At 66.8% G+C, this 57528-nt stretch carries 56 protein-coding genes and 2 pseudogenes (2 of these 58 cut by a window edge); 40 read left to right on the forward strand and 18 right to left on the reverse strand.

Annotated elements, in window-relative coordinates; translation table 11 throughout:
• The 3 genes from AOM45_RS12000 to AOM45_RS12010 form a co-directional block, all read left to right on the forward strand.
• Positions 1-701: the 3' portion of an NADP-dependent oxidoreductase gene (locus tag AOM45_RS12000; protein WP_030470013.1), read on the forward strand. Its footprint begins 304 nt before the window's first position; only the last 701 of its 1005 coding nucleotides appear in the window; its start codon lies off the left edge, out of view; it ends in the stop codon at positions 699-701.
• Positions 702-719: 18 nt separating this feature from the next.
• Positions 720-1562, forward strand: coding sequence for an alpha/beta fold hydrolase (locus AOM45_RS12005; RefSeq protein ID WP_030470012.1), 843 nt, complete (start codon positions 720-722; stop codon positions 1560-1562).
• 650 nt (positions 1563-2212) lie between these two features.
• Positions 2213-2941 carry an MATE family efflux transporter gene (locus AOM45_RS12010; RefSeq protein WP_236703398.1) on the forward strand — a complete coding sequence of 243 codons (729 nt, stop codon included), beginning with the start codon at positions 2213-2215 and terminating at the stop codon, positions 2939-2941.
• 70 nt (positions 2942-3011) lie between these two features.
• Here AOM45_RS12010 and AOM45_RS12015 read toward each other — a convergent pair whose 3' ends face one another.
• Genes AOM45_RS12015 through AOM45_RS12025 form a run of 3 tightly spaced genes read right to left on the reverse strand, consistent with a single transcriptional unit; the run spans position 3012 to position 7199 of the window.
• Positions 3012-3719, reverse strand: coding sequence for a hypothetical protein (locus AOM45_RS12015; RefSeq protein ID WP_156094075.1), 708 nt, complete (start codon positions 3717-3719; stop codon positions 3012-3014).
• The gene (locus tag AOM45_RS12020) at positions 3716-5191 is read right to left on the reverse strand and encodes a HEPN domain-containing protein (protein WP_201779938.1); all 1476 of its coding nucleotides are present in this window, start codon (positions 5189-5191) and stop codon (positions 3716-3718) included. Before AOM45_RS12020 ends, AOM45_RS12015 begins: the two co-directional genes overlap by 4 nt.
• 55 nt (positions 5192-5246) lie before the next feature.
• On the reverse strand, positions 5247-7199 hold the full coding sequence (locus tag AOM45_RS12025) for an ATP-binding protein (protein ID WP_156094074.1): 1953 nt from the start codon (positions 7197-7199) through the stop codon (positions 5247-5249).
• 363 nt (positions 7200-7562) lie between these two features.
• Here AOM45_RS12025 and AOM45_RS12030 point away from each other — a divergent pair, with 363 nt between their 5' ends.
• Positions 7563-9182 (forward strand): TOPRIM nucleotidyl transferase/hydrolase domain-containing protein, encoded by a 1620-nt coding sequence (locus tag AOM45_RS12030; protein WP_051784078.1) that lies wholly within the window; start codon positions 7563-7565, stop codon positions 9180-9182.
• Positions 9179-10822, forward strand: coding sequence for a UvrD-helicase domain-containing protein (locus AOM45_RS12035; protein ID WP_051784077.1), 1644 nt, complete (start codon positions 9179-9181; stop codon positions 10820-10822). The genes AOM45_RS12030 and AOM45_RS12035 overlap by 4 nt, the downstream gene beginning before the upstream one ends.
• On the opposite strand, the gene AOM45_RS12040 is transcribed toward AOM45_RS12035, so the two are convergent.
• A complete protein-coding gene (locus AOM45_RS12040) occupies positions 10819-11727 on the reverse strand; it encodes an HNH endonuclease signature motif containing protein (protein WP_030470005.1) in 909 nt (302 codons plus the stop codon). The genes AOM45_RS12035 and AOM45_RS12040 overlap by 4 nt on opposite strands.
• A gap of 143 nt (positions 11728-11870) precedes the next feature.
• On the opposite strand from AOM45_RS12040, the pseudogene AOM45_RS52790 reads away from it, so the two are divergent.
• From AOM45_RS52790 to AOM45_RS12055, 4 genes and pseudogenes are all read left to right on the forward strand, one after another.
• Positions 11871-11990: pseudogene (locus tag AOM45_RS52790) on the forward strand (dual-specificity RNA methyltransferase RlmN); the annotation flags it as partial.
• A 64-nt stretch (positions 11991-12054) separates the two neighbouring features.
• Complete coding sequence (locus AOM45_RS12045; RefSeq protein ID WP_156094073.1) at positions 12055-12684, forward strand: hypothetical protein; 630 nt, start codon at positions 12055-12057, stop codon at positions 12682-12684.
• 20 nt (positions 12685-12704) lie between these two features.
• Complete coding sequence (locus tag AOM45_RS12050; protein WP_156094072.1) at positions 12705-13550, forward strand: hypothetical protein; 846 nt, start codon at positions 12705-12707, stop codon at positions 13548-13550.
• 372 nt (positions 13551-13922) lie between these two features.
• A pseudogene (locus tag AOM45_RS12055) lies at positions 13923-14210 on the forward strand (dual-specificity RNA methyltransferase RlmN); the annotation flags it as partial.
• Positions 14211-14224: 14 nt separating this feature from the next.
• On the opposite strand, the gene AOM45_RS50755 reads toward AOM45_RS12055, so the two are convergent.
• Complete coding sequence (locus AOM45_RS50755; protein ID WP_156094071.1) at positions 14225-15550, reverse strand: HEPN/Toprim-associated domain-containing protein; 1326 nt, start codon at positions 15548-15550, stop codon at positions 14225-14227.
• Between the two features lie 262 nt (positions 15551-15812).
• On the opposite strand from AOM45_RS50755, the gene AOM45_RS12060 reads away from it, so the two are divergent.
• The 7 genes from AOM45_RS12060 (at position 15813) to AOM45_RS12085 (ending at position 23752) form a co-directional block, all read left to right on the forward strand.
• Positions 15813-16574 carry a toll/interleukin-1 receptor domain-containing protein gene (locus AOM45_RS12060; protein ID WP_030470001.1) on the forward strand — a complete coding sequence of 254 codons (762 nt, stop codon included), beginning with the start codon at positions 15813-15815 and terminating at the stop codon, positions 16572-16574.
• Positions 16575-16677: 103 nt separating this feature from the next.
• The gene (locus AOM45_RS12065) at positions 16678-16992 is read left to right on the forward strand and encodes a hypothetical protein (RefSeq protein WP_030470000.1); all 315 of its coding nucleotides are present in this window, start codon (positions 16678-16680) and stop codon (positions 16990-16992) included.
• Between the two features lie 134 nt (positions 16993-17126).
• The gene (locus AOM45_RS50760) at positions 17127-18185 is read left to right on the forward strand and encodes a hypothetical protein (RefSeq protein WP_156094070.1); all 1059 of its coding nucleotides are present in this window, start codon (positions 17127-17129) and stop codon (positions 18183-18185) included.
• A 535-nt stretch (positions 18186-18720) separates the two neighbouring features.
• The gene (locus AOM45_RS12070; protein WP_030469999.1) at positions 18721-19026 is read left to right on the forward strand and encodes a hypothetical protein; all 306 of its coding nucleotides are present in this window, start codon (positions 18721-18723) and stop codon (positions 19024-19026) included.
• 634 nt (positions 19027-19660) lie between these two features.
• The gene (locus AOM45_RS12075; RefSeq protein ID WP_051784075.1) at positions 19661-20533 is read left to right on the forward strand and encodes an SAM-dependent methyltransferase; all 873 of its coding nucleotides are present in this window, start codon (positions 19661-19663) and stop codon (positions 20531-20533) included.
• Complete coding sequence (locus AOM45_RS12080) at positions 20530-22650, forward strand: hypothetical protein (protein ID WP_030469997.1); 2121 nt, start codon at positions 20530-20532, stop codon at positions 22648-22650. Before AOM45_RS12075 ends, AOM45_RS12080 begins: the two co-directional genes overlap by 4 nt.
• A gap of 352 nt (positions 22651-23002) precedes the next feature.
• Positions 23003-23752: an NYN domain-containing protein gene (locus AOM45_RS12085; protein WP_236703333.1), complete on the forward strand. Its 750-nt coding sequence runs from the start codon at positions 23003-23005 to the stop codon at positions 23750-23752.
• 27 nt (positions 23753-23779) lie between these two features.
• On the opposite strand, the gene AOM45_RS12090 is transcribed toward AOM45_RS12085, so the two are convergent.
• The 4 genes from AOM45_RS12090 to AOM45_RS49400 form a co-directional block, all read right to left on the reverse strand.
• On the reverse strand, positions 23780-24724 hold the full coding sequence (locus AOM45_RS12090) for a hypothetical protein (protein ID WP_030469995.1): 945 nt from the start codon (positions 24722-24724) through the stop codon (positions 23780-23782).
• A gap of 231 nt (positions 24725-24955) precedes the next feature.
• Entirely contained in the window at positions 24956-25105 is a 150-nt protein-coding gene (locus AOM45_RS50765) for a hypothetical protein (RefSeq protein ID WP_156094069.1), read from the reverse strand.
• 14 nt (positions 25106-25119) lie between these two features.
• Entirely contained in the window at positions 25120-25980 is an 861-nt protein-coding gene (locus AOM45_RS12095; protein WP_030469994.1) for an inositol monophosphatase family protein, read from the reverse strand.
• 63 nt (positions 25981-26043) lie between these two features.
• Complete coding sequence (locus AOM45_RS49400) at positions 26044-26493, reverse strand: NUDIX domain-containing protein (protein ID WP_162185701.1); 450 nt, start codon at positions 26491-26493, stop codon at positions 26044-26046.
• Positions 26494-26893: 400 nt separating this feature from the next.
• Here AOM45_RS49400 and AOM45_RS12105 point away from each other — a divergent pair, with 400 nt between their 5' ends.
• Complete coding sequence (locus AOM45_RS12105; RefSeq protein ID WP_051784074.1) at positions 26894-28162, forward strand: helix-turn-helix domain-containing protein; 1269 nt, start codon at positions 26894-26896, stop codon at positions 28160-28162.
• Positions 28163-28181: 19 nt separating this feature from the next.
• On the opposite strand, the gene AOM45_RS12110 is transcribed toward AOM45_RS12105, so the two are convergent.
• The 6 genes from AOM45_RS12110 to AOM45_RS49405 all read right to left on the reverse strand — a co-directional run bounded on the left by AOM45_RS12110 (position 28182) and on the right by AOM45_RS49405 (position 36780).
• Positions 28182-28826 (reverse strand): HAD family hydrolase, encoded by a 645-nt coding sequence (locus AOM45_RS12110; RefSeq protein WP_030469991.1) that lies wholly within the window; start codon positions 28824-28826, stop codon positions 28182-28184.
• Positions 28827-28888: 62 nt separating this feature from the next.
• Positions 28889-30004 carry a hypothetical protein gene (locus AOM45_RS12115; protein WP_051784073.1) on the reverse strand — a complete coding sequence of 372 codons (1116 nt, stop codon included), beginning with the start codon at positions 30002-30004 and terminating at the stop codon, positions 28889-28891.
• Between the two features lie 6 nt (positions 30005-30010).
• Complete coding sequence (gene fxlM / locus AOM45_RS48835) at positions 30011-32137, reverse strand: methyltransferase, FxLD system (RefSeq protein WP_030469989.1); 2127 nt, start codon at positions 32135-32137, stop codon at positions 30011-30013.
• Positions 32138-32164: 27 nt separating this feature from the next.
• Complete coding sequence (locus AOM45_RS12125) at positions 32165-33412, reverse strand: lanthionine synthetase C family protein (protein ID WP_030469988.1); 1248 nt, start codon at positions 33410-33412, stop codon at positions 32165-32167.
• Positions 33409-36393, reverse strand: coding sequence for a lantibiotic dehydratase (locus tag AOM45_RS12130; RefSeq protein ID WP_236703335.1), 2985 nt, complete (start codon positions 36391-36393; stop codon positions 33409-33411). The genes AOM45_RS12125 and AOM45_RS12130 overlap by 4 nt, the downstream gene beginning before the upstream one ends.
• A 201-nt stretch (positions 36394-36594) precedes the next feature.
• Entirely contained in the window at positions 36595-36780 is a 186-nt protein-coding gene (locus AOM45_RS49405; protein WP_081902395.1) for an FxLD family lanthipeptide, read from the reverse strand.
• A gap of 499 nt (positions 36781-37279) precedes the next feature.
• Here AOM45_RS49405 and AOM45_RS12135 point away from each other — a divergent pair, with 499 nt between their 5' ends.
• Positions 37280-38746: a helix-turn-helix domain-containing protein gene (locus AOM45_RS12135; protein ID WP_030469986.1), complete on the forward strand. Its 1467-nt coding sequence runs from the start codon at positions 37280-37282 to the stop codon at positions 38744-38746.
• Between the two features lie 282 nt (positions 38747-39028).
• Here AOM45_RS12135 and AOM45_RS49410 read toward each other — a convergent pair whose 3' ends face one another.
• Both AOM45_RS49410 and AOM45_RS12140 read right to left on the reverse strand, forming a co-directional pair.
• Positions 39029-39220, reverse strand: coding sequence for a DUF397 domain-containing protein (locus tag AOM45_RS49410; RefSeq protein ID WP_081902375.1), 192 nt, complete (start codon positions 39218-39220; stop codon positions 39029-39031).
• An 18-nt stretch (positions 39221-39238) separates the two neighbouring features.
• Entirely contained in the window at positions 39239-40063 is an 825-nt protein-coding gene (locus AOM45_RS12140; protein ID WP_059362368.1) for a helix-turn-helix domain-containing protein, read from the reverse strand.
• Between the two features lie 759 nt (positions 40064-40822).
• Here AOM45_RS12140 and AOM45_RS12145 point away from each other — a divergent pair.
• The 9 genes from AOM45_RS12145 (at position 40823) to AOM45_RS12180 (ending at position 45923) form a co-directional block, all read left to right on the forward strand.
• Entirely contained in the window at positions 40823-41284 is a 462-nt protein-coding gene (locus AOM45_RS12145) for a hypothetical protein (RefSeq protein ID WP_030472545.1), read from the forward strand.
• Positions 41285-42120: 836 nt separating this feature from the next.
• On the forward strand, positions 42121-42432 hold the full coding sequence (locus AOM45_RS49415) for an HC3 family zinc finger protein (protein WP_081902666.1): 312 nt from the start codon (positions 42121-42123) through the stop codon (positions 42430-42432).
• Positions 42429-42773 (forward strand): hypothetical protein, encoded by a 345-nt coding sequence (locus tag AOM45_RS12150; RefSeq protein ID WP_035913258.1) that lies wholly within the window; start codon positions 42429-42431, stop codon positions 42771-42773. The genes AOM45_RS49415 and AOM45_RS12150 overlap by 4 nt, the downstream gene beginning before the upstream one ends.
• The gene (locus AOM45_RS12155; protein ID WP_156094315.1) at positions 42770-43051 is read left to right on the forward strand and encodes a hypothetical protein; all 282 of its coding nucleotides are present in this window, start codon (positions 42770-42772) and stop codon (positions 43049-43051) included. Before AOM45_RS12150 ends, AOM45_RS12155 begins: the two co-directional genes overlap by 4 nt.
• Positions 43048-43452, forward strand: coding sequence for a hypothetical protein (locus tag AOM45_RS12160; RefSeq protein WP_156094314.1), 405 nt, complete (start codon positions 43048-43050; stop codon positions 43450-43452). The genes AOM45_RS12155 and AOM45_RS12160 overlap by 4 nt, the downstream gene beginning before the upstream one ends.
• Positions 43453-43581: 129 nt before the next feature.
• Positions 43582-44061 (forward strand): hypothetical protein, encoded by a 480-nt coding sequence (locus AOM45_RS12165; protein ID WP_156094313.1) that lies wholly within the window; start codon positions 43582-43584, stop codon positions 44059-44061.
• A gap of 12 nt (positions 44062-44073) precedes the next feature.
• Positions 44074-44565 carry a helix-turn-helix domain-containing protein gene (locus AOM45_RS12170; RefSeq protein WP_030472540.1) on the forward strand — a complete coding sequence of 164 codons (492 nt, stop codon included), beginning with the start codon at positions 44074-44076 and terminating at the stop codon, positions 44563-44565.
• A 77-nt stretch (positions 44566-44642) separates the two neighbouring features.
• Positions 44643-44927, forward strand: a complete 285-nt coding sequence (locus AOM45_RS52795) for a helix-turn-helix domain-containing protein (protein ID WP_236703337.1) — start codon at positions 44643-44645, stop codon at positions 44925-44927.
• A 219-nt stretch (positions 44928-45146) separates the two neighbouring features.
• Complete coding sequence (locus AOM45_RS12180) at positions 45147-45923, forward strand: sigma-70 family RNA polymerase sigma factor (protein ID WP_051784557.1); 777 nt, start codon at positions 45147-45149, stop codon at positions 45921-45923.
• A gap of 375 nt (positions 45924-46298) precedes the next feature.
• On the opposite strand, the gene AOM45_RS12185 is transcribed toward AOM45_RS12180, so the two are convergent.
• The gene (locus tag AOM45_RS12185) at positions 46299-46943 is read right to left on the reverse strand and encodes a prepilin peptidase (RefSeq protein WP_030472537.1); all 645 of its coding nucleotides are present in this window, start codon (positions 46941-46943) and stop codon (positions 46299-46301) included.
• A 283-nt stretch (positions 46944-47226) separates the two neighbouring features.
• Between AOM45_RS12185 and AOM45_RS52800 the strand changes: the two genes are divergently transcribed.
• The 13 genes from AOM45_RS52800 to AOM45_RS12250 form a co-directional block, all read left to right on the forward strand.
• Positions 47227-47817 carry a hypothetical protein gene (locus tag AOM45_RS52800; RefSeq protein WP_236703339.1) on the forward strand — a complete coding sequence of 197 codons (591 nt, stop codon included), beginning with the start codon at positions 47227-47229 and terminating at the stop codon, positions 47815-47817.
• 23 nt (positions 47818-47840) lie between these two features.
• Entirely contained in the window at positions 47841-48851 is a 1011-nt protein-coding gene (locus AOM45_RS12195) for a hypothetical protein (protein ID WP_236703341.1), read from the forward strand.
• 119 nt (positions 48852-48970) lie between these two features.
• Complete coding sequence (locus AOM45_RS12200; RefSeq protein ID WP_051784559.1) at positions 48971-49684, forward strand: SAF domain-containing protein; 714 nt, start codon at positions 48971-48973, stop codon at positions 49682-49684.
• Positions 49684-50523 carry a CpaE/TadZ family protein gene (locus AOM45_RS12205; protein WP_051784556.1) on the forward strand — a complete coding sequence of 280 codons (840 nt, stop codon included), beginning with the start codon at positions 49684-49686 and terminating at the stop codon, positions 50521-50523. The genes AOM45_RS12200 and AOM45_RS12205 overlap by 1 nt, the downstream gene beginning before the upstream one ends.
• On the forward strand, positions 50520-51968 hold the full coding sequence (locus AOM45_RS12210) for a TadA family conjugal transfer-associated ATPase (protein ID WP_030472532.1): 1449 nt from the start codon (positions 50520-50522) through the stop codon (positions 51966-51968). Before AOM45_RS12205 ends, AOM45_RS12210 begins: the two co-directional genes overlap by 4 nt.
• Positions 51965-52888, forward strand: a complete 924-nt coding sequence (locus AOM45_RS12215; RefSeq protein ID WP_063757168.1) for a type II secretion system F family protein — start codon at positions 51965-51967, stop codon at positions 52886-52888. Before AOM45_RS12210 ends, AOM45_RS12215 begins: the two co-directional genes overlap by 4 nt.
• Positions 52885-53778, forward strand: a complete 894-nt coding sequence (locus AOM45_RS12220) for a type II secretion system F family protein (protein ID WP_030472530.1) — start codon at positions 52885-52887, stop codon at positions 53776-53778. Before AOM45_RS12215 ends, AOM45_RS12220 begins: the two co-directional genes overlap by 4 nt.
• A 52-nt stretch (positions 53779-53830) precedes the next feature.
• Positions 53831-54016: a hypothetical protein gene (locus AOM45_RS12225; protein ID WP_030472529.1), complete on the forward strand. Its 186-nt coding sequence runs from the start codon at positions 53831-53833 to the stop codon at positions 54014-54016.
• Positions 54017-54086: 70 nt separating this feature from the next.
• A complete protein-coding gene (locus tag AOM45_RS12230) occupies positions 54087-54512 on the forward strand; it encodes a TadE/TadG family type IV pilus assembly protein (RefSeq protein WP_035913255.1) in 426 nt (141 codons plus the stop codon).
• Positions 54509-55006, forward strand: coding sequence for a TadE/TadG family type IV pilus assembly protein (locus AOM45_RS12235; RefSeq protein WP_236703351.1), 498 nt, complete (start codon positions 54509-54511; stop codon positions 55004-55006). Before AOM45_RS12230 ends, AOM45_RS12235 begins: the two co-directional genes overlap by 4 nt.
• A complete protein-coding gene (locus AOM45_RS12240; RefSeq protein WP_030472526.1) occupies positions 55003-55455 on the forward strand; it encodes a TadE/TadG family type IV pilus assembly protein in 453 nt (150 codons plus the stop codon). Before AOM45_RS12235 ends, AOM45_RS12240 begins: the two co-directional genes overlap by 4 nt.
• A gap of 54 nt (positions 55456-55509) precedes the next feature.
• Complete coding sequence (locus AOM45_RS12245; protein ID WP_030472525.1) at positions 55510-55947, forward strand: hypothetical protein; 438 nt, start codon at positions 55510-55512, stop codon at positions 55945-55947.
• Between the two features lie 157 nt (positions 55948-56104).
• Positions 56105-57528, forward strand: the start of a protein-coding gene (locus tag AOM45_RS12250) for an AfsR/SARP family transcriptional regulator (protein ID WP_051784555.1). It continues 1525 nt past the right edge of the window; only the first 1424 of its 2949 coding nucleotides appear in the window; it begins with the start codon at positions 56105-56107; its stop codon lies beyond the right edge, outside the window.

The raw sequence follows: 57528 nt of genomic DNA on the forward strand, positions 1-57528 counted from the left end.
AGCTCATCTCCGTCAACGAGGACGACCTGGCGTTGAAGCCGAAGCGACTCACGATGGAGGAGGCGGCCGCCGTCCCGCTGGTCGGCCTGACCGCCTGGCAGGCGCTGGTCGAGATCGCCGGCCTGCGCAAGGGGCAGAAGGTCTTCATCCACGCCGGTGCCGGCGGCGTCGGCACGTTCGCGATCCAGCTGGCGAAACACCTGGGCGCCACGGTGGCCACGACGACCAGCGCGGCCAACGTCGATCTGGTCAAGCGGCTCGGCGCCGACGTCGTGATCGACTATCGCAAGGACGACTTCGAAACCGTGCTGCACGACTACGACGTGGTGCTGAACAGCCTCGACAACGAGACGCTCAAGAAGTCCCTGCGCGTGCTGAAGCCCGGTGGCAAGCTCATCTCGATCTCCGGCCCGCCGGACCCCGCCTTCGCCGGGGAGATCGGCAAGCCCTGGATCCTGCGGCCGATCACGCGCGTTCTGAGTCATCGGATCAGGAAAGCCGCCCGACGTCGCCAGGTCAGCTACTCGTTCCTGTTCATGCGAGCCAGCGGGAAGCAACTGAGCGAGATCACCTCGCTCATCGACGCCGCGATCATCACACCGGTCCTGGACCGGATCTTTCCCTTCGAGTCGACCAACGAAGCCATGGCGTACGTCCAAACAGGACGCGCCAGGGGCAAGGTCGTCGTCAAGGTCAAGTAGAACCCTGAGGAGACTGTCATGACCGTGATCACCGCTTACAAGGACGCCCCGACCAAGGCCATCGACATCGGCGGAGCGACGTTCGCCTACCGGGAACTCGGTCCGGACGGCGGCACGCCGGTGATCTTCCTCAACCACCTGGCCGCGGTGCTGGACAACTGGGATCCCCGTGTCGTCGACGGCATCGCGGCGAGGCGCCGGGTGATCACCTTCGACAACCGCGGAGTCGGCGCTTCACAGGGCAGGGCACCACGCTCGGTGGCCGCGATGGCACACGACGCCGTCGCCTTCATCCGAGCACTTGGCCACGACCGGATCGACCTCCTCGGATTCTCGTTGGGCGGCTTCGTCGCGCAGGTGATCGCTGAGGAGGAACCGCGGCTGGTCCGCAGGATGATCCTCGCGGGCACGGGGCCGGCCGGCGGCGAGGGCATCGACAAGGTCACGCCGGTCACTCTGCTCGACAGCCTGAAAGCCGCGTTGACCTTCAAGGATCCCAAGGAGTACCTCTTCTTCACCCGGACGGCCAACGGCCAGGCGACGGCCAGACAGTTCGTGAACCGGCTGAAGGAACGAACGGACAACCGCGACAAGCCGATCTCCGTCACGGCGTTCCGCAACCAGCTCAAGGCCATCCACGACTGGGGCCGGCAGCAGCCCTCCGACCTGTCAGTCATCCAGCAGCCGGTCCTGGTGGCCAACGGTGACCACGACAGGATGGTGCCGAGCAGCAACTCGGCAGACCTGGCCCGGCGCCTGCCCCACGCCCACCTCACGCTCTACCCCGACGCCGGACACGGCGGCATCTTCCAGTACCACGACGAGTTCGTCGCCGAAGCTCTGGCGTTCCTCGAATCGTGACTGGGTGCTGCTCTTCCTCAGCGCTGCCGCTGATCGGCAGACCTGGACGGCACGAACCTGCGCACCTCATCCAGCAACAAATGAGCCCGGTAGCAACCCATCGCTACCGGGCTCAACTATCCTGACCTGCAGAAACGCTTGATCAAATCGGTGCCCCCGGCAGGGCACACAGCAGATGGGAACAGCTCCGACCAGGGGTTTCTTGAGGGGGCGGTTGGTCGTTGAGCACCGCGTATCGCTCGATCGGAGTAGCGGGCCGGTCTCGGCTCAGCTTGCCGGTGACGACGAGCCGATGCCGGGGAGTCGCGCGTGATCTGGCGGTCTCCTCTGTGTCGAGCCGTGTTCAGGCGGTGGACGCCTTGCGGCGGACCGCTCTGCAGGGCCTCCGAGATCACGCTCCGTACTAGTTCAGCTCGAACACGTCGTGCTGCGCGACGTGCCCGGCCAGACCTGCCGTTGTGAAGGCGGCCCCGCCGGGTGCGTCACCACCCACGGCGGGGCCTTGACCCCCACCCTGTAAGGAGGGCGAGGACCCAATGAGCGACGCTACAGAAACCGCACGTTCAGGCGAGGCTTGGCTTCCGCCCAATGGCGGAGTGACTCAGCATGCGACCGATCCGGCAACAGTTGTCCGCACCGTCACTGTGATCATGGGCGTCGTCGTCGCCCTCACCTTCCTGTTTGGCTTCGGCAACGTCCTCAATCTGGCGCTCCGGCTTGGCGTGCCCGCCTGGGTCGCACCGCTCGTGGCTCCTGCGGTTGATCTTTCAATCGTTGGGCTGTTGCTCGGCACGCGGCATCTGGCGCTCACCGGTGCTTCGCCGGAGGTGCTGCGGCCTGCTCGCCGACTGCTGATCTTCGCGAGCGTGGTCACGCTCGCGCTGAATGTGGCAGAGCCTCTGGTCGCGGGCGAGTTTGGTAAGGCGGCGTTCGACGCGGTAGGGCCGCTCCTGTTGATCGGTTGGTCAGAGGTCGGCCCTGGCCTCTTGCAAGCGATTGGCGCCACGAGTCGTGTGCCGGTCGTACGCGAAGTCGATCGGCCTGAGCCAGCTGTCGATGCGGACTTGGATGATGGCGCGCCGGAGACGGGGCCCGAACTCGAAGTGGACATCCCGCAGCAAGGTGAGGAGCGAGCAGTCGTTGGGCGCACGCCGGAGGCTCTCTTGGCTCAGGCCCGGCGAGAAGACGCGGCTCACCGTGCGGCTCACCAGAAGCCGATATCCGCTGACACGTTGCGCGTCCGGCTCAGGGTAGGGGCCACTCGGGCCCGTCAGCTCGTCAAGATCGTCCGGTCCGAGTTCGAGGAGCAGGTCGCCGTCCAGCGAGCCATGGGTGATGTGGTGAACGAAATGGAGGAGGCAACCATCATGGCTGCATGAACCGATCGTGTAGTGGCCTGGAACGGCCGTTCCTTGCTGGTCTTTCGCCGCGGTTGTCGATGCGGGGCAGCTAGCGAGGAATCTGCCAGATCTGTTGGTTCGCCGGATCCCAGTACCAGCGTTCTACGGCGGCAGTCCACAGGTACGGCAGTTCAGGTACGTCGACAATTTGCGGATGACCGGGCTGTCCGGGAGCTGCCGACATGCCGTGATGATCGACGAAGACGGTGCGCCGGACCAGCGCAGTGGGCTGCCACTGCGGGTCGCCGACGAGGATCACAGGAACAGCGTTGGAGGGAAGCTGTAGGGCGGGGTTGTCGGGTGGCACGGGGATACGCCACTCGCGCTCGTGCAGCCAGTCCGATCGGTTGGCCCCGGCCTCGAACCGTACGGCCCAGCCGCGCAGCTCCGCCGGTAGCGTCGCCAGCTGCTCGGTGCGGGCGTACCAGACGGGCCCGCCGCCGAGGTCGTACACGGTCTGCCGTTGCAGAAGCAGGCCCCACGGCGGCCACTGACGATGCGACAGCAGCCAGCGCAGATGGTCCAGCGGGCTTTCCGAGAGACACACCATCGGCGAGTCGGAGCCGAACGGCGCGAAGCCTCGGATTTGACCTTCCCACAGGATGTTGTGCAGCCGCTGCCACGGCTGTAGGTCCCGGATCGTCTGGGGCACTGTCGGCGTTATGGCTGCGGAGCTTGGCCGCCCGCAGAAATGGATCAGGAACTCGAACTGCGCCGGGCCTGCGGCGCCGAGCAATCCCGGCGGTTGCATCGTCATCCGACCACGCCGGCAGCCGCGGGTGGGTGTGACAGCTCGCTCAGCACCAGGTGAAGAGCCCGGCCGACCACGAGCCCAAGGTCCTCAACGAACCGGGCGAGGTCTTCGGTGGTTGCTCCACAGAGGAGTGTCATCGATCGGCGGACAGGGTGGTCGCCGTGAACTTCCGCGTTCCGCAACCAGTAGGCAGCCTTGACGAACCGCTCTACCTGCTTGCGCCCGACGTTCAGCAGCGGGTCGTCTGCCAGCAACCGCGCAGCGTTCGCAGCCGCGGGCGCGCCTTTCTGCGGCCCCTCGGTCCCGTGTCGCTTGAGGAACAGGGCTTCGCAGCAGATGACGAGGTCGATGAGCCGGTCCTCTGGCTGGGCCTTGGAACCGGCGAACACGAATCGACGTAACGCCACTTGCAACGACCGGTCCTCTCGAACCACTCGGTTCCCGAGCATCTCGTACACCTCGCGGACAGCCTCGACCTGCTCGTCGGTGAGCACCTGGGTCGGCCGGCTGATGTCGGCCGCGACCACGGCCAGCAGGGCAGCGCTTCCGTCCACCGTCGGTGGGAAGTCGTCGTCGTGCTGGGCATGGATCGGACGCGTGGCCACAACAGAGCCACCGCACACGATCCGCAGGGAAGTGACCAGCCGCTGTGCCGGTTCCTCCAGCTTCGGGAAGTCGGGAGCTTGTGGCTGCTCGGGCATCCCCTGTTTGTACGACAGGACCGGGTAGCCCTGCTCCCGCATCACGGCCCACTGGTGAAACCGGGAGACCTGCACGCTGTTGGGGCCGCTGCTGAACTCCGCCGGTACCGCCAGGACCTGGATGGCCCGGCTGACCTGGCGGTCAGTCATCGGGCGCAGGACCACACCATCGGCCAAGGCGATGTCGGTCATGCTCGACGTGAAGCCGTTGAGCGGGACGAACTCGACGAAGCGAATGGTGTCGGACCGCAGGCCAGCATCCAGTCGGTTGAACTGGAACTCGAACGCCGCCTCGTCGAACTCGTACGAGCAGCTGGCGATGATCATGGGTTCGAGCAGGTGCTCCACCAAGAGCCAGTCGAGCGGTCGCTGATTCAGCGAGAACTCGGTGCCGACCATGGTGTCGAGACGAGTGCCCAGGACGGGATCCGCGTCGATCGCCTCGCGAACGGCGGTCATCTCGGCGAAGGTGCTCAGCCAGCCGACGACGGTGACCCACTCGGGCATGTGCCAGGCATTGGGCCGCAGTGCGACGAAGGACTCTTGGCCATATCTCCACCAGTTCCGCAGGTCCGCCATCGCGCCAACCCGTGGGGCGCCGTCGCGTTCCGCCAGGTCACGCAGCGCGGCAACGAGCAACGCGGCAACAGCGTTTCGGATCTTGTCTCGCGTAGGTGACTGCATCGGCCCCGTACCTCGCCGTCGACGTCCTGCTCGCAGAGGACCGGTCTGGCGCGAGCCGCACAGAATACAGTCGGTGTCCGCTGAGGACACGCGAAAATCGTCCGGCGCGTCGGCTTGCCGGCAGGCCCCGGAACACGGCGGAACGTCATTCGGCCTCGTCGGCAGAGGACAGCGCTGGGATGAACTCCGCGTGCTTGCGATGGAGGTAGGCGCGGCTGGTCTGGTCCGTGGAGACCAGTTCCAGCGCCGAGCGGAACGCCTGCACCCTCCGGTCAGCCTGATCAAGCAGTTGTCCCCAGGTCACGACCCAGATCCGGTAGCGGGGATTGTTGGTGGTCAGGCCAGGTCGTGCGGGGTCGCTGTACAGGTTGCGGACCGCGTCGTCGACCTCGGTACCGACCAGCCAGAAGTCCCAGTCGTGCGGCGCGCCCACGACCTCCGGATGGGCCGTGATGGCGGACGCGTAGTTGTTGACCTGCCCGAACTCGGTCATGGTGAGTCGCATCGGGCGCTTGAGCTCGACGACCAGGTGCCGGGTGCGCTCGCTCTCGGGCAGGGCACGGGAGAACACCATGTCCACCCGCCCCCGCTTGCCGGACGGCAGCTTCACCGGGTTCGAGGCGAACTCCACGTCGCCGCGTTCGGTGATCAGTGTGCGCACGACGCGGGTCAGCCCGGTCTCCGAGAGCGCCAGGCTCCACTCGTCGCCGAAGACCCACGGCTCGTTCACCAGCATCGGGTGGAGCTGGTCGACCTCGCGGAACACGGTCTTGGTCTCGTCGGCGTACAGCAGCCCGCGCAGCCCGTGCAGGAAGTCGGAGCGGTCCGCGATCGTCTGCGAGGCCCGGACGATTGAGGTCAGTTTGGTGCGTTCCAGCAGGTCGAACAGGACTTCCTGTTCGTCGTCGCTCAGGTCGAGCACCGCGTTCAGGATGCGGTTCGTGCGCGTGGGCTCGGCACGGGTGGCCTCCTGGAGCAGCCGCAGGGACAGCTTCTTCTGCTTGACGTCCCGACCGATGGCTGGGCTGGCCACCACCGCGACGATGTCGAAGATCTCCCGCTCCACCTCCTCGGCGGCGCTGCGCGGCTCTCCGTGGTAGGGGTACACCCCTTCGGCCTTCCACTCAGCGAGGATGCTGCCCTTCTGCTCGTCCAACCGGCGGTTCAGGTAGTCAGCGAGCGCGCGTTGCGCGACCGCGAGCAACTCACCGTGCCGGATATCGGGTACGTGAAGGTCTGCCGGGCCCATCAGGTCGGGGTCGCGGAACCCTTCCCACTGCAGGTAGGCGGTCCAGTGGATCGGTGCCGGCGGCATGCGGCCGAGCTTGTGTTCGGTGACAACTCCACCGCGTTCGTCACACAGATACAGGGTCTTGGACCGCATGTCGGCCGACCACTCGACAACCCGCAGTCGAGGGCGACCCTTTCCGTGCAGCGTTGCCGGATCGAGGTCCAGGTCGAGATCGACGTCGTGCGTGATGTGGGTCTGCGGGTTGAGGTGATGGCCGCAGTACTGCACCTTGACCTCGGGGAGCGCCAGCAGGGACGCCGCCAACCGCGCGGTCAAGGGCAGCTGGATCTCTCCGTCGACCAAGCTCGCGACCCGCGAAGTCTGCCGGGCTTCCATGCGAACGGTCGTGCCGGTCGGGCCGCTGGTTGGCCGCGGGCCGTCGAACGTGAATTCGTTCGGCGCGCTGCGGTTTCCGTGGATCACCGTCTCGCTGAAGGTGTCGCCATCGGCCGACACCGACCGCCACTCGACGCGCTCCGCGATGCCGTAGGCGAGGAAGCGGCCACGACCGAGCTGGCCATGCAGCGGTCGGTTGATGTTCGGGGAGAACCGACCGGTCCGTTTCCACGACTCGCCGTGGGTCAGAAAGAAGTCCGAAACTTGGTCATGGGGCATCCCGTGCCCGTCGTCCCAGACAACGATCTCCTCGGGCCCGTCGAGGCCACCGATGGCGACCGTCGTCTCGACGTTCATCGCCTCCGCGTCGAGGGCGTTCCAGATCAGCTCGGCGAGGATGTCGACCGGGCTCGCGCGCTCCACATACCCCAGGATCGTGTCCCGGCCCGCGCGTACCTGCTTGGTCTCCACCGCCACAGCTTACGGATCAGTGAGCGCTCCGCCAGGCTTCCGACGTGCCCGTCTCCTCGGCCCACTGGGTCCGCCCGGCGTGGCCACAGTGTGTCGGACGAGAGTGGCCAGCGGTTGCTGTTACATGACACCACCCGAACGTGTACTTGCACGTCCCAGCCTCGCGGCGGGCAACTAGCCTGCGGTATGCGTGTTCGGCAGTTGCGTATCTCGTCGTTCCGAGGTTGGCGAGAACTGGAGTTGCGAGCAGGACAACACGCCCTGGTCGTCGGCGAACCCCGAGCGGGCAGAAGCGACCTCATCGAGGCGCTTCGTCGGGTACTTGACCCGGACTCGACACGAACCCCACCCAACGAGTTCGACGTGTACCTCGCTGCGCCCGACGACAGTGATCCTGGCGCCGAGGTCGAGGCGGACACCACCGATGCCGAGGAAGAACCTGCCGACGGCGACACCGAGATCGACATCCGCTCCGCCGAGATCGAGGTCGTGCTCTCCGACCTCGGCGAGGTACTCGAACAGCACTTCTTCCGTCGGCTCGAACTGTGGGATGCCGAAGACGACGTGCTTGTCGAAGCATCCGCAGCCGAGGACCTGGACGAAGAGCGCCACGAGCTGGTGTTGCGACTGTGCTACCGGCTGCGTTGGAACCCCGAAGAGGGCGTGGGCGAGCACTGGGTGGACTATCCGAAAACGTCGGATCCCGACGACGAGAACTACGACCGGGCCCGCCGTCCCGACCGGAGCATGCTGCCGTTCATCGTCCTGATGCCCGGCCATCCCTTGACCCTGCGACCTGGCAGCGCCTTCCGTGAGCTGCTGAACTTGGGCGGCGACGACCTGGCCACCGCGCTGCAGGCGCTCTCCTCGGCGGTCGACAGCGCCACCGACGGGCTCAGCGCGACCGAGGCAGTCAGCGCCGTGCTGGACGACGTCTTCGAGCCCGTCCGGGGCACACTCGACATCGACGCCGACACCGCGATTGCGGACATCGTCAACTTCCGCGCCGAGGGCGGCTCGGTGGCAGGGCTCCTTCGAGCGCTCCAGCCAGCGTTGCGGCTCGGATCCCCGGAAGCGCTGCCCCTCCGCCGCCACGGGTCCACGACCTCTGCGGTGCTGGCGGCGGCGGAAGCCCTCGTGGTCGCCTCCCAGGCAGGCGCGGTCGTCGTGTGCGATGACTTCGGCGACCAACTCGACGCCGGTGCCGCCGAACATCTGGCACGCGAACTGCGAACCGCGTGCGATCAACTGTGGATGTCAACTCGGCGTCCGGAAGCAGCACGCGCGTTTCGTCCCGAGGAGATGGTGCGGCTGTCGCTGCGAACGAGCGAACGTACCGCTCACCAGATGGTGCCGCCGTCCGACAAACGCGAACTCGGCGTGGTGCGGCAACTCCACCTGCAGTTGCTCCCCGCCATGAGCAGCCGAGCGATCGTCGTGTTCGAAGGCCGTCACGACGTCGCAGCCCTGACCGCCATCAGCCAACGGCGCGCCGGCAAGCCGTCGCCTGCAGCGTACGGAGTCCGGTTCGTTGAAAGCGAAGGACACACCGAGATCGTCAAGATCTGCAGGCTGGCGCGCCAGCTCGGCTTCCGGGTGATCGCCGGCCTCGACTTCGACAAGCCCGGCCAAGGCGCGGACATCTCCTTCACCGACGCGCAGCAGGTCGCCGATGACGTCATTCGACTGCCCGAACGATTCGCCATCGAGATGGCGCTCGTGCACGGAATCCCACGGCAGAGCCTGCTCGACGCGTTCACAGAACTGGACGAACAGTGGCAGCTCGGCTTGGCTGGCATGGACCAGCTCAATGACCGAGACCTGGAGAAGCGCCTCGCGAAGGCTCTGCACAAGTCCGGAGTGCACGCTCAGTACGTGTATCTGCTGTCCGGAAAGGCGCCCAAAGTCGCTATCCGATTCCTTGACCAGGCGGTGGAACTCGCGAGAGGGACGGTCACCGGGCCGGTGACGTTGACCGCATGACCACGACGCACCGGTTCCGCCCCATCGGCAAGCAACGCGACGTCCGCGACAGCGAGGCACCGACACTTCTCGTCCTCGGAGGCGCCGGTACCGGCAAGACCGTCACCGCCGCGGCGGCGGCCCGCACACACCTGCTCCGACGAGACGCGGACGCTCCCGCTGGCGTCGCTCGTGATCGTGCGCTGTTCTTGACTTTCAGCCGAACTGCGGTGACACAAATCCTCGGGCGCAGCAAGGGAATCCTCCGTGACGTCGCCGACCGGGTGGACGTGCTGACGTTTCATGGGCTGGCGTGGCAACTGGTATGCGACTTCGGTCGCTATGTCGGCCACAGCGAACGCCCCACGCTGCGTGGCGAAGCGGAAAGCAAACTGTTCCAAGAAGACCCCACTGTCTTGTCCTACAACGACTTGCTTCCCGAAGCTCTCAAGATCTTGCGCCTGCCGCACATCGGCCCGCTCGCGCAACGCCGGTGGTCCCTTGTGGTCTGCGACGAGTTCCAGGACACCGACAGCGAACAGTGGACCTTGCTCGAACGCCTTACGGAGGTTGGCAACCGGCTGCTGCTCCTCGGCGATCCCAACCAGATGATCTACGACAAGATCCCCGGTCGAAGGGGCGTCGGCCCTGAAAGGCTCGCCGCGGCGGTCGCACGGCCAGACGCCATGCAGATTCCTTTGCCGCTCGGCTCGTATCGTGATCCAACTCAGCTGTTGCCCACCGTGGCCGAGGCAGTGCGCCAGCGAAACTTCACCCATCCGTCCCTTGCTGAAGCCCTTGCCAACGGAAGACTTCGCGTCGTGACCGGAGTCGACACCCATCCTGCGACCGATGAGGTATGCGCTGCGATCGACGAGAGTCGCGAGCGAGGAGCAAGCACATTCGGAATCTTCTTGCACGGCAACGAACCCACGGCCGCCATGTCCGCCGCACTCACCGAACGAGGAGTCGACCACGTCGCTGTTGGCCTCTCCGAGAGCTACGGAGAAGCGCTCAGCACCTTCATGATGATGATGCAGTTCGCCGCCGGCACCACCGCTTGGGACTACGTTTTGGTGCGGATGGCCGTCTTCTACACCTCTACCGTCCGGAGCAAGTACGCCCCAGACTTGGCGTTCATTATCGGCAGAGGACAAGCCGAAGGTCTGCTTGCTACCAGGCTGGACGAACTCCGTGTCGCGCTATCGGACGCGCCTGACCTTGACGCCGCCGCTCACATCGCGGCCACCGGCTGGCCGGCGCTGGGACTCAACCGCGGCCATCGGCAGTGGCGTCGAGCCGCCGCCGAAGTGATCCGGCTGATGGCCGTGTCCGGTCACGTGCTCGATGCCGTCAGTCGCCAAGTCGAGACGATGCGGATGGAGTCCTTCACCGACGTCGACGCTGGCGACCAGGCTGCCGTCCAGGTGATGAATCTCCATCAGACCAAAGGACGCGAGTCCGACGCCATCGTGGCCGTCTTCCGTACCAACGACTATTACGGCAACGAGTCCGAGCCATTCGAGAGTGCGAGCAGGCTGCTGTACGTAGTGCTGACGCGAGCACGCCAACGAGTCACCTTGCTGTTGCCCAACAGTCCACACCAGCTCGTCGCACCGTTCGTCGCTCTGACGGGACGCTACGGCGTCACCTCGACCTAAGCACCACCCGCGCCGCGGCTAACGCGCCGCCGAATTTCGGCTGCCGTGGCCAACATTGCGTTGAGGCGTTCCTGAGTCATGCCCGGCTCCCAGATCGGCAGGGTCAGCGCCGACATCCATTCGCCTTCAACGCGATCTCCCGCCTCGGGCAGAGCATAGGCACGGAAACGGCGTGGCACGCGGGCGTGCTCCTTGATGATCTGCGTGATTCCCCCTGCGACGGTGGGAATGTGCGCCGGCCACGCGGCGCTCGATTTTCCTTCAAGCCGCCGCGATGGAAAGTACAGCGAGTCATCCCGCGGGAACTGGTAGCACGGATAGGCCGATGCGTCGACATCGAAATCGATGCCGACAGCCCCGACCGTGGCAGCAACAAGTCCTTCGTTGACGACCTCCACTCCCAAGTACCGTTCCGCATCGGGGGCTGAGACCGTGGTGGTCGCCAGGCCCGAAAGCGGGATCGTCATCCACGTCAGTCCAAAGTGGATCATGCCGACCGGTTGAACTGTAAGCTTCACCTCGACCAAGGCGGCGAGAGATCGCTCGACGTGCTGCGCGATCTGAGCAAGCTGGTCGTCGGACAGCTCCCTGTTCATGCCGTCAGCGACCTGGCGGGCTTTCCAATCGAGAAGCTCCTCGACGGAGTAGGTCGACTCGTGGTCATCGACGGCCTTGTGGTGCTTGCCGCACAACAGAAGCAGGTTCTCCTCGGAATTGACCGACTCATAGCCGACCACATGGCGCGGACCGCCGGGCGACCCCGACCTGATGTGCGCGATCTCAGCGACAACCGTGAGATGTCCGCGGTCCTCAAAGATCAGAGTCTCAGGACACGTTGGGTACGCGCATCGGGTCGCCCGCCCGAACAGGATCTTGATGGTCTTCTCCGAGTACGTGCGCTTCACGCCGAAACCCTAGCCAACCCCGGCGACCTCAGGTCTTGAGCAACAAGTAGACCCCGACAGGCCATCGCTGTCCCGGATCTATGGCCACCTTCTCGGTGGCGGGCACAATTGCGCCTCCGACCGTGCGGTGGCCGACGCGATCATGGCCGGTGGAGCGGGAGTTCGTGCGGCGGGTGCGGGAGCAGGGTGTCGAGTGCACCGTGCGTGACACGCGTGGGCAGGAGATCGCCGCTGCCTGCGGCCAGCTCGCCGCCGAGGGTTAGAACCCGCTGAGGTTCACCTGGGAAACCGATCGACCCGGTGCAATCTGTGGCTCACACTTCTACGGTGACCGAGTGGTTTGAGCTTCCGACGCCCCCGTGGCCGAACTCTGAGGCTGATCTCCTTGCAGGCGGTGATGATTGGTGGTTCGTCGCCTGCATGGATTGGCCTCGCGACGCTTGGATCGGCTACATCGAGGGGTACCGGAAGGCAGCCGGCTTGATGCTCGCGCGAGTGGCCGAGACAGGACGCGATCAGGACTATCTCGTCTACCCCTTCCTGATGTGCTGGCGCCAGCATATCGAGCTTCAACTCAAAAACCTGATCATCCAGTGCACACGCTACAAGGATGAAGAGGTTGACTTCCCTCGCACGCACAAGCTCGAAGTGCTATGGCGCAAAGCGCGGAAGCTGTTGAACGAGGTATACCCGGACGACACCGCCGCCATCGACGACGTCGAGCGTCTGCTGCTTCAGCTTCAGGCCTGTGACCCCACTTCGGAGCACTTCAGGTACCCGGTTGCGAAGGATGGGTCGCCTACCCTCGGAGCGCTTCCGCGAGTCCACATGCGCCTGTTCCAGGAGGCGATGGAGGGTGTCGCGACCTACCTCGACGCAACTGACACAGGACTTCGCGAGAAGATCAATTCTCGGGACGACTACCGTGCGGCGATGTACGACATGTACGGTCAGTGACGGCAGCCTGAGAGGCAAGTTTGCGAAACACAGCGGTTGTTGAGTTCGCTGCCTACCGTCAGTACGAAGCGACGCGTGCCGAAGCCAACAACGCCATGATGGGACTCCTCGCGGGTGCAAAACTGGCGGCCCACATGCTGAAGCTCACTGAGGGTTCCCAGCGGTTGTTGCCTGAGGTTTTTCCGCAAGTCGAGCACATCGAGCGCGTCAACCTTACCAGCGAGGCGGCGCGCGCGATTCTGGTTGATGCCGACTCACATCTAGGTGCGATGAGCGTTCCTTACGCCCTCGCGCTGCACGAGGATTTCCTCAAGACCTGTCTGGAACTGCTCGAAGTAGCCGGCAAGTGCGCGAGGAATACTGCGAGAGACTCGAAGCTCGCGACTCAACACGGCCTTATCGAGACGGCGACCGGACGAGCCTTCAGCCCGGACAGCCTGATCCAGCTCTCGACGATCAGGGTGATGCGAAACTGCGTCATTCACGAGGGTGGCCGGGTCAGTGGTGCACTGGTCAACAAGTTGGGATCATGGACTACGCAAATCGAGGCTGCTTGGGAGAAGGTTGCCGGCACGAGTCCCCGGGGCCTCCAGGTTGGCGATCCAGTCACCTTCGGGCATGGCGAGTTGGTGCTTACGTTGGCCGTGACGAAGCGACTGGCGCGTGAAGCGAACGGGATGCTTCTGGGAGCCATCCCGAAGGCGCAATGGGCCGACCTGGTCATCGACGACATGATCGCCTCAACGAAGAACGCGATGAAACGGTCTGATGTGGCCAGGAGAGCGCAGGGGCTTGCGCGACACCACTACTCGGCCGTGGGGCTCGACGAGCAAGACATCCTGAATGCGATCGCGCGTCGAACGTGACCTGGCCCGCAAAACGAAGAACGGGTCTGCCGCGATGCTGCGGTAGACCCGTTCCCGGAAGGAAAAGAGGGGCTCTGCTACTTGAGCTACGCGCCCCGTAAGGCGGCCAGGACTCGCACCTGGATCTCCCTGCCACTGTGGAACCTCTGGCTATGAGCCAGTAGGGCCGAACCCAGCTCCTGTTCACAGATTAACATGCGGTCTGGTGTGGGCCGGTCACATGGAGGGTGTGACCTGCATCTCGGTTGTGACTGCGGCGGATTCGACGTCGCGGCAAGTGCTGTCTCGCCGGCGTTTTGCCTGGTCAGGCCATCTCCAGTGATCTTTGTAAACGGTAGGGACGGGCGAACCTCTAGCAATTTATCGCCGAAGACCGGCCGCCGTGTCTCGATCGAGTACGCGTTGATCCGGGACATCAACGATCAGGGCTGGCGTGCCGATCTGCTTGGCAAGAAGCTGCGCAAGCAGCTCGGGCGGCTGGTGCACGTGAACCTGATCCCGTTGAACCCGACTCCGGGCGGCAAGTGGTACGCGTCGCCGAAACCGGCGGAGCGGGAGTTCGTGCGGCGGGTGCGGGAGCAGGGGGTCGAGTGCACCGTGCGCGACACGCGTGGGCAGGAGATTGCGGCGGCCTGTGGACAGCTCGCGGCCGAGGGATGATTACGCCGGCCGCCTCACATTTCCTGAGGCAAGTCAGAATGCTGTGGGAAGGCCTGAAGGAGGACTGTCAGTATATGTCGCATTCCGGTCCAATCAGAGTGCTTGACCTCTTCCGGGTTGGCGCGACATTTAGCCAGCTTGGCGCGAAATGATTTTTGAATGCCATGCTTGTCTGACACTTCGCCTTGGTAGCGACTGATGCTCTGAATAAACGAGCGCCATTGAACGGGTAGCAGATTGCCCGTGGCGTCAGTTAAGACATCGCGTCCTAGGTAGAGTTCGATACTTCCTGCTAGTCCGTTTATGTCAGCAAGCTCTTGAGTGCCATTTGGGTGCTCGGCCGTAGGCGGTCCAAGTGTTGGATATCTTCGCAATTCGTCTAGGTTGGGGTACTGTGTAACAACAATATTTGCCGGTAGCTTGAACTTTGTGAGCGGTTGCATTGCGTCAACTGCCGCGGAATCATTATCGAAGATTGCTACCACTCGGTTTGCGATGCCGGCTGCAGCGAAGGACTTGACGAGTCGGGCTAAAGCTCCGGCTCCGCCTTCGGGGCGCGCGTCATAGTCCAGAAATTTGATGAGGTCGGTTAGATGGGGGAACAGTAGCTCCAAGCTCGCAGCTAGGAACTCGGCGTCGGTACGACCTTCGGTTAGTACAATGACTGGTGCATGTGAGCCTGAATTCGCCTGCAATGCCGACAATGACTGTGAGGCAAGTGTGTCGGGATCGCCATAAATCCAGTCCTCCTCCACGAGATCAGTAACGTCGAGCCGTACCTCGCTGTCTGGGTACACAAGGAGCACGGCGCGGAGCGCGTGCGGCGGGAACCACTCCACAACCTGTCCAAGAAGCCAGTCGATGCTGCCGATCTCTGATCGAAACGTGCTCGGAGGTCGGTCGTGGTCGCTATGGTCCATGCCTTGGTCTTCTTTTGCGGCTATGGCGCGGTCGAGCCAAAGCTGTGGTGTAAGTTGATCGAGGGCAGCATCTTCGGCTTCCAGTCTGGCTCTATATTCATCGCTCAGGCCGGAGGGCAAGTTCGAACTGTGCCTGTGTCGACCTTCACCATGTAGAAAATATTCGAGAAGTTCTGCGACGGTGTCCGCAGTGATTCCGAGAGCGTCGAGTCGTTGGGCAATGACTCGACCGTCGGCGCGAAACTCATAGACATCGACAAGTTCCGCCCCGCTCCCCTCTTCGTTGTAGTACTCGTTCCATGGAACCTGGTGCTTGACCAGCATGTCGTCGCGGAACGCTGCCAAGAGCTCTTGATCGATGCCATCGCGCAAGCGATTCACGACCAGAGTGCCAACCGACAGCGTCCCGTAGTAGCTCACAGCTGAGATGTTACGGCTGTGGCTGTTGGGCCACGGTTCTCGCTTATCTCCGATGGGTTCGCTCGGGTTGAGGCACAGCGTGTGACGTGCATGGTGAGGGACACCCGCGGTCAGAGGATCGCGGCGGCTTGCAGCCGAAGGCTGATCACGGTCAGCCTGATGCGTGATGTTGAGCGGGTCGTCCCATCCGCGCGACTAGTCTGTTGCAGTGTCATCCGAGCGGTCAGGCCCCAAGTCATCCAAGTGGTCCCCTGATGCGCGCTTGAGGCTGGTCAACGAGCTGGCGGACCGAACAGGGTCGTTTAGCGAGAGCTTCTTCGACGCGCACGGACTTGGTTCGGCCTACCGCGATGCCGGCAAGTACACCAACAAGAAGGCGCGGATCAATGCTGCGCTGCATGCTGCACAGCTCCGCGGCGACGTGACCAAGGTTCTCGATGCTGCGCGGGCGTATCTTGGCGGTCAGTCAGTTGATCAAGACGAGTCGGCTGGCCCTGTTGATCAAGGGGATTTGCTCGTGGCGTCAGACAAGCTGTTCATCAGTCATGCCTTCGCGGATAAAGCACTGGCAGACCTTCTGCGTGACACGCTCGTCCTTGCAGGCGTCCCGGAAGGCCGCATCTTCTACTCGTCGGATCGTCGTACTGGCATCCCGTCAGGTACGGACGTTGGTACACATCTGCGGCAGTCGCTGCGTGAAGCCGGTCTAGTGGTTGAGCTGCTGACCGAAACGTTCTTCTCGCGGTCGATGTGTCTCATGGAGCTTGGCGGTGCGTGGGCACTCGGCCTCCCGACGTATCCGATTGTCGTACCGCCGCTGACTCGTGACGAAGCGGTGAGGCAGATCGGGAACGTGCAGATGGGCCTCCTTGGCGATGACGTGCAGATCAGTGAGGTGTTCGACGAGTTGCACGATCGACTTACGGACGACCTGGATATCCGGACGAAGGCCACGAGTTGGAACCGCGTCGTCGGTGGCTTCCGGGATCAGCTTCCGTTGAAGCTGCGAGCAGCAGCGCCGTAGAGCCAGAAGCATGAAGCAGCAGGTAGAGGCGTTGTAAAACGGTAGGCAGCGGCGACCCGCTGTCAACATCACGACGGTCCTGGTCTCACCCTCGTTGAGCCCGATGACGACCCCCGCCGCACGGATCGCACGCGAGGACGGTCCGGCGCCCGAGGTCGATGTCATCGTCATCCACACCGCCATCCCGCGCCTCCGCCGCGCGCTTGACCGGCTGGACCTGCCCGACGACGGACCGACCATGGCTCCGAACGACCTGTACAGCGAGATCATCGTCGGCCGCGTTCGGTGCCCTACATATACGCGCCGCGAGGTCGCGAAGATGGATCGCCTGGTGGAGCGCCTGGCGGCCGACATCGCGCCGGTGACCGACCTGGACGTGCTGATTGCTCAGGTTGAGTCGAGTACCGCCCGCGTGTAGCGCCGTGCGGCGCTGTGTGTGGTCGATCTCCTGAGCGACCACGCCGGCCAAGTGACGACCGCGTTTGGCGCAACGAGAACCGCCTCGGATGCGTTGTCTCCATGAACGGACTTCACGCGAGGTTAAGGCGGCTGATGCGCGAGCTTCTTTACATCCCCGATGTCAACCCGCCTGAGCAGGTCCTCAATCATGCGATACTGTATCGAGACAGCATCTCGACCTTCGTTCCGGATGACACCGGGGCATATCTGGCGGATCGCACCAAATACGCATTTGATGCTGGAATCTTCCAGCCACGCCTTATCGCCTCCGCCTTGAGTGATGAATCAGTCAAGGCGGAGGCGTTGACCTTGATGCGCCGGTGCGTCATGGAGTGTAACGAAGCTGGCAACTTTATGCGCGTGCTGAGCACAGCGCCTCCCGACAAATTGCGGGAGTCGGCGGCTCAATTTGGCGGAATGCTCCGCTACTCCTTCGAATTTAACGGTGCGGACGTTAAGTGGGGCGATATCCTTGCCGAGATCATCGGAGATGAGGAATGGAGACGTCCTGTAGCTTCCCTTGAGGACCAGGGTCTTCCTCTCGTGTTGTTGGGCAGCGAGTCGTCCACGATGCTGCTAGGGGTGGCATTTGCGGTAGCTGAGAAGGCCCGGAAAGATTGCGCATCCCCACTCGTTCTGCCGGTCTACCCTGAGGGAGTCTCGGACTGCTTGCCGGATGACTTCTCGGGGGAGGCGCGCAAGCATCTATTTGCGCGTGTCGACGTTGGTCAATTTCTTCCTCAGCCTCCCCTGGGTGCCGAAACCGCTTCGGTCATTGCGTTCAGGCAGCGTTACGAGGACGAACGACGACGCCTGGTACTAGCGGTCGAACGTTTGGTTAAAGAGGCTGCCCGGGCTCACGGATCAGATGAGTCCGCTGATATCGCACGCGACGTGCGTGAAGAGTTGTCTGCAGCGCTCGCTGATGTGGAGCGAGCTGGACGGCGCAGATTCGGAGGCTGGCTTCGCCGTGCGGCATGGTTCACCGTTGCATCCGGCTTGGGCTCGGTTGTGGCGGGTCCTGCCGGTGCGGCAGGAGGATCACTAGCAGTCAACTGGGCTTCGAACCGGCTGCCAGACGGCTCCAGAGAGAGTGATTACCGCTACCTCTACCGGGTCCAAGGGGCACTCGATGAATTCATCCGTTCTTGAGGTCGCGCCTCCGCCGATCAATGCGGCGAGACGCCGCAGTCGGACGTCATGATCGAAGACCCGACTAGTGCCAGGGAGATCAGCCATGGCCGACAGCGGACGCGCGCAACGTCCCTGTCGCCGGGTGCTCGCCGAGGATGCGGGCGTTCGCGCGTGAGTGCTCGACGTGCCGGCGCACCGCGTGATCTTCGACGGCGGCCGGTCGGGCTCGTTTCGCCGCTATGTTGAGATCCCGGCTGTACCGGAACTGTTCCTGTAGATACTGGGAGAAGGTGTGCCCGTTCTCGTACGGCTCACCCAGTCACTTCCCAGCCTCGTCACGGCGAGGCTGATCAAACTTCTGCGACATCGCCTCGACGTACTTGGTCGCGAAGAGGTAGCTCATGCCTCCGGACGGTAGTCGCTTGTTTGCTCGCGTGCGCACCGTCCGACGCAGGTCACAGCCATGCGCACTGTCCGTAGTGGACTGAACCCAAACAACTTCCAGTGCTCATCCGCAGTGGCGTGATCGAACGTATGTTCGTATTCTCGCGTCATGTTCCTCCCCGCTCACCGCTGGGAAGACAACGACCCCGTTCACGGCTCCCGCCGGAAGACGCTGGCGGTCGAAGTCAACCTCCGCGGCGTTTTCCCCGAAGATCCCAACTCGGGTGTCGTGGTGCCCGATGGTCTGGATGTGGACCGCGTTGTCCGTGGACTCACCTACGGATGGTGGGACAGCCTGAACGGCGGCCACCTCGTCGTGGTCAACTACTCGATCCCGTTCGCTGACCCGCACCTGAAACCGCTCCAACTCAACGATCAGGTCCTGTCCTCGCGATGGGTTCGCACGGTGCGCTAGCCGGCGCGTCATGGCCGCCTGCTGAATACGGGCCTCGCTGCGGGCGACGGAGAACGAGATCCAGGTAGACCTCTTCGGACAGTTCGGCACTGGCAGGAGCGGGTGTCATGGCGGTCAGTCGCCAGGAGTGTCCAGCGTCGTCTGTGGCGCAGGCGAGGCAGCTGATATGAGCTTCACCGTCGTGTACGACCGCCTTGAACTGAGAGTGTCCGAGTGTGTGCCGGCCGAGCTTGCACTTCGAAGGCAAAAGGGCCACCGGCCGTCCGGTCGAGTCGTACCTGTAGGTGAGCGTGCCGTCCATTTGGGACGGTGCGAGAAGCTGCCGGTCCATGAGGCGAGAACCTATCACCGCCTTCGTACATACGTTCGATCCGACGCGTGCGGCGCACAAACTGACCCGGCTCGCACGCTCGGTACCACCCGCGTGAGTGACCACGACCGTGCTGGAAGGAGTGCTCAGGCGGGGTACCGCCGCATGGACGCCTCACGAACGCCTCGGTCGCGCTCTGGTCCGGATCTTCCTGCCACCGGTCTAATCACCGACACCAATCGGCTCGGCCGACTTAGGGCAGTGCGGTTGAACCGCTAACTCGTCAGGTCGCCGGAGTTGGCCAGACACACGACGAGTCGGGTCGTGGTGGCGCGGCGGGCGGGGGAGAAGATCACGGTGATGACGATGTATGACGGCGCGTCAGGTCTTGAGCAGCAAGTAGACCCCGACAGGCCATCGCTGTCCCGCATCTATGACCACCTGCTCGGCGGCGGGCACAATTTCGCCGCCGATCGTGCGGTGGCCGACGCGATCACGGCCGTGGTGCCGCACTACGAGGTGTTCGTCCGTGCGAACCGCGCCTTTGTACATCGCGCGGTGCTACACATGCTCACCGCAGGGATCGAGCAGTTCCTCGACCTGGGCGCGGGTCTGGGCGGCGTTCGCCACGTGCACGAACTCGCTCAAGCCGAGCGGCCCCAGGCCCGCGTTGTCTACGTTGACCGCGATCCCGTGGCCGTTGCACGTCTCAGCCTGATCGCGCCCCAGGCTTATCCGGGAATCGGCGTGCTCGAAGCGGACCTGCGGCACGTCGACGAGGTGCTCGACCATGTTGTGACCGCTCAGATACTCGATCTGACCCGCCCAGTGGGCGTGGTGGCCGGGTCAGTGTTGCCTTGCCTGCCCGACGCCGAAGAAGTGGCCGCTACCTTGGCCGGGTACCACGAACGACTGGCGCCCGGTTCGCTGTTGGCGGCCTCACACACCGACGCCACGCTGCTGGGGCACGAGCTGGCCGCTGCGGTCGAAGCCCGGCTCGCCAGGGCCGGGATCACGCTCGTGCACCGGAACCGACAGCAGTTCGCAGCGCTGCTGGGTCCGTGGCAGCCGCACCCGGACGGCGTGGTGCCGACCGGCTTGTGGCGGCCAGACGGCCTCGCCCCGCCCCTGCCGGAGTCCTTGTGGGGCAACGCCGTTCTGGCCGGCCATGGCCACGAGCCAGCAGGACCTGCGTGAAAAAGGCCGTGCACCGCAACACCGTGTCCGGAACGGTCTATGGCCAGGTTGTGCAAGCCCGCACGGTCACCGCCGACACCATCGTTCTGAACTCTTCCGAGCGCCGCGTACTGGTGCCTCGACAGCTTCCGCCGCCCACGCGCACGTGGGTCGACCGCGCGGACGAACTGGACCGGCTGGACCGCTTGCTCACGACGGCGGACCCGACTCGCGTCGTGGTGACTGGCCTGGGCGGTGTCGGCAAGACCGGCTTGGCGGTGCGGTGGCTCGACGCGCATCACGAGCTCCACCCCGACGGCGTACTGCACACCGACCTCAACGGCTGGAGCGGTCACCTGCCGCCGGTCACCGGCCAGGTCCTGGCCGGATGGCTCCGGGCGCTCGGTGTCGCCGCCGACGACCTGCCGGGTGAGGCTGCCGAACTGATCGGGCTGTACCGGACCGTGACCGCCGGCAAGGCGATCGCAGTGCTCGTCGACAACGCCCGCTCCGCCGAGCAAGTGCGGCCCCTGATACCCGCCACGACGCGCGGCACGATCCTGGTAACCAGCCGCCGCAGGCTCACCGGTCTGGCTCTCGCGGGCTTCCGTCACCTCGACCTCGGCTGCTTCCCCGCGGCCACCGGCGCTGCACTTCTGGCCAGCTTGCTCGACGAGGACCGACAACCTCTCGGCGAGGACCTGCTCCACGCGCTGGCCGCCCGCTGTCACGGGCATCCGCTGGCCTTGACCATCGCCGGGGCCCACCTCTCCGCGCATCCCCAACGCGACCCGGCACGCCTGATTGCCCGCCTGACCCGCCTCGCCGAGGCGTCCGCCGCTGGGGACCCGTACGAGCTATCCATCGAAGGAGTGCTGCAGATGACCTATGAAGACCTTGACGCCACCACTGCCCGGCTCTACCGGAGCCTGGCCGAGCACCCCGGTCCTGAGTTCACCGCCGAGCCGCTCGCCGCCGGGCTCGGAGTGCCGGTCACCGAGGTTGAATGCGGGCTCGCCCGGCTGGTGGAGGCCAACTTGGTTACCGAGACCGGGGACGAGCGCTACCGGCCGCACGACGTCGTGGGCGAGCACATGCGGGCCTTGGCCGGCGAGGATGACCAAACTGAGCGGCTGGCGGTGCGGCGCCGGATGATCGACTGGTATCTGCGGCGCGCGGCGGAAGCCGACAAGGTCATCAACCCTTTCCCACGTCGATTCAGCGACGTCTACGTCGGCCTGGACACGGGCGTGTTCGCCGACGCCAAGGCCGCTTTGGACTGGGCCGAGATCGAACGCACCAACATCCTCGCGGCTCAACAGGCCGCCGCGGACCAGGGCTGGACGGAGCTGGTGTACCAGTTCGGCGAGGTTCTGTGGAATGCGCTGCGCCCCAACTACACCGCGGGTGAGCTGGTGCGCTCGCAGGTCCTCGGGGCCGATGCCGCCGCCGACGCCGGGCACATCCTGGAGGTCGTCTGCCGCATCCGGCAGGGTTTCGGCGAGACCAACCTCGGCGACCACGAGGCGGCCATCGTCACCTGCACCATCGCCGTCGAACGTGCTGCTGAACTCGGCGACCCGTGGCTGCAATCCGGCGCGTTGTCCACCCGCGCCCGCGCCCACCTCAAAGCCGACGATCCGCGCGCTGCGCTGCCGGATCTGCACCGGGCCCTGGAATTCGCCGAGGAGATGAACGACGCCCGCAGCATCGCATTGCGGCACCGCCGCCTCGGCGAAACCGCCCTGCACCCCAAGATCGCCGACGCCCGGCTCGCACTCCACCACCTGCGGCTGGCGGCGAGCATGTTCACCGGCATCGGGGACGACATCGGCCACGCCCGCACCGTCCTGCACCTGGCGCGGGCTCTGACCCTCAACGGGCAAGCGGCCGAGGCGGTGTCCGAACTGGTCGCGATCGAGCAGACGGTGCGCGACTACGGCTCGGTCGGCTACCTCGCCGACCTGTGCACCGCGCTCGGCGAGGTCCACGTCGCGCTCGGCGACACCGCCGAGGCCCGCCGCCACTACGGCCAGGCTATCGACTGCTACACCGCCGCCGGCCCCGGCGCAGACAAGAGCAAGGCCGCCGTCATCGACCGGCGCGACGCGCTCGGTTGCGACCAACCGACCGCCTGAACCACGAACAGGAGCGAACGGCGTAAGACGCCGACTCGTCAACGGCGTCAGGAACCGAAGATCGCCGGAGGCAAGCCTGTCCGGTTGTGCATCAGCGGAATCTGCGGCGAAGGTCTTGGATGAGGCTGATCGCAGCTGACGGTGCGTTGCCCAGCGAAGGCTCCCGGCCGCACACCGTGCCTCGCGGCTGGCTGTCGGGCGGACACCGTCACGATCAAGGCGACATGAGCGGATGTCCCGCTCAGCCGCTCGCGGCATCAAGGCAGCGTGCGGAACCGTCGATGGGCAGAAGGTGGAAGCACTCGCAGCGGGAAGTCGTACCGAGCAGGTCAACGCTCCGGTCGGGGTCTACGTGGACTTCGAGAACCTGGTCTGCGGCGCGGGCCGAGGGCTAGCTGGTCGCGCCAACCCGGTGCCCTACGCGGCCATTACCCGGCTGTGCCGCGACTACGGCAACGCGGTCATCCGCCGCGCATACGCGGACTGGGCAAATCCACAGTTCGGGCGCTACCAGCAGGACCTGGCGATGAACGGTGTCGACCTGATCCAGGTGGCACGCTTCGGCACCGCCCGCAAGAACGCCGCCGACATCCGCATGGCGGTCGACGCGATGGAAACGCTGATCACCCATCCCGAAGTCAGTGTGTTCGTGCTGGTCGCCGGCGACGGCGACTACACCCCGCTGGTGCAGCGGCTGCGGGAGTTCGGCAAGCACGTCGTCGGTGTGGGCACCGAGGCCAACGCTAGCCCGCGGTTGGTGTCGGTGTGCTCGGAGTACAAGTACTGGGGCACCCTGGTCGCTCAGGCCCAACCCGAGCCCGGCGATCATCTAGCCGACGAGTTCGACATCAACACCGCCGAGAACCTGTTGGTCACGGTGATGGAGCAGTCCACCGTCGCCACCCCGACAGCTGCATGGGTGAAGAGTAAGATGATCTCCCTCGACCCGGCGTTCGACGAGCGCAACTACGGCTGCCGCAGCTTCCGCGACTTCCTGGGCCGTGTGACGCACCGGGTCACGGTGGTGGGCACGTCGGGCAGCGACGTCACCTTGGCCCTTGTTGGCAGCCTGGGTGCTGTAGACCAGGAAGAACACTCCTGAGCTCACGTGGAGTCGGTCGCTGGTTGGTCAGGGCCTGAGGTCGTCGAGGCCGAAGTGTTGTTCGTCCCACTGCCGGCGCAGGTCGACGAGTCGTGCCCGGTCGGTGACCACGACTTCGGCGTAGGTGTCGTAGGACACGCGGCTGATCAAGCCGAGTCTTTCCAGCAACCGCAGGGACTTCGACAGGCGACCCGCGGAACGGTTGACTATCTGTCTGGTGGTGGCCTCGACCGCCACGGGGACCGTCAGGTCCGCGGTTCGCTGCTCCCACAGCTCGGCCAGTTCGGTTCGAGCGTATGCGGGCTGGGCGCAATCGGTGATGTCCAGGAGCAGGTCGACGACATCGACGGTATCCCCGAAGACCGGTAGACCGTCGAACTCAACGGGCTTCTCACTCGCCCGGCGCGCGGGACCGCGGCGAAGACGTTCGGCGGCTACCGCATCGGCCAAGACGAGCCGCTCGATGCCTGCGATGGTCGGCCACGGCAGCAGCTCCAGCCTCGCCCACAGCGCGGTGTCGGCCAGCGACTCCTCCCCGGAGTGCGCTTCCCGATGCTCGGCGACGGCGATGGCCAGCGTGAGCAGGGCCTGACGTAGCGACTCCGCGACGGTGTCTCGGCGGATCATCCAGACCTGGTCGATGGCCATGTCGAGGTACTGCCGCAGGACGCTGTCAAAGCCCACGGCCCGCTGACGCCACTCCGCGTACTCCCGGTACTTCTCGGCATAGTCTGCCGCGCTGATCAGGCCCGCATCTCGGTCTGCTTCAGCTGACTCGATCGCCTCGTAGTGGTGCACACGAATCTGGAGCGCACCAGACTCGATGCGTCGCAGCATCCGGTAGGTCTGTACGACACGCTTGCTGGCCAGCAGTGCGGTCCAGTTGCCGCGCTGGGAAAGGCGCAGCGCTGTGCGCACGTATGTTTCGGCCGCATTGTCGTCGTCGAGGCTGTAGGGCAAGTGCTTGCGCATCAATGGTTTCCGAGTGCTGGAGCGGGCAGACGTTCGTAAGGACGGGAATTCGTCGAACTTCGCGGCGATCTCGGGCTGTTCCGGTCAAAGGCGGTGTAGTGCGCACAGCACACGGTCGAGGAGCGCCAGATGCTCATCGCCGGATCGCTGGTCTTCCAATACGGCTCGAAGCGCCGCCGCTCGTTCCGCATCGAGATCCGGAGCCGGCACTGGAGAGCCGAGTTCTGGAAGCTATCCGAAGACGGGGAGGTACTCGGTCGGCGGGCCGTTGTCGAGTTGACGCGGTGCGGCCTCGCCGGACATCGCGGTTGCGGCGTCCGGCGAGCAGCGCGGGCGGGGGAAGATCCACCGGCGCACCAACCGGCATGCCCGCATCGTCACCGAAGTGTTCATTGCTACCGCGGAGCGCCAGCCGGGTTTCCCGCCGGTTCGTGGTGATCGTCCGGCCAGAAGCGGCTGCCACGCAGGACGTGCAGGAACGGCATCAACTCCTCGCGCAGACCAGGAGTGATGGCGATCGCGCAACGAGACCGGGTGGAGTGCGGGCTCGCGTCGGCGTCCAGGACCAAGGCGCCGGCCTCGCGAGCGATGACGGCCCCGGCCGCAGTGTCCCAGGTCCGGTTGCCGAGCAGGATGCAGGCGTCCAGCGTGCCGTCGGCGACCCAGGCGAGGTCAAGAGCGGAAGAACCGTAGCGGCGAACGCCTTGTGCCCGCGCAGTGAGTTCCCGGTCCACAGTGGAGCACAGCACGTCGCGCAGGGCAGCGTCATGGCCGCTGCCGTAGTCGCTGAACCCGATCAGGGCTCGATCGAGTGAGTCGGTAGCCGAGACGCCGATCGGCGCTCCGTCGCGGTACGCGCCTTGCCCGGAGGTGGCCCAGTAGCGGTGTCCGAGAAAGGGCAGCGCGGTGACGCCGAGGACGGGCTGATGGTCGTGCACGAGCCCGAGGGCGATGGCGCACAAGGGACTGCCGTGGTGGTGGTTGATCGTGCCGTCGATGGGATCGAGAACCCAGTAGGTCTCCCGGTTGCCAACCGCGCCGGTCTCTTCCCCCAGGAAGCCGATCTCAGTATGTCCGCCGACGGTCAAGCGTTCGCGAACAACATGTTCGACGTCCTCGTCCACTTCGGACACAGGCTCACGGTCGCTCTTGTAACGGATCGCGCGGGGAAGGTGGCTGAGGACATGCTCGACTGCGAGATCGATCGCGGCCTGTGCCGCGGACAGTGCGGCAGTGCAATCGGGTACCGACAGCATGGTTCCCTTCGGTTCTTCGGACGCGCAACAGCAGGAAACCGACCTGGCCGTGAACGGCACGGGTCAAGAGGATCGGTGCGGCCACCATGGGCGTTCGACGGTCAGCGCGTCGCTTCGCAGTCGTTCCGCGATGACCGCGGGACGCAGCTCGATCTGGTGAAGGTCAGACTGGGTGAGCCAGCGCAGTTCGTGTTCGCTGGATCGGGCGGCGTCGGGGCCGGCGAGGGTCACGTCGAACAGCAGAGCCAGCTCGTAAAGGGCCGGCCCGGTCGGTGAGGTGTGGTCGCGCAGCTCTACGGCGGCACAGAAGTCGAGGTAGGTGAGGTCGATGTTGGTCTGTGCCCGCACGCATCGCCGCAGGGCGTCCTCAATGGATTCACCAGGTCGTACCTGGCCGCCGGGGAGCCGGAAGGCGCTGGCGTCCCGGTCACGGATGAGCAGAAGGCGCTCGTCGTGCCCGACGAGGCCGTACGCCCCGACAAGCGGACCAAGAGCGGGACTGGTGGAGGTCATCATGGTGCTCTCACGATCGACGGACAGGGCGATAACCGAGACGACGCCTCGACAAGGCCAAAGTGGTGGTGCTCATCGCGCCACGACCGGTACCGGCCGGCGATGGGCGGTCGGGGTCGCCCACCGCGGGCCGGATCCAGTCAACGCCGCCGCTTTGTCGATCACCAGAGCGGGCGTGCGGCGACAACGAGGCGTAAACGCGGCGACCTAGTCGCTGACCAGCGATGTTGGCTAGCTGGAGCCAGAGAAGGCGCTCGGATGGGCGTGTGGCAGTGAGTGGCAGCCGACGGTGGCGCGCGAAGACGCGGTCATGAGGCACTGATGAGGCGACACCCTCGCTACGCTGCGAAAACCGGCGAGTACTGTGCGCTATAGCGGAACTGGAAAGGAAGGGCACGCGATGGCAGCACGGCCACTCACCCCGCTTGCCGCTGCTCGCCGGATCGTCGGTCACACCCAGGAAACCCTCGCCGCCACGCTGAAGGTCGAACGGACCGCCGTCGGACGCTGGGAACGCGGGGTCCAGTCTCCTCAGCCTTGGCAGCGTCGCGGTCTCGCCACTGCCCTGGACATCTCGCTCGACGAACTCGACGAACTGCTGCGACGTACCCAGCGGCAACCTGCTGCCGCCATCGCAACGGTTCTGCCTTCACTCCTGTCGAGCTCGGCGACGGCTCCCGCCACGCGGATCACTCACGAGGACGGCCCGGCCGCCGAGCTCGACGTCATCCACGCTGCCATCCCGCGCCTCCGCCGTGCGCTTGACCGGCTGGACCTGCCCGACGACGGACCCACCAGGGCCCTGAACGATCTGCGCGGCGAGATCATCCGTGCCAACGATGACCGACTGCAGTCCCGCTACGGCAACCTCGTCCGTCGCCTGCCTGACCTCATCACCGAACTGGCCCGCGCTGGTCAGCTGGGCGACGCGGCAGGGCGCCGTCACGCCGCCATCTTGCTGACCCTGGCGTTGCGGGCTGCGGACGGCGTGGCGTTCAAGTTCGGCTACCTGGATCTGTCCGCCCGGTTGATCGACCTGATGCGCTCAGCCGCACAGATCGCCGAGGATCCGCTGCTGCTGGCCGCCGTTGCATACGTGCGAACTGAAACCTTCTTCGCCACCGGCGACCTGGACACCGCCGCCCGCGCACTCGAACTCGCCGCTGACCACGTGCCGGATCTCGGTACGACCTCCTCCTCGGCCGCGTTCGGTGCTCTGCACATGCGCGCCGCGGTCGTGGCCGGCCGGGCGGGCAAGGCCGACGTCGCCGCCGACCACCTGCGCGAGGCCCGCCGTGCCGCGGACAGGGTGCCCGAGGGCATCTACGTGGGCACCGCGTTCGGCTCGGCTTCCCTGCGCATCCACGAACTGGCGGTCGCCGTCGAACTTCGGGATCCGCTGGGTATCGAACGCGCGGCGTCCTGGCACCCGCCCGACGAACTTCCCGCCGAGCGTCGCTCCCACTACTTCATCGATCTGGCCCGTGCCCAGCTCACCCTCGGTCGCCACGAAGACGCTTACGTGTGCCTTCAGGCGGCCCGCCAGGCCGCGCCCGAGCACACTCGGACGCATCCGCAGGTTCGTCAGTCTCTCTCGGGTCTGCTGCGCACCCACAGCGCGCCCAGCGCCGGCTTGCTTGACCTCGCCGCGTGGGCCCGCGCTCGCTGATCCGCTCGCCACCAGCTGTTCAGCGCGGGGATAGCAGATCCGGCAGGTCGTGGAGGGTGTCGATCACCCAGTCCGCGTCGCGATGCACCAGCGGGTCGTCAGCCCACAGGTAGCCCCACGGGCCGCGCCGGATCAACGCCGTGCGGAACCCCGCTGCCTTCGCGGCAACTACGTCGTTGTCGCGGTGGTCACCCACGTACACCGTCTCGCCCGGTCCGTCGGGCACCATCTCCGCTACGCGGGCGAAGAACTCGGGCAGCGGCTTGGCGACACCCCATTCCCCCGAGGTCGCGATCCGGTCTACCGGCAGCTCCAGTGCACGCAACAGCTCGGCCACGCGAGCGGTCTGGTTCCCGGCCACCCCAACCCACAAGCCGCGTTCCCGCAACGCTGCCAGGCCAGGCCGCACATCGCTGTAAAGGTCGCCGTCGTCGATGTGCTCACCTCGGCCGGCCTCCTCGCGCAGCCGCCGTTCCCGCGCGAGATCGAAGCCAGGTTTGAAGTACTGGAACGTCTCGGCGTTGTCCCGGCCGGCGGCGGTGACCGCGCCGAGCACCGTCGAGAAGGTATGGCGGGAAACGCCGATCCAGTCGGCCCACGCACCCCACTCCCGCGAGTCGTCCAGCAACGTCTCGCCCACGTCGAACACCACCGCGGTCACCATGCCCCTACTCCTACGTCACCGGCGGGTGAGCCGCTACACAGGGGGCTATCGCCGCGACGTGCCTACCCGGTGACAGTGCTCCGGTGCCGCACAGGGCAGGCACCCGCGATGACCTCTTCGGCACGAACAACCGCTGTGGTCAAGGAGGTCAGGGCATCCTGGGGCATCGTCCCGCTCTCCAGCGCGCAGGCTTCGACCAGGGCGGAGAGGTTCTTCTCCTGGGAGTGGGTGAGCAGCTCGTGGCAGCCGTCGTGGCGGAGGATGTCGCGTGCGACGTATCCGTCGCGGCTGCCGACCGCGTGGTCGATGAGGCCGAGGGCGATGGACCGCGCGTGGAGTTCGGCGACCGAGCCGATCACGTCCACAAAGGACAGACCCAGGCGGGTGTGGAACACCGCAAGGCCAGGTGAGGAGATATCGAGGGCGCGGTACTTCTCGATGAGGCTGTTCAGGTCGGGGATGTCCGAGTCGGTATGGCACTGGAGGGTCAGGCAGGCGGTGACGGCGTTCTCCCACGGTTCTCCCGGCGTCGTGTCCGCTAGGACAGCGAGTGCGCCGTCGGTGTCTCCGGAAACAGCGTGGGCGATGACCGCGATCTGGCGGCCGTCGAGCATCCGGCGGCCGATGCCCTTGTAGTCCTCCAGCCGGGTGTGTGCGTGCGTCCAGCGTCCGGCGGCGGCGAGAGCCCGTGACCCGGTGGCCAGCAGGACCGCCCACAGCCAGCTGCGGATCTGCTGGTGCGTCTCGGCGGAGTCGGTGAGGTCAGCTGGGATCTCGATGCCGTCGACGTCGGTTCCGGTGCGAGCCGAGACCGCGGTGAACAGGGTGTCCATGACGGTGAACGCCCGTTCGCCTTGCCCCTCACGGGTGTAGAGGCGGGCGAGGTTGGTGATCGGTTCGAGGGCGAGGCGGGCTACCTGCGCGCCCAAGGGGCGGGCGCGCAGGTAGATGTTCACCTGCTGGTGGCACCACTGCCGGGCCAGGTCTGGCAGGCCGCAGTCGGAGGCGACGAGTGCTGCTTGGTTGTGCACCGCGGCTGCCTCGGTGAGGTCTCCGGTGCGTGCGGCCTCACGAGCGCGCTCGCCCAGTTCGGCCACCCGCTGGCCCAGCGGGACGCAGGCCGGTCGGGTGCGGGCGACGAGGGGGAAGCGGCGCGCGAACTGGCCGGTGGGGTCCATGTCAGGTCACTCCCAGGTGACGGTCATGGGCTTGGTGGGACGGTCCAGCACGACGCGAGCGGGGTTGGTGTCCGGCTGGGGCGAGGCGTCGGGGATGGCGAAGCGGACGGTCGACGAGCGGAAGCCCTGGTCCCAGGTGACGATCTCGGTGGCGACCTGGTCGGCGAGGTCCTGGTCGCTGGGGCCGTGGCCGATGACGCCGACTTCGTAGCGCCGGCCGCCGTCGGGGCCGGGCTCGGCCGCGCGGATGGTGAGGTAGGCGAGGCTGCCATCGGCGGCGGTGGTGGCCATCGCCACGCTCGGGAACATTGGCCGCACCAGGCCGCTGTCCTTGGCGGCCGGGGCGACCTCCATGCGCATGAGGGGGTTGGGCAGGTGGCAGGCCAGCCACAGGTCCAGCCACTCAAAGGACTCCATCGGGACGAAGTGCACGCCGGTCCACACCTCGCGGGCGGGGGTGTCGAGGACCCCGGCGAGGGCGTCCGCGTCGGTGGCGTGGTTGTTGTCCTTGTGGGTTTGCAGTGTCACGTCGCCGGGGTTGAGTCCGGTGCCGGTGAGGTCGAGGACGCGGCGGGCGTCGTCGCCGAGGCCCCGCAGCGGCATGAAGATCGCCATCTCGCTGCCGAGGCTGGTCCAGCCGTCCTTGTCGCGTTCGAAGACGATGCTGCGCGAGGCGCATCCGCGCAGGCGCACTGGGGCCACCAGGCGTCCGTCCGGCCTGAGCTGGTCGAGCCAGGCGGCGGGGATCTCGTGGGCGCCGACGGTGGCGATGACGCGGTCGAAGGGCGCGTTCTCCGGGTGGCCGAGCGCGCCGTCGGCGGCGACCGCCTCGACGTTGCTGATGCTCGCCGCGGCGAGGTGCTCGCGTGCACCCTCGACGAGGTCTTCGTCGATGTCGATGGTGGTGACGTGTCCGGCCGGGCCGGTGAGGGTGGCCATCAGGGCGGCGTTGTAGCCGGTGGCCGCACCGAGTTCGAGCAGCCGCTCTCCAGGTTGGATGTCGAGCTGTTCGAGCATCATGGCGACGATCTTGGGCTGTGATGCGGCGCTGATGCGGGTGCCGTCTCCCTCAATCTTGGTGTAGACGGGCTCGTCCGCGTACGCCTCGGCCAGCCCGACATCAGGCAGGAACAGGTGGCGGGGAACCAGCCGGAACGCCGCCTTGATGGCGTCGGTGCGGACCGTGCCGTCTTTGACGAGGCGGTCGGCGAGCTGGGTACGGAGTTCGTCGGCGAAGCCGGTGGAAGCGTCACTGACAGTGGACGTCATTGCGGGAACCCTAACGGTGTTGGAGGTGGTCCCGGCTGGTGCCTGCCGGGTAGGCGTGACCGGTGAATCGGCATGGAATACGGCGCCGACGGCCAGCGCCGCCAGGGTGGCCTGGTCGGGGCCGGAGAGTCCGGCGCGGTTGGCGTGGAAGATGAAGTGGTGCGCCAAGACCGCGCGCAGGCCCCGCTCAAGGCGGCCGTGGCGGGCGAGTTCGGCGAGCTGGCGGCCGGCGGTGTCGAACGCCGTCCACCAGGTCCGCGGTACCTGGTCGGGCGCCACGTCGCAGAGCTGGCGCGTGTCAGTGATCATCAGCCGCCGTACGGCCTGGCTCAACCGCTCGGTGCGCTGGGAGTTCGTGCGGTCGACATGGTGGGCGGGCCGGAGTGCCGCGATTTTGGCCCAGACGTCGCCCTGCTCGAACCAGTCCAGCCCGGCGGCGCGCAGCATCGCGCTGAACAGCAAGACAGTGGTCTCCCGCTGTCCCAAAGCCGCAGGCGCCGTTTCGCGAGCACGGGCGAGGTGGTGGCGGCTGTCGTGATGGAACAGCGTGTGCGCGATGTCCATGCCGGCCGCACCACCGAACGCGAGGAACTCCGGTTCGTAGATCCCGCGGGTCCAACGGGCGACCTGCCCGTCGGCTTCGAGGCCGGCCAGCAGCGTGTCGACCACGGTCGTGTCGGGGTTGACCGGCTGGTAGCGCAGCCGCCAGGCGGGCGTCTTGCGCAGATGCCACCACGTGTCGAGCTCACCGTCCTGCTGAGCCTGGTCGAGCGCGGGCGCCAGCAGGGTCGCGGCGGTGTGCTCAGCGGTGGCCGGGTCGGCGAACTCGACCAGGTAGTGGTGCCAGCGGCTGTCCGGCGGCATCGGCACGGGTCTCCTCTTTCGTGTCGATCAGGTGATCAGCAGGCAGGTGTCCCAGCCCGTTGCGGGCTCGGCCACGGCGGCGAGGACGGCCAAGCCGACCCCGCCAATGCCCTCCAGTACGCCGGGCCCGTAGGCGACAGGCTGGGCACGGGCACGCTGGAGCAGTTCGGTGGATAGCGCGTTGAGATGAGTTGCCGAAGAGCCGGTCGTATCGAGGGCGGCGCGGGCGGTCATGCGGGCGAGTCCGGCGTAGCCGTGGCACAGCGAGGCGTCGTTGACCAGCGCATCCTGTTCCGGATCGGTCGCCGCGCTGATCAAGGCGGCTTCAGCGTTTCGGCGGCCCGCGTCATCGCTCAGAGCCAGGGCGGCGAGATGCAGTGCGCGGGCGATCCCGGCCGTGCCGTAGCACCAGCTCGGACGGCGGGTGGCTCCGCTGTGGAGCACCTGCTCGGGCTTTGTCCGCGCCTCGTCCCAGGTGATCATGTACGGCCAGCGGTGTCCGCCGGGGGTGTCGATGCGCCAGGAGTCCAGCCACGTGCGGATCGTCTCGACGGCCTCGCGTTGCCCCTCCACGGCGATGCCGCGGCGCAGGGCTTGAGCCAGCAGCGCCAGCGGCCCGCTGATGCCGTGCGCGAGGCCGAAGTTGCCGTGGCCGCCGGGAAACTCGTCCTCGGCCCGACCGGTGGGGCCGGTGGGGGTCCACCACCCAGGAACCGCCTCGTCCGCGATCGTCACCGGATGGGTGAGCCGCACCAGAGCGCCGAGCGCGGCTCGCAGGGCAGTGCTGCCGGGATCGTGGTGCAGCAGGTACGCGCCGAGTCCGGCGAGGCCGCGGATCGTGTCGAACTCGGCCATCGGCGGCAGTTCGCCGGCGTCCATGCGCGTGTGTGCTGTGTCGACGCGGGCATGGGCGTCGGCGGTGATCTGCCGTGCCAACGGCGCGAGTGCGGACCGGTACGTACCAGGCCGGACCGTGGTCGCGCCCGCGAGGGCACGGGCGACGGCCGGCGCGCCATAGAAGCCGCCGGTGCTCGCCCCCGCGGTGACCGGCTTGCTCGCGGCGACGGTCAGCCACTCGTGGGCACGGTCGAATGGCCGTAGCCCGGCAGCAGCCAGTTCGATGTGGAGCAGTGCGATGCCAGGGGCGCCGTGGGCGAGGGACTGGTGCCACCACGGTTGATCGGTGGGCAGATCGGCGGCATCGGGTCGGGCGAGGCCGTCCGCGATGTCCACGGCGAACTCGACCGCGGCATCCGCCGCGAGCTCGACGGTCATCGTGCTCCTCCCGTGCGAGCGGTGAAGGTCAGGGCTGCGGTCCGGGCGAGGTATAGGCACACCGCCTTGTCCTCGGGATCGATGCCGCAGGCCCGCAGAAAGTGGCTGTGCAGCAAGGAACCCAAGGCGGCGTCCGGATCGACGCCCTCGGCGTCGGTCCCGCACAGCCGTGATCGATAGGTGCTCAGGGCCTCGGCCCGTTCGGCCCACGTCGCCACGATCTCTGTCCCGCCCGGTGTGCCCCGCAGGACGTGGAAGTCCTCGCGGGGATCGGCCAGGCGTCCTGCCTCGGCGAACACCGGCCTCGGGACGACGCTGGGCGGCTTCGCCGGGACGTGGTCGACCAGCCACCGCATCCCGGCCTCGATGCTTCCGGTGAAGGCGATGGCGATGGCGGCGAAGTTCGCCGCGGACAGGGCGTGATGGTGAGGTCGCTGCGGCTGGGCGAGTTGGGTGAGCACGGCGCGGGAATCAGTGGTGAACACGGCCTCTGCGGCCGTCAGCGCCGCACCGGAGCCCCAGCGCCCGGTTTCCGGGTACGAGGTCGCGAAGACCACCTCACGGAGCAGCCCTTGCCGGCGGAGTCGCTCGGTCCAGGCGCTGACCCGGCCAGCGGCCTCGCCGAACACCGCGGGATCGGAGTTGCGCAGCGCGATGCGCAGGCGCAGGTAGTGCTCGTCGCCTTCGCGGAATCGCAGGAACCACCACTGCGGCTGGTCCTCGTCCCACTCGGCCATCAGGGCGGGCAGGTGTTCGGCGAGCACGATGTTCTGGCGCCGAGGGTCGCCGTAGAGCTTGGCGAATAGCAACGAGGACGAACCGGGAGGCAATCCGTGCTCACTGGGCCGCACGACGCGGTGACGCGTCGGGCGTGGCAGTCGTTCTGTGGCCCGCGCTTGCTGAGCGGTGATGGGGAAGGCGACTTCGTGCGCCCGGTCATCGAGCCACCCGGCGGCGTTGTCGGCCGGCCCCTCCTCCAGCACCGCATGGGGGTGGGTGGCCAGGTGCTCGCGCAAGAGCACCAGGTGCGCGTCCTCGGCGAGGTCCAGAGGCAGCCGCCAGTCCCCGTCGAGAAGGAGCACGGCCTGCGGAAGGCGCCGTCGGGCGCGCCACTGGGCCAGCGCGGCATTCCACGTCTCCAAGTCGGCGGTCAGGCCGGGAAGGTCACTGGCGGGCAGTCGCCAGCGCGCCGGGGATAGCACGACGCGGCCGGAGCGCAGCCGGGGAAGGAACGGCAGGGTAGCCGCTGCGCCCCAGTCGAAGTCAGCGACCTCGGCGCGGTGTGCGCGGGTGAGTTCGATCAAGAAGCGAGCGAGCGGTGGGGTGTGTTTGCGCAGGTTGAGTGCGTGCAATCCCCATGTCTCCACATGGACGCCGAGTTCCGGGGCGGTGAGGTACAACCGGTCGCTGTCACAGCTGACCGCCAGGTCGGCCGCCGTGAGTACGGAATCCGAGGCGATTTCGCGATGCTCACCGAGGCTGACGACGGTCGGGAGAACCTGGAGGCTGCGGGCGACGTGTGCGCTGGCGGGGTTCAGCGGCGGGAACGACAGCTGAACCGAGAGAACGTCATCGTCGTTCGGCGAGCCGAGCAGCGGTGATGTCAACGTCGCACGGTCGTGCTGGTCGAGCAGGTGCAGAAAACGACCGGTGACGACGCCGGCCGATCGAGATACCGCGGTGACCGCGAGCCGGAATTTCCCCGTTTTCAGGGCCCGCATGTTTGTGGAGTCCACGCGGGCGCACAGCTCCAGGTGGGATGGCAATCGCAGTGAGTGCAGAGGCACTTGCTCCAACTCAGTGATCAGCTTCTCGTCGAGGACGACCTCGTGCTGCCCGTCCAATGCGGCAGTCTGAGCGAGGGCCAGCAGCCGCTCGTCCCGAGACGTCCGTGGAAGGCGAGTGGCTGGCGTCGCGCCGGGGTAGCCGTCAGGCCAGCCGATCCCGCTGTCGGCGACTACCTCCAGCAGCGGCACCTGAGCCCCCGTGCCGAACCGCTGATAGAAGCGCCGGTGATAGGTGGCCCAGTTCGCACTGGGCCCAGGCCGGGAGGTCAGGCGCGCCAGCAGCAGCGCAGCTCGTTCGGCTTCACGCGCGACCGTCTCGGGCAGCGCAACCTCCAAATCCAGCCTCAGATCGACCGCGAGGGGGTTGCGCCGTGACGAAGCCAATTTCCTCATGGACGTGGCTGCGTCTGCCCGCAGCGTGCGCCGCGCGGCAACGCCCCTGCGCCGATGCTGCCGCAGCTGGTCGTGGAGGTCGTTCAGGGCCATGTGGTACTCGGCGGCCACCTTGCCGATCGGCTCCAGCTTGCGCACCAGGTGCCCCAGGGGATCGGGCTCGGTGCTCGGCGCGTGGAGGTTGGTGACGAGCACCCGGTGGGCGACCAGGGTGGTGAGCAAGTCGGTCACCGTGCCGGCGGCAGCGTGCGGAAAGCTCTCCTGAACCTTGGCGCGTAGGGCATCGAAGCGCACTGGTTCGCGAGCTTCGGCCACCGCGACGCGGACCGGGCCGGAATACCGGAGTTCGACTTCAACAGCACGGGTGCCTGTGCTGTTGGTCGACGGCTGGTACGGCACGACGAGGCGTCCGCCTCGTACCATCAGTGTCGTGTTGGCGATGACGACCAGGTGGGCCAGGACGGCGGGCTCGCCCTCCAACAAGCCGATGACTTCGGCAAGCCACCCAGCGTCAGCCGCGGCGACCGCTTCGTGATTGCCGCCCGAACGTTGGGACGGCACCGAGGCGAACCGAGCAGCGGCGACCCCGGCGAACAGTCCGTTGGGCGTCGGACGGCCGGTCAACCGCAGCAGATAGCGCATCACGGACAAGACCGCGCGCCGCACATCTCGACTACCTGGGTCTTCAGCCGCGCACAACGCGCTGACGCGATCAGCGAGTACCGGGCTGGCGTGGCTGATGGCATCCCGGAGGCCATCGACCCCCCACACCTGGCGCAGCCAGGCCACCCATCCGATCACGGCCCCAACGTCGGATGCCTGGAAGACGGGCCACGCTGGGAGCCGCAGGTCACCTTCGGCAACTGCTCGGACCAAGGCACCACCTGCGGCTCGGAAGTCGACACGGTCGGGCGAAGCCGCTGTCACCGGGAACCTTTCAGGGAGTGGGGACGGCGATCGAACGCCGGCCCAAGCGGGCCGACGTCCGATCACTCGTGATGATCAGGCGGCGCTGATGCAGGTCGACTTCTCGCATGTGTGTCCGCAGCCGTCATCCGTCATGTTGATCAGATGCGCCGGGTCCACCACCTCGACCAGCGTGATGTCGAGGTCGAACTCCGAGTCCGTCGTGTCCCCCGCAGCGGGCGTGGCCACCGTGGTCGGTGACCACTCCATTTGAACCGTCACAGATCCTCCTTCGTGGGTTACACGCCCCGAGTCCCGTACGCCGATGCGGACGCGGTGCATCCCCACCAGCACGCCCATCAAGAGGAATCCACATCGAAGTGGAGGGTGGCTCCACCGCCTCGCATTCCCAGCGGCGCGTTCTGGTGAAGGTCGCTTCCAGGTACTCGGGGCTGCGCCGGACGCGGAAACTCGCCCGGACTACAGCGACCCAAGTCAACTCCCGGTGATCAACGACAACCAGAGCGGAGACAAGGCGGCAATGAGGCGGCAATGAGGCGTAACCACCTCTGAACTGCGGAAACATCTCTTGGTGTGCGATCGTCCGAACGGGTGCAGCTCGCCGAGAGGGTGATCAGACTTGACCGGCAGCTGGCTATCGTGGCGGCGGACCAATCGCATCGAACAAGACGCATGACCCGTGTGACGGCATTGGCAGACATACGGCGTGGTCACTCGCCGATCAGGCTGGTGGCGGAACCGGGCAAACGAGGTGAACAGCGTGGGCGGCAAGCGCGAGGCATTTGCAGCTCGGCGTGAGGCGATGGGCTTCACCCAGGAAGGGCTCGCCGCCGCTGTGGGCGTGGAGTTCTACACCGTTGGTCGGTGGGAACGTGGTGTGCTGACGCCTCAGCCGTGGCGGCGTCCTCGAATCGCGAAAGCGCTCGATGTCTCGCTCGAAGAGTTGAACGTGCTGCTCGATTCGCCGGATCTGCCACAGCCGGTCACAGGGCAAGTGCTGATGGGACGGCCCCCGCAGACCTCCCTTGTGCCGAGTTCGCCAGCGTCGGCGGTCACGGCCGATCAGGTTGATGCGAGCGACGCATTTGGTCCTGAGATCGCCGAGCATGTCCGTCGGAGTCGGGAGGAGTGGCTTCGGGTCCGTCGCGCTGCGGGCGCGCGGGGGCGTGAGCTGACGGAGTTGGCCGCATGGTTGTACCCGGTCAGCAAACGGGCACCCGGTGGCCATGTACTGACCGGTCCGGATTGGCTGCTGGACACGCCCGTGGAGCTGAACTCGGTGCGGCTGAAGTTCTCCGAGGTCGAGCGTCCGGTGTCGAAGCTCAAGCCGGTGGACCACGTGTTGCCGCTCACCGCTCGCGGCGAGCGCTATGCCGGCTACAGCCGGGCCGTGCGGGACCTCGTACGGCCTCGACTACTGGAGAACCGACTTAGCTACCGGCTGTTGGAGGTGTCCCAGTGCAACGGACTGGAGTTGACGTTCGGGACCACCACGTTCTTCGAAGTGTTCGACATCAAGGAGTGCCTCGCTCACGAGTTCAAGGCCGCCTGGCTGGCCTCGGGTGGGTCGGTCCCAGACTGGAGCGCACTGCCGCTGCGCTCGACGATCGGCGACCCGTTCGACCCCGCCCGAATGTTGATGTCACCCGGCATCAGCACTCTGACGATCCGCAAGGACCGGCGGGGCGAGCACCGGTTCATGATGCACCAGCGCGACGGCCGCGCCGTCGCCGACGGCGGCGGCATGTGCACCGTCATGCCCTCCGGAGAATTCCAGCCCTCATCGCTCGCCGCAGTCGATGTGCACAACGACTTCTCCCTGTGGCGCAACATCATGCGGGAGTACTCCGAGGAATTTCTCGGCAACCCCGAACATGACGGGGCCGGGACCAGCTCCATCGACTACGCCGAGCAGGAGCCGTTCCGCTCCTTCGAGCAGGCACGCGCAGACGGCCGGTTTCGGCTGTGGCACTACGGCTTGGTCATGGACGCACTCACGCTGGGCGCAAGCCAACGTACCGTTGCCGTGTTGGACGACGAGATCTTCGACCGCTTGTTCACCGGGCTGGTGGCAACCAACGACGAAGGCCATGTTGTCGGTGAGGGCGGTCGGACCGATATGCCCTTCACCAGCGAGGCGATTGACCGACTTGAGCCACGTCTGTCGGCCAGCTCCTTGACCTTGTTGCGCCTGGCATGGCGTGATCGACAACTCCTGCTTGGCTGAGGAACGTGCGCTCGGTGAGGGGCAGTGTCCGTCGGTGGTCGGGTGGACATCGCGTAGCGGGTGGGCGAGAACGACCTCGGGGCGGGCGTCCAATAGCAGTTCGCGTACGGCCGCTGCGGTGGGTTCGTTGACCTAGTGGAGCCCGGCGCCGAGTATGGCGGCCTCGCTGGTGCGGGGCTTGGGGTGGTGGCGTGGGACGGCGAGTCTTCTTCATCCCTAAATCAAAGACTGGCCCCAGCGGTTGCCCGCCTGGGGCCAGTCCCCACCAGCTGGAGCTGGTTATCACTGCGCTGCATAACCGCCGTTAACGAGCGCCATCATCGCGGCGCGGGAGAATGGCAACTGGGGCCCGTCCGCGTTCTTTGAGTCGCGAACCGCAACGATGTTCCCCTGGGCGTCACACCCCAGCTCAACGCAGTTGTTGGTCCCCTGACTCCTGTTCGCTTTCTTCCATTGCAGGTCTCTCTGGTCCACGGTTGTGTAGCCTCCGGCTTATTCGAGTTCGGTGATGCGCCTACGGACGATGCTCGCAGATGCGTCCTCGTCTTCGGCGAGCGCCCAAACTTGATCAAAGCTGGCCTGGTGCTTCTCGATGTCCTTCAGTGCGTGGACGTACGTGGCGTCGGTGAGTCCTTCGAGGTAGACGCGCCGCTGAGCGCGGTCCTCAAGTTCAATGTCGAGCCAGCCGACACCCGCCGCCATGTGTGCGCCAGCGGCGAACGTGAGGATGCGAAGATGAACGTTTGGGAGGTTGCTCAGCTTGATCAGGTGTTCAAGCTGGCCGCGCAACCCGGTTCGGCCGCCTACAAGAATATGCAGAGCAGCTTCACCAAGCACCATATAAACCTGCGGTGCATTTTTCTTGTACAAGATTCCGGATAGCTTAAGCCGTTCGCCGACACGTTCGTCGACGTCAGTGATCGAGGGATCTGTCTCAAACAGTGCCCTTGCGGTGTCCGCAGTCTGGGCGAAGCCTGCGATCAACCCGTCATCGAAGTACCTGATGATGGTTGCTTCCTGCAGCAGACTCACGGCCGTTTGAGCAAAGTCCGCGACCCTGCTGGGAGCGACCTTCTTCCGGGCTTCCGCTCCGAGGCGCTGCAAGTCAGCGCGTTCGTCGCTGGTAAGCCCGCAGAGGTCGGCGAAGCTGTCGATCTCTGCGGCGACCGGAACTCGCGTTCCTGACTCAACGCGGCTGCATTTTGACTTGTACCAGTGAAGCTTTGCTTCGACGTCTTCGGGCGACTTGCCGGCGCCCTTCCGGTACGCCTTCCACGCCTTACCGAGGTCGAAGCGCTGCGGGTTCTGTATGGCCAACCTCGGCCCCTCCTCTGACTGCCTCGCGGAGCTGCCAGGTCATCCTGCCTCAACGCTGCGCAACTGCGCATGTCACCTGATCGGTGTCCTAGTCAACTGCACATGTTCAGATGTAGCTTGCTTGTTGGGTGTGGCTGGTTGTCTCCGGCTAACCGGCGATGTGCCTGCTGGCCGCACCCACGCAGGAACCCGTTCCCCTCTGCGGGCTACCAGGGGCCGTGGGGCCTGACTTCGTCGGGTTTCACGGCTGGAAGCCGGGAGGGGGACGGGCCAAGTCGGGTGGTCCGGACTGTCTTGCTACAGCTCTTCCCCCTAGCAGTCCGCAGCAGGCAGCTCCGGTCACCCCCAGCTAGTGACGTTCGCCGCGGGCAGTTCCTTCGCCGTTCCGCCCGGCGCGGAACGTCGTGCAGGCCGGAGAAGCGCGAACTGCCGGAGGTGCGTCATGCCAACTGATCTGCTGGCTGTACTGGGGGTGCCGGGAGCCGTCCATGTTGCCGTCGGTCTCGCGGCTCTGATGCTGACCATGCGACGGCAGGACGTGGTGCCCGGTCGGACCTTCCGTCGGTCGTACCTGCGCCGCCGTGAGGGCTCTTCGGCTCCGCTGTCCGAGTCTGTCTCGATCAGAAGCGGGCGGCGTGAAGAGGGGGTGCCGACCCGTCTTCGGGGCGTTGTCGGCACCCCCGCCTACATCGGCCTATGCAGGCGGTCGTGATGGCGAACGTAGGGACAGTGGTGCCAGCCCTCGCTGGGAGGTGCGCGATGAGCGGCTGCGACGCTCCGCGGAAGGCCGACCTGCTGGCGCGGTCGGACGACACGGATGAGTGGCTGGAAGCACTGCCTCGCTGCGGGTGGTGGCTGCACTTCGCGCCGGACCGCAGCAATCCGCTCTACATCGGCGCGGTGTTCCGGTGGCCTGCGCTGTACTGCACGGCCGACGTGGTGATCATCATGGGGATGGAGGTCGCCTGGTACTACCGGGTGATCCTGGACCGTCCGGACGCGGACCCGTTCGACCCGCACACGCTGGTCTACTCCTCCGGGTACGAGCCGCCCACCGCGATCATCCGGGAGGCGTTGTCTGTGCCGTCTCCGGACGCGTTGGACGCGCCGATGAAGGCGGGGCCGGCGACGGAGGATGAGCAGGTGATCGCCGCCCGGCTGCGGCGCAAGCCCGTGGTGGTCGTGCCGCCACAGCGCCGACAGTTCGGTACAGGCCTGTGACGCCACAGCACTGGAGCGCGCCATGCACTACCTGATGGCCAGCCTGTACACCCGCTTGCGGCACTTGGTCGCCGACAAGGAACCCCCGTTGAGGTTCGACGACGACGGCTGCCCCCACCCTCAGCCATTTCTGAACGTAAAGACCTACTTCTACGCGCGCTGCGGCGCGCCTGCGTCGATACGACCACACGGCAGCTGGGAGGACTGGCCGCTCTGCCCGAACTGTCGTGACGCCGTACCCGCCTCTCCGAACGGAATCTCATGGATGACCGCGACCTCACCGATGAAGCTGCTGCGCGACGAACCGCGCGGACAGCGAGCGCCGCACTTGAACGCTGTACGCACATGAAACGCCCCGCCCCGGCTGCCCCTCCGTCTAACGGCCTTCCCGGATCGCGGAGTCACGCGCCATGCCGGGAGGCCGGCGGACATCGCGATGTTCTGACGCGCCGACAGCTTTCGAGCGCTCCACGCGGTTTCCGCCATGGCGGACGGTGGAGCCTGACGCCACCCCTGCGTCGGCTTCACCGTCCCGTCGTCAACGTTCGTTCTGCAATGGTTCGAGGTGACGTTGTGGGTTCACGTGTGACTGACAATCACCGGGGAGTCGAACTTCCCGTTGTACCTGTACGGGTGCGATCGCGAACGAGTGGACGCGCTGGTATTCCATCCGAACGGATCGCCGAGCTAACGATCGGGTTCACCGATTCCGGGCTCGCTGTCCCTGGCCGCGCAGCAGTCGTTGTCATGTCAGCCACGGATGCCTGTGATACCAACGTTGCCAGCGCAGAGCGGTGGGCTAATCGGCGGGTTGAACGCTCAAAGCGGCGGCCGTGATGGTAACCGGGTTGACGCCTCCCGAACGCTTCCGGTGGTTGCCGTACGAGGGTGCTCGCCATGCGGTGCCACACGACTTGACGATGCCGGGATTGAGCGGAACCACTCTGTGCGGCGAACCGGTAGTTGTCCCGGATGCGCCACCGCCAAAGTATCCGGACGGGATGTGGCCGGAGTGTCCAGCGTGTGACCGGGAATGGCGCGTGCGGACCGGTCGGCAACCGCGACCCGTTCTACCTCCGCCCCGCAGCACCCTCGACGAGCCGCGCCCTGCGCGTATGCGGCGTCCGAAGACCGGAGTCTGCTCATGACGAACGGCGTTCTGGAGAAGATCCTGCGCGACGAGTTGACGCGCGACCTGGAACAGCTCGGCACCGTTGCAGCCGACGGCGACGACGCTTCTGTTCTTTCCATCGCGAGGCGCGACATGCCACGCCTCGTTGCTGCCCTGATGGCGTTGGTTGAGCAGCACAAACCGGACGCGGACGGGCGCTGCCGAGAGTGCCGGCGCGGCTGGTGGAAGCGCCTGCCGGGGCCATGTCGAATGCTGCTCGCTGTGCGGCTGGCCTGGACGTTGAACGGCGGTCCGAAGCAGCAGGAGCCGAAGGCGCGCGTGTGCTCCGCGTGGAGGCCAGGCAGGGCGAGCCGGTGATCACCGTGGCGGCGCTGGAGATCCTGCTCGAAACCGAGGGCTACGAAAGCCACGCCTTCCCGGTGGACTATGTCGACGAGACGCGCAGGGCGGAGTGCGGCGCGGAGTACGGCGTCGACCAGCTGGGGCCGACAGGTGACACGACGCCGGAGTGTGAAAAGTGCCAGCTGGCATACGGCACGTTCATCGCGCAGAGGCTTGAGGAGCAGGTACCCGTGATGCAGGCCCGGCTTCGGGACATGCTGGATGACATGCCGGAAGGGGTGTGGGCGTCGTGAGTGACGGCTTCGACCGGTTCCCGGATGTGCGCGCCGTGCTGGCCACGACGCGCCTCATAGACCTCGCCAAGAAGGCCGACCTCCTTGATGGCCCAACCCAGACGCGGATCGTCCGAGTGCTCACGGCCCGCAGCAAGGTTGTCCGCGGTTGGGCAACGGCGGAGCGCCGTGCGGCGGTACTTCTGTCCCTGGGCCTCTCGCTGAACGTCGTTGCGATCCTGTACGTCGCTACCGGCACGTACTCACCGTGGTCGGTCATAGCCCTGGTTGCGGGAACCGGCGCGCTGAGCGCCGCGGTGCTCTTCCTGTGGCGCGGCAACCAGGACGCCTTGGCGTTAGCCATCGGCACCTACATCGATGTCACCCCACGGCCCGAGCAGAACGGCGACGCGGCCGATTAATCGTCCACTCTGGACACTCTTCTTCCTGGGATATTTGTGCGTTCGCTTACAAAGATCAACGAGTCGGAGCGCTCCGCGTGGTTGCGCAAGGTCGGCGTAGAACTGCGTGCCCACCGGGAGCGCCGGGGCGTGAACGTCGAAGACGTGCGCGCCCTAGGCCCATCCCACTCGTGGCGCATTCCCGCGAACGAGGTTGTCGGCCTTGAGTCCGGAGGTCACTGGATCTCGGTGACCGACTTGTTCGGGCTGTGCGCGTTTCTCGATGTCGACATGTGGGACCTGCTCTGCGACAGCTACCGGTACGTACTGGAGGTGAAGGGCCAGCTTCCGCCGTTGGCGTACGAGGAGAGCCGAGACGTCTTCGGTGTCGCGATGGCGTACCTCTGGGTGGGGCTGCCAACGTCCACTCTGGCCTTTGTCCAGTGGTGTTGCCAAAGGCCGCTGGATTGCGTATGCGATACCGACTGTTCCTGTGAGTGCGAGGGCTGCCATCTCAGCCTTCGCCAGCGCCGGGCACTGCTCCGGAGGTGGCGACCGCGGCACGCGACTGCGAAGGAGCTGACGTTACCGGCGGACAACGATCCGAATCCGGTGTCCACCAGCGACTGACGAAGGCCTCACGTGTACCACGACGTTGACCGAAACTCCTACCGCCGCGCGATGGCGGACACGCTAAAGACGCTCCAGGAGCACTCTGGCCTGACCTACAACGAGACGGTGAAGCGTGCGCGCCTGGGGCCGGGCGCGCTCGGCAAGTTCATCCTTGCCGACAAGGTGCCGTCGATGGAGACGCTCGCCCGCCTCTGCGCCGCCCTCGACGTAGGCGTCTTTTGGGCGCTCGTGCAGGTCTACGAAACATGCCTTGCAGCGCAAGGGAAATTGCTTCCGGTCGACTATGACGAGGTTCCCGGTCGTCACGAGCTGGCCGCCGTGCTCGCCTTCGTCGGGGCTCCGGTCTCGGCGATGTCCTTCGCGCACTGGTGCTGCAACAAGGCCTTCGGGTGCCGGTGCGCGCCGCAGTGCACGTGCTCCTGCGCCGGCTGCCATCTCACGGCAGAGGAGCAGGAGCACGTTTTCGAGGTCTACCGCCTGTCGCCGCCTGCCCCCGGCTGACAGGCGCTGCCGGGGCAGGGCTCTCCAGGGAGGCCCTGCCCCTCCTTATCAATCACATCCGGCCAGGAGGACTCACGATGACATCCACGCCAAGGCGCACGTCCAAGCCCAAACCCAGGACGCTTGACCTCTCGCCATTGGAGCGCGAGAAGTACCTCGCGGGACTTGTCAGGCGTTACAAGAGCGGGGAGAGCATCCGGCAGATCGCCGAGAGCATCGGCCGCCCGTACGGAACCGTTCACCGGTGGCTGTCAAAGGGCGGCGCCCAGTTCCGGCCCCGTGGCGGCAGCAAGCAGAAGCCGATCCCGACGACGTCTCCGATTCCGACGACGTCGTCGCTGGTCGACACGCGCGGATGTTGATCTCATGGTGGCTGACCTACCGCCTCTACCGCGACGAACGCGCGCTGTGGGTCGCCGATGCGAAGGCCGACGGGCTCCGCCTGCCGCAGATCGCCGTCTCGCTCGGCCTCCCGGAAACGCACATCGGCACTGTGCACCCCTGGTTGGTCCGCGGCGGGTACCTCCAGTACCGAAGAGCGCTGCCGGGAAACGAAGGAGGAGCCCAAATTGACTGCCACTGTGGACTACACGCGCCACGGCGACGCCGACCTGGTCGCGTTTGTACGCGCTGGAACCGTGGGCGCCTTCGGTCCGTTGTACGAGCGGCACGTCACCGCGGCGACACGTCGCGCCCGCTATTTCGCGCGTTGCAGCGCCGAGGCTGACGCGTTGGTCTCTGACGGCTTTATGCAGGTACTGGAGGCCTTGCTTGCCGGTGGAGGGCCGACCGAGTCGTTCAGCGCGTACCTGTGGAGGACGATCACGAACCTCGCGTTCGCCCGCTCACGGAAGGAAGCGCGTGAGGTTCCCACCGAGGCTCCGCCGGTTGACGATGCTGGTCGCGGGCATGTGCGTCAGGAATCTTTCCTGGACCTGGCAATCGAGGGCGTCGTGGACCGTGCGCTCGTAGTGCGCGCGTTCGCGAGGTTGCCCGGCACGTCGCAGCAGGTCCTTTGGTACACGGAGGTTCTGAACATGTCCCCGGCCGAGGCGGCACCGATTCTGGAGATCGCTCCGGGAGCCGTCGCGGCCCGCGCGCATCGGGCTCGTGACGACCTCCGTACAGCGTGGCTTGCCGCGCATGTTGACACCGTCAGGCCGGCGGGGCGCTGTGAGGCCATTGTGGACGAACTGGGCGGATGGATCCGTCAGACGTTACGCACCCGGCGCAGATCCGCGGTGGAACAACACCTCGGCGGCTGCCTGCGTTGCCGCAAGCTTGTCGCAGAGCTGGCGACGCTGAACGCCATACCGCCAGCAATGCCCGCTCGTGTCCACGGGGCGCGCTCGGCATAGCAATACGAACATCGGCGAGCACGGCCTTCAACAACCCCGTCGTCCAGTTGTGGGGTGGCGTTGCTGCCGCTAGCGGCAAGAATCGCGGCGAAGTCGTGCAGCTTGACGTTGATATGTTGGGAGATCTCGCGCAGCACGGTGAACGTCTGGTCGTCGTCGCAGGGGTCAGGAGCGTGATCATGCCCTTGGCCTGCTCAATGACCGGCCGTGTGGCAGCGATCTTGCGCAGGTCCTGCAACTCGGTTCGGCGGCGGTCTGAGGCTTGGCATGACGTAACGACCGACCCCTGCACACGACACTCTCGCCACGGGCACCCGCGACTGTTCCGAGTGAGAGGCCCCAGCTCCAACTAGCCGGCAGACGGCCTGGTAGGAGTCAGGTCATCTGCTGCGTGACCACGACGCTGAAGGCTCCGATGATCAGGAACGGGCCGAGCGGTACATCACGGCTGGGCCTCGATGGTCGACTGATGCGTAGCACGAGCAGGGCAAGGGCAGCACCGAACCAGCCAACGAGCGTGCCGACCAGAATCGCCGACAAGTCGATCCACCCGAGAGCAAGGCCCAGTAGAGCTGCGAGTCGGAGGTCTCCGCCGCCGAGCTGGCCGGGTCGAAGGAAGTAGAGCGCTCCGTAGAACGCGAGTAGGACGAGCATGCCAACTCCGGACCGGAGGAGCGGGTGCGCGTCGCGGTTGAGCAGGGCAGCCATGCCGAAGAGTGCAGCGAGGACGATTCCGCCGGGCCAGATGAGCTGGGTGGGTAGCGTGCGGGAATTCCAGTCGATCGCGGCCAGCGGGACACCAACCGCAGCGAGCCAGGAGTAGGCGAACAGGTCCGGTACGGCGCCGATGCGCCAGGCCAGTGTCGAGAACAGGACCGCGGTGACCACTTCGAGCAGGGCCGGTGGCGAGAGTCGCTCGCACCCTGGCGGGAGAATTGAGCTTCGCTGGATGGCGATACGCAGGACGCTGGCGATGACGAGTCCGACCAGGCCCCAGCAGCCGATGCTGGCCGCGGTCACTGTGGTACTCGCGTCGTTCGCCTGCTCGCGGGTGTGGCAGAGCTCGTCAAGGCTGTACCCCCTGTGGCCCTCTCGTTGCAGCCTTCCGGTGTAACGAGCCTATTGCTGGGTGCCATTTGGACACGGCGGCATTAACCCATTTGGGCGAAGTTTGCCTGGTTTCCGCTGTTCCGACACTTGTGTCCCTTCATAGGGACATTGCGGTCTCCTAGGGGGCGCCAGGTAGACGTGAGGAGTACGACACTAGATCGAAAGGACTTTTCGCAGATCGGAGGGGGTGCACGTGGTCGGGGGCAACGTACAAGGCCGCAACGGCTGGCGCAGGGTGGGACTGGCGGTTGTTGGACTCGCGGCGCTGACGTTGGTGGCCTGTAGTTCGAACTCGTCTTCGACGCCTGGGGGCACGACTGGGGCGGCAACGCCGCCATCGACGACCAGCCTTCCGCCGTCGTCGGCTTCTCCCGCGGACACCGCGCGTCAGCAGGCGACGGCTGCCTACACGGGCATGTGGCGGCAGATGGCCAAGGTGGGCGAGACCGCGGATTGGCAGTCGCCTGAGCTCGCGAAGTACGCGACTGGCGACGCGCTCGGGGTGATCAATCGCAGCCTGTACACCGATCACCTCAACGGTGTGGTGTCCAAGGGCGCGCCGACGAACAACCCCCAGGTGTCCAGTGCGGAACCCGCTGCGAATCCGACCACGGTCATGATCTCGGACTGCAGTGACAGCTCGAACTGGCTGAAGTACAAGGACGGCCAGTTGCTCAATGACGCACCGGGCGGACGGCGCTCGATCACCGCGGAAGTCAAGAAGCAGCAGGACGGCACGTGGAGGGTCACCCGCTTCGCCGTGGAGGGGGTGGGTTCGTGTTGAAACGTCTGGGAGTTGCGGTCGGCTTGTCTGCGACCGTGATGCTGGCGAGCGCGTTGCCCGCGTTCGCGGACGACGGGTACGGGTTTACCGACTGCACCCAGTACCCCAACCCTGGTTGTGAACTTGGTGCAGGCAAGAACCCTCGGCCCGGAAACGGTAACCAGGGCAACGGGAACAGCAAGCCGAATCCTGGCAACGGCAATCCCGGCACGGGGCAGTCCAATGCCAATGGCGACACGATCGTCGGCGGTATCACCAATCTGGCCCAGTGCGGCTACGTGCGCAGTGACTACCAAGGCCCGCCACCGGGAGGCGTGCAGCCGGCGGCCTTCCATGTTCCGCCGAAAACCGGTGCGGTCACGGCGGTGCCTGCGGTGTATCGGCCGCAGCGCGAGTCGGCCACCGTGCAGTTCGCGGTCGCGCAGCCGCGGTTCGCGCAGGCTCAGCCGCCGTCCGGTGCTTGGTACGTCTATAAGTGCACCGGCCCCGGCTTCGCGGATGCGCTGTACCGGCCGCCGGTGTGGATCGCGGATGGCCAGCCGGGTCCGGTGCCGTTGCCATCGCCGGCCGAGCTCGCGGCGCAGGCGCGGAACCAGCTGCGGTTGCCCGCGCCGAAGATCAAGGCGAACCCGGCTGCCGATCAGCTGGTCAGCTTGCCGACCTGGTTGTGGCTGGACCGCAGCAGCTGGGGGGATGTCTCGGCCACCGCGTCGGTGCCGGGCGTGTCGGTGACCGCGGTCGCGAGGCCCACCTCGGTGACGTGGTCGATGGGTGACGGCGGCTCGGTGACCTGTACCGGCCCTGGCTCGCCGTTCCCCGCCGGTGGTGACCCGAAGAGCACCTCGCCGGACTGCGGCTACACGTACAAGACGTCTTCGGCCGGGCAGCGCGCCGACGCGTTCCCGGTGACCGCCACGGTGAACTGGACCGTGATGTGGTCGGGCGCGGGCCAGGGCGGCACGTTCCCGAACATGACGACCTCGGCCTCGGTGGCGTTCCGCGTGGCGGAGAGCCAGGGAATCGCGACCGGCTGAGCGAAGCCTCCCGCCTCACGAGGGCGGGCGGGCACAACGAAACACCCTGTTGCGAACAAGGCACGTCGAACACCCGAGTCGACGCGTCGCGATGGCGTCATGTCTGAAGGAGGTCGGTGGTGACCACTACCGCAGGTTCGACCAGCACGGACACGACGACGCAGAAACCAGCGTCGCCGAACGCGTGGGCCGGCCGTGACGGCAAGACTCCTTCGCGTTTGAGCGGCAGAGGCCGGCGCCGAAGCGTGCCCTACCTGTTGCTCGGTGTTCTGCTGGTCCTGGTGTGCGCGGCCGGCGGTGTGTTCGCCGGAATGCAGCTGGGTGACCGGGAAAGCGTGCTCGCGCTGGCCCGTCCTGTTGCCGTAGGCCAAGTTCTGACGGCGCAGGATCTCAAGCAGGTCAGCATGGCCGCGGACTCCGGCATGGACGTGATGCCCGCATCGGCTGCGTCCACAGTGGTGGGGCAGCCGGTTGCGTTCAGCCTGCCCGCCGGCTCGTTGGTGACCCGTTCGGTGCTCGGCGCACCACAGATTCCGGTGCCGGGCAAGGCAATCGCCGCCGTGGGGCTCAAGCCGGGACAGTTCCCGCCTGACCTGTCGCCCGGTACCACCGTCGCGGTCCTCACGACTCCAGGGCAGGGCACAACGACCGGAACGTCGACCGGTTCCGGGCAGACGTCGTCGTGGACCGCGGTGGTGACGGGCATTGCCACGCGCGAGACCGAGCAGACAACGGTCGTGTCGCTGCAACTGTCCGAATCGGACGCTCGCGCATTGGCCTCGGCCCCGGCGGGACAACTCAGTCTGGTCGCGATCGCGGGAGGAGGCCGCTGATGCTCATCGCCGTCTGCTCGCTGAAAGGGTCGCCGGGCGTGACCACCCTGGCGACCGCGCTCGGCGCCCGCTGGCCGGGCCAGGAGAACCCGATCGTGGTCGAGGTCGACCCTGCCGGCGGTGACCTGATGGCCCGCTTCCGGCTGCCCGACACACCGGGCCTGGTGAGCTTGGCCGCGGCGGCGCGAGGCCGCGGCGGCGCCGACCCGAATCTGCTCGCCCAGCACACCCAGCTTCTCCCCGGTGGCCTGCGGGTGGTGCTCGGCCCGGTCGGCGCCGAACAAGCTCGCGCCGCCCTGGCGGTGCTGGCCTCGGGGCCGTCCTCGCCACTGCGGCGAGCCGCCGACCAGCCGGAGACCACGGTCATCGCCGACTGCGGCCGGGTCGATCCGGACTCACCCGCGTTCCCGATCATCCGCAGCGCGGACGCGATGCTGCTGGTCGCCCGCCCACATGACGACGAGCTCGCGCACGTCGCGCTCAAGCTGCAGGCCGCCCAGCAGTGGTCACGCCGCCCGTGCTTCGTCCTGGTCGGCGACGGCTACCCGACCGCAGAGGTTTCCCTGGCGCTGCGCATCCCGGTGATGGGTCGCGTGCCGCGCGACGACAAGGGCGCCGCGGTGCTCGGTGGCCAGGGCACCGGCCGACGTGGGCCCGACAAGTCCGCGCTGGGGCGGGCTGCCGCCAGGATCGCGCTCAACCTTTATGCGCACGGGCACCAGCCGACCGGCAACGGCGCCCGTCCCCAGCACCTGCGGCTGGCCGTTCCGGGTGAGCAAGTCTCGGGTGCGGCTCTGCAACCGCTCGGGCCGCAAACCCGTAACGGGGCGACGCCATGACGCGGCCTGATGTCGGTGATCCGCGCCTGGCGGCGTCGACCAACGGCGCCGGCCCGAACCTGGCTGCCCAGCACACGCCTGGACCGGCGGATCTTCCACACCGGCCCGCCGGGGAAGCCGCCGCGGTGGAACGGCTGCGGCAGCACCTGCGCGAGGAGTTGTCCACCCAACTCAGCAGGCGCATCCGGGCTGACGAGACCGCCGGCCGCCCGCCGATGGACGCCCCAGCACGCCGCCGGCTGGCCGAGGCGATCCTGACCGACGCGGCCGAGGCGCACGCCCAGGCTGAACTACGCAACTCCGCCACCGGCGGGATGCTGGTGGCGCCCGAGGTCGAGCAGCGGCTGATCCGCCAGGTCCTCGACGAGGTCTTCGGCCTGGCTGGCCTGGAACCGCTGCTGGCAGACACCGACATCGAGAACATCAACATCAACGGCGACCGCGTCTTCGTCAAGTACGCCGACGGCCGCCGCAACCGTTTGCCACCGGTCGTCGGCTCGGACACCGAGCTGATCGAGCTCATCCGTGACCTGGCCACCCGCTCCGGGGTGGAGGAGCGCCGCTTCGACCGCGGCAGCCCGATCGTGAACTTCCAGTTGCCCGGTGGCGAGCGCGTCTCGGCGGTCATGGCGGTCACCACGCGGCCATCGGTGTCGATCCGGCGACACCGTTTCGCCAAGGTCACGCTGGCCGAGCTGCGCGAGAACGGCACCATCGACCTCGCCCTGGAGAGCTTCCTGAAAGCCCTGGTGCGGGCCAAGCGCAACATCCTGGTCACCGGCGGTACGGCGATCGGCAAGACCACCCTGCTGCGTGGCCTGGCCTCGGCCATCCCGCCGTGGGAGCGGCTGATCACCATCGAGGACGTCCTCGAGCTCGGGCTCGGCGAGGACGCCGATGCTCACCCGGATGTGGTGGCTCTGCAGGCCCGCGAACCGAACATCGAGGGCCAGGGCGAGATCTCCCTGTCGGACCTGGTGTGGCAGTCCCTGCGCATGTCGCCGGACCGGGTCATCGTCGGCGAGGTCCGCGGCCCGGAGGTCATCCCGCTGACCAACGCGATGTCCATGGGCAACGACGGCAGCATGGGCACCCTGCACTCCTCCAGCAGCCAAGGCGCGTTCACCAAGCTGGCCGCCTACGCCGTGCAAGGCCCGGAGCGGTTGCCGATGGAGGCAACCAACCTGCTGGTCGCCGCGGCGCTGCACTTCGTGGTGCACCTGGAAAAGCCCCGCGACGACCCGAGCAAGCGGGTGGTGTCCTCGATCCGGGAAGTCGTCGGTGCCGACGGCGCTCAGATCATCAGCAACGAGGTCTGGCGGCCCGGCCCGGATCTGCGCGCCGTACCGGGCGCGCCGCTGCGTACCGACACCGTCGACCTGCTCGTGGAGGCGGGCTACGACCCGGACCTGTTCGAGCGGCGCGAAGGGTGGTGGAGGCCATGACGACGACCGCCGCCCTGTTCGGCCTGCTCGGTGCCGGTGTGGCCGTCGGTGTCCTACTGATTGCCGCCGGGCTGCGCGGCCGACCCGCCCGTCCGGCGACGCCGTCGCGGCTGAGCGCCTGGCTGGCCGCCTGGCATGACCGCAAGCGGGTTGGCTGGCTTGTTGTGGCCGTGCTCGCCGGCCTGGCCGTCGGCGCGGTCACCGGCTGGGTGGTCGCCGCCATCCTGACCGCGCTCGCGGTCGTCGGCCTGCCGCGGATCCTCGGGTCGAACGTCGACCACAAGCGTCACCTCGAACGCATCGAGGCGATCGCCGCGTGGACGGAGATGCTGCGCGACACCCTGGTGGCTGCGGCCGGCCTGGAACAGGCCATCCTCGCCACCGCCCCGGCCTGCCCCGAGGCGATCCGCGAGGAGATCACCGAGCTCGCCGTTCGGCTGGAGCGCGGCGAACGCCTCGCGCCGTCGCTGCGCCACCTCGCCGACCAGCTGCGCGATCCCACCGCGGACCTGGTGATCTCCGCGCTCGTGCTGGCCGCCGAGCACCAGGCCCGGCAGCTGGCCGACCTGCTCGGCGAACTCGCCGGCGAGGCACGCGAGCAGGCGTCCATGCGGATGCGCGTCGAGGCCGGCCGCGCCCGTACCCGGACCAGCGTGCGCGTCATCGTGATCACCACGCTGTCCTTCGCGATCGGGCTGGTGCTGCTCAACCGCGGCTACCTCGCCCCGTACGACTCCGCGTTCGGGCAAATCATGTTGCTGTTCGTCGGCGCGCTGTTCGCGGCAGCTTTTGCTTGGCTGGCAAGGATTGCGCGGATGCGTGAGCCGGAGCGCTTCCTCACGGAGCTGGCCACGATCCGGCCCCACGACGCCGACGTGGACGTCGATGACCTGCTCACCGGGAAGGGGGCGTCGTCATGATCAGCGCGTTGTTGTGGGGCGCCGGGCTCGGCGTCGGCTTGTGGGCACTCGTGGTCTACGTGTTCCCGCCGAGGCCGCCGCTGCGCGCTCTGGTCGACCGGTTGCACGCGACGCCCGCGCCGCCACCGATCCTCACCGCGGACTCCGACGGCTGGGCGTTGCGCGTGGGCCAGCCGTTCATCAAGCCGCTGGCCGCACTCGGGTTGCCCAACCGCAAGCTGCGCAACGACCTCGCAGTCACCGGCAAGAGCATCGAGCACCACCTGGCCGAGAAGGCCACGCTGGCGCTGACCGGGCTGCTGCTGCCGATCCTGATGCACCTACTGCTCGTCGTGGCCGACGTTGGTCTCGGCTGGGAAGTCCCCGCGGTCGCGAGCCTGCTCTTCGCGCTCGGTGGATTCCTGCTGCCGGACATCAGCGTCCGGCAGGAAGCCGAGCGGCGACGCTCGACCTTCCGGCACGCGCTGTCGGCCTACCTGAACCTGATCCGGGTCCTGCTGGCCGGCGGCGCCGGAGTCGACGGCGCGCTGTCGGACGCGGTGAACATCGGCAAGGGCTGGGCCTTCCAACAGCTGCGCCGCGCGCTGGTCACCGCCAAGCTGACCCGCACCACACCGTGGTCCACCCTCGGCCAGCTCGGCACCGAACTCGACGTGCACCAGCTGTCCGAGCTCGCCGCCTCGGTCAGCCTTGCCGGCACCGAGGGCGCCCGCGTGCGCGCCAGCCTCGCGGCCAAGGCCGCGGCGCTGCGCACCCGTGAACTCACTGACGCTGAAGGCGAAGCACAGGCCGCCACCGAACGGATGAGCCTTCCCGTGGTGATGCTGTTCGGCGGGTTCCTGATTTTCATCGGGTTCCCTGCCCTCGCGAGCGTGCTGGGAGGTCTCTGAAGTTCCCACAAGGACTGTCCATACCGGACCCCGAACCGCAGGGGAGAAGCTGATGTTCACCGAAGTTCAGATCCTCATCGCCCGCATTCAGGCCGAGCTGGAGCGGCTGCGCCGCGACGAGGCGGGTTACTCGACCGAGGCGGTCGTGGTGACCGCGTTGCTGGCGGCGCTGGCCATCGGGGTGATCGCGATCATCGTCGTCAAGGTCACCCAGAAAGCCAACGGGATCAACCTGTAGGCCGGTGACCACGATGCCTCGACGCCCCAGCCGTCCCCGCACGCCGAAACCGCGCGAGTGTCCACACCGGATGCGCGTGCGGGCGGCGCTGCGCCGACTTCGGACGGATCAGCGTGGCGCCGGCACGGTCGAACTCGTCGTCGCCACGCCCTTGCTGTTGCTGCTGATCCTGTTGATCGCGCAGTTCGCGCTCTACATGCACGCCACCCACATCGCCCAAGCCGCCGCCTCCGAAGCCCTGTCCGCAGCACGGGTGTACGGCGGCAGTACGGCCGTGGGCAATGCCGAAGGACAACGAGTCCTTACCCAACTCGGAAGTGGCCCGCTGCAAGGAACATCGGTCAACGTCCAGCGAGGACCGAACCAAGCATCCGTGACGGTCACCGGAACCGTGATCAACGTGATTCCATTCGCGACCTTCACGGTGCACGCCGAAGCCGTTGGGCCCGTGGAGAAATTCACCCCGCCGACCGGTGCAGGGGCGGTGGCACCATGACCGCGGCCCGCCGTCTTCCCGCGTTCGCGCGCTCGATGCGCGCAAGTATTCGCGCGCTGCGTCGGAACGAACGAGGCTCCGCTGCGGCCGAGCTCACTCTACTGACCCCGCTCCTGATCCTGCTGCTGCTGTTCGTGGTGTTCTGCGGTCGGCTGGCCGACACCAAGCTGCGGATCAACGACATCGCGCACCAAGCGGCCCGCACCGCCACCCTGGCCCGCACCCCATCGCAGGCCACCGCCAACGCCCAAGCCACCGCCAGCGCAGCCCTGGCGTCCGCCGGGATCACCTGCCAGTCCTTGTCGGTGTCCACCGACACCCAGGGACTCAAGCCGGGCTCCACGGTGACCGTCACCGTGTCCTGCAGCGTCGGGCTCGGAGACCTGACCTCCCTCGGCGTGCCCGGCAGCCGGACGTTCCAATCCAGCTTCTCCTCCCCGGTCGATGTCTGGCGCGGCACCGCCCCGAACGCCCAAGCCGGAGGTGCGCTATGAGGTTGGCCGCATCGCTGCGCCGCCGAACCGGCCGGCTGCGCGAGGACCAGGCCGGTCGGGTGACTGCCTTCGTCGTCATCATCGCCCTCGCCGCGCTGCTGTTCGCCGGGGTCGTGCTCGACGGCGGGCTCGCCCTGGCCGCCAAGGTCCGTGCGATGGGGGAGGCGCAGGAAGCCGCGCGGGCCGGTGCCCAAGAAATCGACCTGACCGCCTACCGCACCGACGGCACCCTGCGCCTGGTCCCGCACGAGGCCAGCGCCGCGGCTCACAGCTACCTCGCCGCCGCCGGCCACACCGGCACCGTCTCGGTGGCCGGCAACACGGTGAACGTGACCGTCAGCATCACCCAGCCGACCCAGCTGCTCGGACTGGTCAGCATCGGCTCAATCACGGTTACAGGAACCGGGCAGGCCCAACCGCAACGCGGGATCTCTGGAGTACTCCCATGACGATCCTTACGCGCTCGTACCCAATTCAGTGCCACAACGGGGAAGGAGACCAGGATGGCGACGACTGAAGAGATCGAACGCCGTGTGGAGCAAGCCGACGCGGCTCGTAGCGCGAAGAGGGCCGCTGCGGCCAAGCGCGTCGGTGAGCTTGCATTGCTGCGGGCAGAGATGGCCGAGAAACTCGGCAACATCGAGCGAGAACTCGGTGATGTTCTTGCTGAGTCCAGCGACGTCATCAGCGTTGACGAGCTGGCCAAGTTCACCGACGTACCGGCCACCGACCTCACCCAGTGGCTCAACGGCCGCAAGACGACTCGCCCCAACCGCAAGCGATCCACCTCCAGCACCGCTACCGCGAAACGGGATGCGAGCCAGGCATCGTCCACATCGAACCCGGCGCCGGTCACCCAGTCATCCGCGTCACCCGAGCTCGCCGGGCCTCGCAACGGTGCGGCGGACACCTCCACCCGGATTCCCGCGCTGGTGACATGACGCCGCTGTCTCCGGTGGCATCCGCGGAGCCGTAAACCTGTACATCCAAGGAATCGAGCACGTCGTGACCGCACACTCGCACTCCTCTCATCGGAAGCCGATACGGCCGAGGACAAGCCGACCAGGCTGGTGGGCGCTCGCCGTCACACTCCGGTTCGTGCGAAGTCTGCTCGCGCTCGTCGTCCTGCTCGCGCTCGTGGTGGGCTTGCCCTGGGCCCTCGTGCACTTCGTGGGTTGGCCCCTGCCTGATCACGTGCCGACGTGGGACGAGATCCAGGCGACGTTGCTCAACCCGATGAGCGCGCAGTTCCTGCTCAACACCCTGGCGGTGCTGTGCTGGATCGTCTGGTTCTTCTTCGCGCTCGACGTCCTGCGCTGCACCGTCGATGCGGCGCGCGGGATTACCTGGCCGCAGGTCCGCCCACCTGGCCCACTGCACGGGCTCGCCGCAGCCCTGATCGGCACCATCGTGCTGACCCTGCTCGACAACCGGACCCCGTACACGGTCCCGACCGCCGCAGCCGTTACCGGCGATCTCGTGCCAGTCGCGGTCGTCGCGCCCTTGACGCCCGGCCCGGCCACCCAGGCTGCAGACCCGCAGACAGCCGCGGCCGTGGTCCCGGCGACCACCTTGGTGATCGATCGTGCAGCACCTGCCCCGCCGGGCATGGTCCAGATCACGGAGGAAGTCCGACTTCCCCGGGACGGGATCTACGACAGCCTGTGGCGGGTCGCCGAACGCATCTACGGTCCCGGCGGCGGAAGCCGTTGGCCGGAGCTGTTCCAGCTCAACCGCGGCGTGGAGCAGCCCGACGGTCGCGCGCTGACCCAACCCAACCTCGTTCGCCCTGGCTGGAAGATCACCGCATACATTCCGGCCCCGCCCGAACAGCATCCCGGCGAGCAGCAGCCGCAGGTACCGCCTCCGCAACCACTGCCTCCTCCGACGAGCACAGCGCCGACCACGCCACCGTCAACACAGCCCGCGCCGAACACGACCCCAGCGCCGGCCACGGACGAGGCTGGCGAGCACAGCGACGACCAGGCCGAACCGGGACTCGACCTGCTGACGGGTGTGTTCGTCAGCCTCGGCCTGGCCGGAGCGATCACGACGGCCATGGTGTCGGCCCGGATGTGGCGCCGACGCTGCTACCGCGTCGGCAGCGGCGACCGCATCGACCTGCAGCGACCGATCGCGCCCGTAGTCCGCGCCCTGAGGGCCGCGTATGACCAGGACGACCACAGCGAACGCAGGCCCCTGGACAACGTGGAGTTCGTCGACCTCGCGCCCGCTCCACCGCGGATCCACATCACCGCCGCCGGGGATCTGGAACCCGACGACGAACCAGTCTCCGTACCGGCGAGGGTCGGCGTGCGGGGCGGTCGCGAACTCGCCCTGAACCTGGCCAGCACCCGCGGCCTCGGTCTCGCCGGCCCCGGCGCCACCGCCGCTGCCCGCGCGCTCCTGCTGCACCTGCTCACCGAACAGCAGCCCGGCGACGGCATCCGCGTGCTCTTACCCGCCGACGATCTGCACCTCGTCTTCGACGGCGCCAGCGTCGAGAACCTGCCATCCACCGT

It is taken from the genome of Lentzea aerocolonigenes, from assembly GCF_000974445.1.
Classification (GTDB): Bacteria; Actinomycetota; Actinomycetes; order Mycobacteriales; family Pseudonocardiaceae; genus Lentzea; species Lentzea aerocolonigenes.

Coding starts and splice junctions, on each gene's coding strand:
- AOM45_RS12005 (WP_030470012.1), top strand. CDS start 720: ATGACCGTGATCACCGCTTACAAGGACGCCCCGACCAAGGCCATCGAC.
- AOM45_RS12010 (WP_236703398.1), top strand. CDS start 2,213: ATGGGCGTCGTCGTCGCCCTCACCTTCCTGTTTGGCTTCGGCAACGTC.
- AOM45_RS12015 (WP_156094075.1), bottom strand. CDS start 3,719: ATGACGATGCAACCGCCGGGATTGCTCGGCGCCGCAGGCCCGGCGCAG.
- AOM45_RS12035 (WP_051784077.1), top strand. CDS start 9,179: ATGACCACGACGCACCGGTTCCGCCCCATCGGCAAGCAACGCGACGTC.
- AOM45_RS12065 (WP_030470000.1), top strand. CDS start 16,678: ATGACGACCCCCGCCGCACGGATCGCACGCGAGGACGGTCCGGCGCCC.
- AOM45_RS50760 (WP_156094070.1), top strand. CDS start 17,127: ATGCGCGAGCTTCTTTACATCCCCGATGTCAACCCGCCTGAGCAGGTC.
- AOM45_RS12070 (WP_030469999.1), top strand. CDS start 18,721: ATGTTCCTCCCCGCTCACCGCTGGGAAGACAACGACCCCGTTCACGGC.
- AOM45_RS12090 (WP_030469995.1), bottom strand. CDS start 24,724: ATGCGCAAGCACTTGCCCTACAGCCTCGACGACGACAATGCGGCCGAA.
- AOM45_RS12095 (WP_030469994.1), bottom strand. CDS start 25,980: ATGCTGTCGGTACCCGATTGCACTGCCGCACTGTCCGCGGCACAGGCC.
- AOM45_RS49400 (WP_162185701.1), bottom strand. CDS start 26,493: ATGACCTCCACCAGTCCCGCTCTTGGTCCGCTTGTCGGGGCGTACGGC.
- AOM45_RS12105 (WP_051784074.1), top strand. CDS start 26,894: ATGGCAGCACGGCCACTCACCCCGCTTGCCGCTGCTCGCCGGATCGTC.
- AOM45_RS12110 (WP_030469991.1), bottom strand. CDS start 28,826: ATGGTGACCGCGGTGGTGTTCGACGTGGGCGAGACGTTGCTGGACGAC.
- AOM45_RS12115 (WP_051784073.1), bottom strand. CDS start 30,004: ATGGACCCCACCGGCCAGTTCGCGCGCCGCTTCCCCCTCGTCGCCCGC.
- fxlM (WP_030469989.1), bottom strand. CDS start 32,137: ATGCCGCCGGACAGCCGCTGGCACCACTACCTGGTCGAGTTCGCCGAC.
- AOM45_RS12125 (WP_030469988.1), bottom strand. CDS start 33,412: ATGACCGTCGAGCTCGCGGCGGATGCCGCGGTCGAGTTCGCCGTGGAC.
- AOM45_RS12145 (WP_030472545.1), top strand. CDS start 40,823: ATGAGCGGCTGCGACGCTCCGCGGAAGGCCGACCTGCTGGCGCGGTCG.
- AOM45_RS49415 (WP_081902666.1), top strand. CDS start 42,121: ATGGTAACCGGGTTGACGCCTCCCGAACGCTTCCGGTGGTTGCCGTAC.
- AOM45_RS12150 (WP_035913258.1), top strand. CDS start 42,429: ATGACGAACGGCGTTCTGGAGAAGATCCTGCGCGACGAGTTGACGCGC.
- AOM45_RS52795 (WP_236703337.1), top strand. CDS start 44,643: ATGACATCCACGCCAAGGCGCACGTCCAAGCCCAAACCCAGGACGCTT.
- AOM45_RS12205 (WP_051784556.1), top strand. CDS start 49,684: ATGCTCATCGCCGTCTGCTCGCTGAAAGGGTCGCCGGGCGTGACCACC.
- AOM45_RS12210 (WP_030472532.1), top strand. CDS start 50,520: ATGACGCGGCCTGATGTCGGTGATCCGCGCCTGGCGGCGTCGACCAAC.
- AOM45_RS12215 (WP_063757168.1), top strand. CDS start 51,965: ATGACGACGACCGCCGCCCTGTTCGGCCTGCTCGGTGCCGGTGTGGCC.
- AOM45_RS12220 (WP_030472530.1), top strand. CDS start 52,885: ATGATCAGCGCGTTGTTGTGGGGCGCCGGGCTCGGCGTCGGCTTGTGG.
- AOM45_RS12225 (WP_030472529.1), top strand. CDS start 53,831: ATGTTCACCGAAGTTCAGATCCTCATCGCCCGCATTCAGGCCGAGCTG.
- AOM45_RS12230 (WP_035913255.1), top strand. CDS start 54,087: ATGCGCGTGCGGGCGGCGCTGCGCCGACTTCGGACGGATCAGCGTGGC.
- AOM45_RS12235 (WP_236703351.1), top strand. CDS start 54,509: ATGACCGCGGCCCGCCGTCTTCCCGCGTTCGCGCGCTCGATGCGCGCA.
- AOM45_RS12240 (WP_030472526.1), top strand. CDS start 55,003: ATGAGGTTGGCCGCATCGCTGCGCCGCCGAACCGGCCGGCTGCGCGAG.
- AOM45_RS12245 (WP_030472525.1), top strand. CDS start 55,510: ATGGCGACGACTGAAGAGATCGAACGCCGTGTGGAGCAAGCCGACGCG.